The organism is Lelliottia sp. RD5, assembly GCF_056032945.1.
The window spans coordinates 57,672-115,342 of record NZ_JBVYHQ010000008.1; the positions used below are offsets into that span (position 1 = coordinate 57,672).

General features: G+C 52.2%; 51 protein-coding genes and 1 pseudogene (1 of these 52 only partly in view). 30 read left to right on the plus strand and 22 right to left on the minus strand.

Going from position 1 to position 57,671, the window contains the following annotated elements; all coding sequences use genetic code 11:
- Together gorA and AC0LWE_RS19750 are read right to left on the minus strand one after the other, a co-directional pair.
- Positions 1 to 737: the 5' portion of a glutathione-disulfide reductase gene (gene gorA, locus AC0LWE_RS19745; RefSeq protein ID WP_174343512.1), read on the minus strand. It extends 616 nt beyond the left edge of the window; the window shows 737 of its 1,353 coding nt (coding positions 1-737); its start codon is at positions 735 to 737; its stop codon lies off the left edge, out of view.
- A gap of 71 nt (positions 738 to 808) precedes the next feature.
- On the minus strand, positions 809 to 1,651 hold the full coding sequence (locus tag AC0LWE_RS19750; protein ID WP_202694657.1) for a 23S rRNA (adenine(2030)-N(6))-methyltransferase RlmJ: 843 nt from the start codon (positions 1,649 to 1,651) through the stop codon (positions 809 to 811).
- Between the two features lie 213 nt (positions 1,652 to 1,864).
- On the opposite strand from AC0LWE_RS19750, the gene prlC reads away from it, so the two are divergent.
- Both prlC and rsmJ read left to right on the plus strand, forming a co-directional pair.
- Positions 1,865 to 3,907 carry an oligopeptidase A gene (gene prlC / locus AC0LWE_RS19755; protein WP_202694658.1) on the plus strand — a complete coding sequence of 681 codons (2,043 nt, stop codon included), beginning with the start codon at positions 1,865 to 1,867 and terminating at the stop codon, positions 3,905 to 3,907.
- A gap of 7 nt (positions 3,908 to 3,914) precedes the next feature.
- The gene (gene rsmJ / locus AC0LWE_RS19760; RefSeq protein ID WP_202668639.1) at positions 3,915 to 4,679 is read left to right on the plus strand and encodes a 16S rRNA (guanine(1516)-N(2))-methyltransferase RsmJ; all 765 of its coding nucleotides are present in this window, start codon (positions 3,915 to 3,917) and stop codon (positions 4,677 to 4,679) included.
- A 104-nt stretch (positions 4,680 to 4,783) separates the two neighbouring features.
- On the opposite strand, the gene uspA is transcribed toward rsmJ, so the two are convergent.
- A complete protein-coding gene (gene uspA / locus AC0LWE_RS19765) occupies positions 4,784 to 5,221 on the minus strand; it encodes a universal stress protein UspA (RefSeq protein WP_049848808.1) in 438 nt (145 codons plus the stop codon).
- A gap of 283 nt (positions 5,222 to 5,504) precedes the next feature.
- Between uspA and uspB the strand changes: the two genes are divergently transcribed.
- On the plus strand, positions 5,505 to 5,840 hold the full coding sequence (uspB, locus tag AC0LWE_RS19770; protein ID WP_015960868.1) for a universal stress protein UspB: 336 nt from the start codon (positions 5,505 to 5,507) through the stop codon (positions 5,838 to 5,840).
- 65 nt (positions 5,841 to 5,905) lie between these two features.
- On the opposite strand, the gene pitA is transcribed toward uspB, so the two are convergent.
- Positions 5,906 to 7,405: an inorganic phosphate transporter PitA gene (gene pitA / locus AC0LWE_RS19775; RefSeq protein ID WP_059180363.1), complete on the minus strand. Its 1,500-nt coding sequence runs from the start codon at positions 7,403 to 7,405 to the stop codon at positions 5,906 to 5,908.
- 230 nt (positions 7,406 to 7,635) lie between these two features.
- On the opposite strand from pitA, the gene AC0LWE_RS19780 reads away from it, so the two are divergent.
- Positions 7,636 to 8,832, plus strand: a complete 1,197-nt coding sequence (locus tag AC0LWE_RS19780) for a BaiN/RdsA family NAD(P)/FAD-dependent oxidoreductase (RefSeq protein WP_219347291.1) — start codon at positions 7,636 to 7,638, stop codon at positions 8,830 to 8,832.
- Positions 8,833 to 9,023: 191 nt separating this feature from the next.
- Here the strand turns inward: AC0LWE_RS19780 and AC0LWE_RS19785 are convergent, their stop codons facing one another.
- The gene (locus AC0LWE_RS19785) at positions 9,024 to 9,497 is read right to left on the minus strand and encodes a glycoside hydrolase family protein (protein ID WP_202668641.1); all 474 of its coding nucleotides are present in this window, start codon (positions 9,495 to 9,497) and stop codon (positions 9,024 to 9,026) included.
- Between the two features lie 459 nt (positions 9,498 to 9,956).
- Between AC0LWE_RS19785 and AC0LWE_RS19790 the strand changes: the two genes are divergently transcribed.
- A complete protein-coding gene (locus AC0LWE_RS19790) occupies positions 9,957 to 10,835 on the plus strand; it encodes a LysR family transcriptional regulator (protein WP_059180360.1) in 879 nt (292 codons plus the stop codon).
- Between the two features lie 1,500 nt (positions 10,836 to 12,335).
- Here the strand turns inward: AC0LWE_RS19790 and AC0LWE_RS19795 are convergent.
- The 4 genes from AC0LWE_RS19795 to AC0LWE_RS19810 all read right to left on the minus strand — a co-directional run bounded on the left by AC0LWE_RS19795 (position 12,336) and on the right by AC0LWE_RS19810 (position 18,476).
- The gene (locus AC0LWE_RS19795; RefSeq protein ID WP_202668642.1) at positions 12,336 to 12,689 is read right to left on the minus strand and encodes a hypothetical protein; all 354 of its coding nucleotides are present in this window, start codon (positions 12,687 to 12,689) and stop codon (positions 12,336 to 12,338) included.
- Positions 12,690 to 13,089: 400 nt separating this feature from the next.
- Entirely contained in the window at positions 13,090 to 15,297 is a 2,208-nt protein-coding gene (locus tag AC0LWE_RS19800; protein ID WP_219347292.1) for an Ig-like domain-containing protein, read from the minus strand.
- Between the two features lie 23 nt (positions 15,298 to 15,320).
- Entirely contained in the window at positions 15,321 to 17,393 is a 2,073-nt protein-coding gene (locus tag AC0LWE_RS19805; protein ID WP_072241962.1) for a hypothetical protein, read from the minus strand.
- Between the two features lie 60 nt (positions 17,394 to 17,453).
- Positions 17,454 to 18,476: an Ig-like domain-containing protein gene (locus tag AC0LWE_RS19810; protein WP_202668644.1), complete on the minus strand. Its 1,023-nt coding sequence runs from the start codon at positions 18,474 to 18,476 to the stop codon at positions 17,454 to 17,456.
- Positions 18,477 to 18,870: 394 nt separating this feature from the next.
- On the opposite strand from AC0LWE_RS19810, the gene AC0LWE_RS19815 reads away from it, so the two are divergent.
- Positions 18,871 to 22,272, plus strand: a complete 3,402-nt coding sequence (locus AC0LWE_RS19815) for an Ig-like domain-containing protein (RefSeq protein ID WP_219347293.1) — start codon at positions 18,871 to 18,873, stop codon at positions 22,270 to 22,272.
- A gap of 456 nt (positions 22,273 to 22,728) precedes the next feature.
- Entirely contained in the window at positions 22,729 to 23,757 is a 1,029-nt protein-coding gene (locus tag AC0LWE_RS19820) for a TerC/Alx family metal homeostasis membrane protein (protein WP_059180352.1), read from the plus strand.
- A gap of 83 nt (positions 23,758 to 23,840) precedes the next feature.
- On the opposite strand, the gene AC0LWE_RS19825 is transcribed toward AC0LWE_RS19820, so the two are convergent.
- The gene (locus AC0LWE_RS19825) at positions 23,841 to 24,503 is read right to left on the minus strand and encodes an HAD family hydrolase (protein ID WP_202694663.1); all 663 of its coding nucleotides are present in this window, start codon (positions 24,501 to 24,503) and stop codon (positions 23,841 to 23,843) included.
- A 238-nt stretch (positions 24,504 to 24,741) separates the two neighbouring features.
- On the opposite strand from AC0LWE_RS19825, the gene AC0LWE_RS19830 reads away from it, so the two are divergent.
- The gene (locus AC0LWE_RS19830; protein WP_059180351.1) at positions 24,742 to 25,257 is read left to right on the plus strand and encodes an NlpC/P60 family protein; all 516 of its coding nucleotides are present in this window, start codon (positions 24,742 to 24,744) and stop codon (positions 25,255 to 25,257) included.
- A 4-nt stretch (positions 25,258 to 25,261) separates the two neighbouring features.
- Here AC0LWE_RS19830 and AC0LWE_RS19835 read toward each other — a convergent pair whose 3' ends face one another.
- The 4 genes and pseudogenes from AC0LWE_RS19835 to AC0LWE_RS19850 all read right to left on the minus strand — a co-directional run bounded on the left by AC0LWE_RS19835 (position 25,262) and on the right by AC0LWE_RS19850 (position 28,023).
- Positions 25,262 to 26,056 (minus strand): SDR family NAD(P)-dependent oxidoreductase, encoded by a 795-nt coding sequence (locus tag AC0LWE_RS19835; protein ID WP_219347294.1) that lies wholly within the window; start codon positions 26,054 to 26,056, stop codon positions 25,262 to 25,264.
- Positions 26,057 to 26,124: 68 nt separating this feature from the next.
- Positions 26,125 to 26,706 carry a 4'-phosphopantetheinyl transferase AcpT gene (gene acpT, locus AC0LWE_RS19840; protein ID WP_059180349.1) on the minus strand — a complete coding sequence of 194 codons (582 nt, stop codon included), beginning with the start codon at positions 26,704 to 26,706 and terminating at the stop codon, positions 26,125 to 26,127.
- Between the two features lie 2 nt (positions 26,707 to 26,708).
- Positions 26,709 to 26,950: pseudogene (locus AC0LWE_RS19845) on the minus strand (beta-ketoacyl-ACP synthase); the annotation flags it as partial.
- Between the two features lie 23 nt (positions 26,951 to 26,973).
- Positions 26,974 to 28,023, minus strand: a complete 1,050-nt coding sequence (locus AC0LWE_RS19850; protein ID WP_131486988.1) for an AI-2E family transporter — start codon at positions 28,021 to 28,023, stop codon at positions 26,974 to 26,976.
- A 144-nt stretch (positions 28,024 to 28,167) separates the two neighbouring features.
- Between AC0LWE_RS19850 and AC0LWE_RS19855 the strand changes: the two genes are divergently transcribed.
- The gene (locus AC0LWE_RS19855; RefSeq protein WP_059180347.1) at positions 28,168 to 29,397 is read left to right on the plus strand and encodes an MFS transporter; all 1,230 of its coding nucleotides are present in this window, start codon (positions 28,168 to 28,170) and stop codon (positions 29,395 to 29,397) included.
- On the opposite strand, the gene AC0LWE_RS19860 is transcribed toward AC0LWE_RS19855, so the two are convergent.
- Both AC0LWE_RS19860 and AC0LWE_RS19865 read right to left on the minus strand, forming a co-directional pair.
- Positions 29,390 to 29,947 carry a DcrB family lipoprotein gene (locus AC0LWE_RS19860; RefSeq protein WP_059180346.1) on the minus strand — a complete coding sequence of 186 codons (558 nt, stop codon included), beginning with the start codon at positions 29,945 to 29,947 and terminating at the stop codon, positions 29,390 to 29,392. The two genes, AC0LWE_RS19855 and AC0LWE_RS19860, sit on opposite strands and share 8 nt — an antisense overlap.
- A gap of 72 nt (positions 29,948 to 30,019) precedes the next feature.
- The gene (locus AC0LWE_RS19865; protein WP_059180345.1) at positions 30,020 to 30,685 is read right to left on the minus strand and encodes a 7-cyano-7-deazaguanine/7-aminomethyl-7-deazaguanine transporter; all 666 of its coding nucleotides are present in this window, start codon (positions 30,683 to 30,685) and stop codon (positions 30,020 to 30,022) included.
- Positions 30,686 to 30,906: 221 nt separating this feature from the next.
- Between AC0LWE_RS19865 and tusA the strand changes: the two genes are divergently transcribed.
- From tusA to AC0LWE_RS19885, 4 genes are all read left to right on the plus strand, one after another.
- On the plus strand, positions 30,907 to 31,152 hold the full coding sequence (tusA, locus tag AC0LWE_RS19870; protein ID WP_059180405.1) for a sulfurtransferase TusA: 246 nt from the start codon (positions 30,907 to 30,909) through the stop codon (positions 31,150 to 31,152).
- Positions 31,153 to 31,298: 146 nt separating this feature from the next.
- Complete coding sequence (locus tag AC0LWE_RS19875) at positions 31,299 to 32,282, plus strand: TRAP transporter substrate-binding protein (protein WP_059180344.1); 984 nt, start codon at positions 31,299 to 31,301, stop codon at positions 32,280 to 32,282.
- Between the two features lie 25 nt (positions 32,283 to 32,307).
- A complete protein-coding gene (locus AC0LWE_RS19880; protein ID WP_059180343.1) occupies positions 32,308 to 32,817 on the plus strand; it encodes a TRAP transporter small permease in 510 nt (169 codons plus the stop codon).
- A 10-nt stretch (positions 32,818 to 32,827) separates the two neighbouring features.
- Entirely contained in the window at positions 32,828 to 34,114 is a 1,287-nt protein-coding gene (locus AC0LWE_RS19885; protein WP_219347295.1) for a TRAP transporter large permease, read from the plus strand.
- A 91-nt stretch (positions 34,115 to 34,205) separates the two neighbouring features.
- Here AC0LWE_RS19885 and zntA read toward each other — a convergent pair whose 3' ends face one another.
- Complete coding sequence (gene zntA, locus AC0LWE_RS19890; RefSeq protein WP_474266052.1) at positions 34,206 to 36,392, minus strand: Zn(II)/Cd(II)/Pb(II) translocating P-type ATPase ZntA; 2,187 nt, start codon at positions 36,390 to 36,392, stop codon at positions 34,206 to 34,208.
- A 75-nt stretch (positions 36,393 to 36,467) separates the two neighbouring features.
- A complete protein-coding gene (locus AC0LWE_RS19895; RefSeq protein ID WP_059180340.1) occupies positions 36,468 to 37,094 on the minus strand; it encodes a lysoplasmalogenase in 627 nt (208 codons plus the stop codon).
- Positions 37,095 to 37,223: 129 nt separating this feature from the next.
- On the opposite strand from AC0LWE_RS19895, the gene AC0LWE_RS19900 reads away from it, so the two are divergent.
- Entirely contained in the window at positions 37,224 to 37,583 is a 360-nt protein-coding gene (locus AC0LWE_RS19900) for a DUF2500 domain-containing protein (protein ID WP_219347297.1), read from the plus strand.
- Between the two features lie 115 nt (positions 37,584 to 37,698).
- Here the strand turns inward: AC0LWE_RS19900 and AC0LWE_RS19905 are convergent, their stop codons facing one another.
- Complete coding sequence (locus AC0LWE_RS19905; protein WP_059180338.1) at positions 37,699 to 37,980, minus strand: DUF1145 family protein; 282 nt, start codon at positions 37,978 to 37,980, stop codon at positions 37,699 to 37,701.
- Positions 37,964 to 38,563 carry a 16S rRNA (guanine(966)-N(2))-methyltransferase gene (gene rsmD, locus AC0LWE_RS19910; RefSeq protein WP_131486985.1) on the minus strand — a complete coding sequence of 200 codons (600 nt, stop codon included), beginning with the start codon at positions 38,561 to 38,563 and terminating at the stop codon, positions 37,964 to 37,966. The genes AC0LWE_RS19905 and rsmD overlap by 17 nt, the downstream gene beginning before the upstream one ends.
- Before the next feature lie 138 nt (positions 38,564 to 38,701).
- On the opposite strand from rsmD, the gene ftsY reads away from it, so the two are divergent.
- The 6 genes from ftsY (at position 38,702) to AC0LWE_RS19940 (ending at position 45,791) form a co-directional block, all read left to right on the plus strand.
- On the plus strand, positions 38,702 to 40,237 hold the full coding sequence (gene ftsY / locus AC0LWE_RS19915) for a signal recognition particle-docking protein FtsY (RefSeq protein ID WP_219347298.1): 1,536 nt from the start codon (positions 38,702 to 38,704) through the stop codon (positions 40,235 to 40,237).
- Between the two features lie 2 nt (positions 40,238 to 40,239).
- Entirely contained in the window at positions 40,240 to 40,905 is a 666-nt protein-coding gene (ftsE, locus tag AC0LWE_RS19920) for a cell division ATP-binding protein FtsE (RefSeq protein WP_015960827.1), read from the plus strand.
- Positions 40,898 to 41,953, plus strand: coding sequence for a permease-like cell division protein FtsX (ftsX, locus tag AC0LWE_RS19925; RefSeq protein ID WP_059180335.1), 1,056 nt, complete (start codon positions 40,898 to 40,900; stop codon positions 41,951 to 41,953). Before ftsE ends, ftsX begins: the two co-directional genes overlap by 8 nt.
- A 257-nt stretch (positions 41,954 to 42,210) precedes the next feature.
- Positions 42,211 to 43,068 (plus strand): RNA polymerase sigma factor RpoH, encoded by an 858-nt coding sequence (gene rpoH / locus AC0LWE_RS19930; protein WP_059180334.1) that lies wholly within the window; start codon positions 42,211 to 42,213, stop codon positions 43,066 to 43,068.
- 159 nt (positions 43,069 to 43,227) lie between these two features.
- Positions 43,228 to 44,493: a 4-aminobutyrate--2-oxoglutarate transaminase gene (locus tag AC0LWE_RS19935; RefSeq protein WP_474266055.1), complete on the plus strand. Its 1,266-nt coding sequence runs from the start codon at positions 43,228 to 43,230 to the stop codon at positions 44,491 to 44,493.
- Between the two features lie 197 nt (positions 44,494 to 44,690).
- Positions 44,691 to 45,791 carry a branched-chain amino acid ABC transporter substrate-binding protein gene (locus AC0LWE_RS19940; RefSeq protein WP_072241959.1) on the plus strand — a complete coding sequence of 367 codons (1,101 nt, stop codon included), beginning with the start codon at positions 44,691 to 44,693 and terminating at the stop codon, positions 45,789 to 45,791.
- A gap of 328 nt (positions 45,792 to 46,119) precedes the next feature.
- Here AC0LWE_RS19940 and panM read toward each other — a convergent pair whose 3' ends face one another.
- On the minus strand, positions 46,120 to 46,503 hold the full coding sequence (gene panM / locus AC0LWE_RS19945) for an aspartate 1-decarboxylase autocleavage activator PanM (protein WP_059180331.1): 384 nt from the start codon (positions 46,501 to 46,503) through the stop codon (positions 46,120 to 46,122).
- Between the two features lie 423 nt (positions 46,504 to 46,926).
- Here panM and livK point away from each other — a divergent pair, with 423 nt between their 5' ends.
- The 10 genes from livK (at position 46,927) to ugpQ (ending at position 57,152) form a co-directional block, all read left to right on the plus strand.
- Complete coding sequence (gene livK / locus AC0LWE_RS19950) at positions 46,927 to 48,036, plus strand: high-affinity branched-chain amino acid ABC transporter substrate-binding protein LivK (RefSeq protein ID WP_059180330.1); 1,110 nt, start codon at positions 46,927 to 46,929, stop codon at positions 48,034 to 48,036.
- Between the two features lie 61 nt (positions 48,037 to 48,097).
- A complete protein-coding gene (gene livH, locus AC0LWE_RS19955; RefSeq protein ID WP_059180329.1) occupies positions 48,098 to 49,024 on the plus strand; it encodes a high-affinity branched-chain amino acid ABC transporter permease LivH in 927 nt (308 codons plus the stop codon).
- Positions 49,021 to 50,298 (plus strand): high-affinity branched-chain amino acid ABC transporter permease LivM, encoded by a 1,278-nt coding sequence (locus AC0LWE_RS19960; protein WP_059180328.1) that lies wholly within the window; start codon positions 49,021 to 49,023, stop codon positions 50,296 to 50,298. Before livH ends, AC0LWE_RS19960 begins: the two co-directional genes overlap by 4 nt.
- On the plus strand, positions 50,295 to 51,062 hold the full coding sequence (livG, locus tag AC0LWE_RS19965) for a high-affinity branched-chain amino acid ABC transporter ATP-binding protein LivG (RefSeq protein WP_059180327.1): 768 nt from the start codon (positions 50,295 to 50,297) through the stop codon (positions 51,060 to 51,062). The genes AC0LWE_RS19960 and livG overlap by 4 nt, the downstream gene beginning before the upstream one ends.
- A 1-nt stretch (position 51,063) precedes the next feature.
- On the plus strand, positions 51,064 to 51,777 hold the full coding sequence (gene livF / locus AC0LWE_RS19970; RefSeq protein WP_059180326.1) for a high-affinity branched-chain amino acid ABC transporter ATP-binding protein LivF: 714 nt from the start codon (positions 51,064 to 51,066) through the stop codon (positions 51,775 to 51,777).
- Between the two features lie 351 nt (positions 51,778 to 52,128).
- A complete protein-coding gene (gene ugpB, locus AC0LWE_RS19975) occupies positions 52,129 to 53,445 on the plus strand; it encodes a sn-glycerol-3-phosphate ABC transporter substrate-binding protein UgpB (RefSeq protein ID WP_059180325.1) in 1,317 nt (438 codons plus the stop codon).
- Between the two features lie 159 nt (positions 53,446 to 53,604).
- Complete coding sequence (gene ugpA, locus AC0LWE_RS19980) at positions 53,605 to 54,492, plus strand: sn-glycerol-3-phosphate ABC transporter permease UgpA (RefSeq protein WP_059180324.1); 888 nt, start codon at positions 53,605 to 53,607, stop codon at positions 54,490 to 54,492.
- Positions 54,489 to 55,334: a sn-glycerol-3-phosphate ABC transporter permease UgpE gene (gene ugpE / locus AC0LWE_RS19985; RefSeq protein ID WP_059180323.1), complete on the plus strand. Its 846-nt coding sequence runs from the start codon at positions 54,489 to 54,491 to the stop codon at positions 55,332 to 55,334. Before ugpA ends, ugpE begins: the two co-directional genes overlap by 4 nt.
- Position 55,335: 1 nt before the next feature.
- A complete protein-coding gene (locus tag AC0LWE_RS19990) occupies positions 55,336 to 56,406 on the plus strand; it encodes a sn-glycerol-3-phosphate import ATP-binding protein UgpC (protein ID WP_131486980.1) in 1,071 nt (356 codons plus the stop codon).
- On the plus strand, positions 56,403 to 57,152 hold the full coding sequence (gene ugpQ, locus AC0LWE_RS19995) for a glycerophosphodiester phosphodiesterase (protein WP_219347299.1): 750 nt from the start codon (positions 56,403 to 56,405) through the stop codon (positions 57,150 to 57,152). The genes AC0LWE_RS19990 and ugpQ overlap by 4 nt, the downstream gene beginning before the upstream one ends.
- Here ugpQ and AC0LWE_RS20000 read toward each other — a convergent pair.
- The gene (locus AC0LWE_RS20000; RefSeq protein WP_202714300.1) at positions 57,133 to 57,558 is read right to left on the minus strand and encodes a DUF2756 family protein; all 426 of its coding nucleotides are present in this window, start codon (positions 57,556 to 57,558) and stop codon (positions 57,133 to 57,135) included. The genes ugpQ and AC0LWE_RS20000 overlap by 20 nt on opposite strands.
- Between the last annotated feature and the right edge of the window lie 113 nt (positions 57,559 to 57,671).

The following is a 57,671-nucleotide window of genomic DNA, read 5'->3' on the forward strand; positions in this document are numbered from 1 at the left end:
AATTGCAGCGTCAGGCTACCGTCGGCGTTTTTCTCGATGGCTTTCGGCACCGCGTGGGTGTGCAGCGTCGGGCCTTCGGTATTCATCACTTCAACCAGCGTCTCGACGATCAGCGGATCAAAGCTGCGCAGCGGCGCGTGTTTACGCACAAACAGATGCGTTTCCGCGCCCAGCCCGTTGATCACGCCCGCCAGTTCCACGGCGATATAACCCGCGCCAACCACGGCAACGCGTTTCGGCAGCGCTGGCAGCTCGAAGAAACCGTCAGAGTCGATACCGAATTCAACGCCCGGAATGTTCGGGTGGCTCGGACGGCCACCAGTGGCGATCAGGATGTGATCGGCAGTGATCGTCTCGCCATTCACTTCGATCGTTTTGGCATCGACGAAGCGCGCAAAACCTTTGATGACATCGACATTATTTTTACCCAGCACGTTATCGTACGACGTGTGAATACGGTCGATATAGGCGGTGCGGCTGGCAATGAGCTTGTCCCAGTCGAAGTGATTAATAGTGGTGTCAAAACCGTAATCCGGGCCGTACATGTGGATGGCTTCGCGAATTTGCGCAGCATGCCACATCACTTTTTTCGGTACACAACCGACGTTAACGCAGGTGCCGCCCAGCTCTTTGGCTTCGATCAGCGCACATTTCTGGCCGTACATGGCTGCACGGTTAATAGAGGCGATACCGCCGCTGCCGCCGCCAATGGCGATGTAGTCATAATGCTTGCTCATGGGTCTTGTCCTTAATATCTGATTGCCGCGATTGTATACCTGAAATCAATAGTTTCCACCGATGACTGCGATTACTCCGGCACGATCCAGCTGACTGTTGCATGGCCAATTCCGCCTGGCACCAGCGTTTTGTGCAGCCACGGCAGCACGTTGTTCATTTGTGCTTCGAGCTTCCACGGTGGGTTAACCACGATCATGCCCGAGCCCGTCATGCCGCGCTGATCGCTATCAGGACGTACAGCCAGTTCAATCTGCATGATTTTACGAATGCCTGTCGCTTCCAGTTCTTTGATCATGCGTTTGATTTGCGCGCGCAACACCACCGGATACCACAGTGCATAAGTGCCGGTCGCGAAGCGTTTGTAGCCTTCATGAATGCCGGTCACTACCGCCTGATAGTCAGTTTTGATTTCGTAGGGTGGGTCGATCAATATCAGACCACGACGGGAAGCAGGCGGCAGTTTGGATTTCAGCTGCTGATAACCATCAGCTTTTTCCACGCGCGCGCGGGCGTCTTTTTGGAATTCAGAGCGCAGCAGCGGGAAATCGCTTGGGTGCAGTTCGGTCAACTGCAGGCTGTCATGTTCGCGCAACAACTGGCGAGCAATCAGCGGGGAGCCTGGGTAGTAGCGCAACTGGCCGCTGCGGTTGTAATGCTTCACTACGTTGATGTACGGCTCCAGCTCGGCGGGGAGAGAGTCCTGCTGCCAGATGCGAGCGATACCTTCCAGATATTCACCGGTACGCTCCGCGTGCTGACTGCTTAACTGGTAGCGGCCCGCGCCCGCGTGGGTGTCCAGATAGAGAAAGGATTTATCTTTCTCTTTCAGAGACTCGATAATCAGGCTCTGAACGGTATGTTTGAGGACATCGGCGTGGTTGCCCGCGTGGTAGCTGTGGCGATAACTGAGCATGGGTAAAGGTGTTCCAGTAAGTAAACGTAGAGCCGGATCGCGGTGCGCGGTCGGGCAAAAAATAGCATATCGCCACAGTATACAGAAAAGTCATCGCCGCCGCGAAAGCGCAACGTTTGGCATTGAAATTCACTACACTTAACCCCATTCTACAAACAATATGCACAGCGCCGGATGCGCGCTTCATTCATCTATTTCTACAGGACAGCGCTTATGACCAATCCATTACTGACGCCTTTCTCGTTACCGCCGTTTTCTAAAATCCAGCCAGAGCATGTCGTTCCAGCCGTCACCAAAGCGCTGGACGATTGCCGCACGGCGGTAGAAAGCGTGGTCGCGAAGGGCGGACCGTACACCTGGGAGAATTTGTGCCAGACGCTGGCCGAAGTGGATGACGTGTTGGGTCGCCTTTTCTCACCGGTCAGCCATCTGAACTCCGTAAAAAACAGCCCGGAACTGCGCGAAGCCTACGAGCAAACGCTGCCGCTGCTGTCGGAATACAGCACCTGGGTGGGTCAGCACGAAGGGTTGTACAACGCCTATCGCGATCTGCGCGACGGTGAGAACTACGCCAAACTGGATATCGCCCAGAAAAAAGCGGTCGATAACGCGCTGCGCGATTTTGAACTGTCCGGCATTGGCCTGCCGAAAGAGAAACAAACGCGCTACGGCGAAATCGCCGCGCGTCTGTCAGAGCTGGGCAATCAGTACAGCAATAACGTTCTTGATGCCACCATGGGCTGGTCGAAACTGATTACCGACGAATCTGAACTGGCGGGCATGCCGGAGAGCGCGCTGGCGGCTGCCAAAGCGCAGGCCGAAGCGAAAGAGCAGGAAGGTTTCCTGTTAACGCTTGATATCCCAAGCTATCTGCCGGTCATGACCTATTGTGACAATCAGGCTCTGCGTGAAGAGTTGTACCGCGCGTACAGTACGCGTGCGTCTGATCAGGGCCCAAATGCCGGGAAATGGGACAACAGCCCGGTGATGGCAGAAATCCTCGCGCTGCGCCATGAATTGGCACAACTGCTGGGCTTCGACAGTTACGCCGAAAAATCCCTCGCCACCAAAATGGCGGAAAACCCGCAGCAGGTTTTGGAGTTCTTAACCGATCTGGCAAAACGTGCGCGTCCGCAGGGCGAAAAAGAGCTGGCACAGCTGCGTGCATTTGCGAACGCTGAATTTGGCGTCGACGACCTGCAACCGTGGGACATCGCCTACTACAGCGAAAAACAGAAACAGCATTTGTACAGCATCAGCGATGAACAGCTGCGTCCGTACTTCCCCGAGAACAAAGCCGTAAACGGCCTGTTTGAAGTGGTGAAACGCATTTACGGCATTACCGCCAAAGAGCGTACTGACGTAGATGTCTGGCATCCGGAAGTGCGTTTCTTCGAGCTGTATGACGAGAAAAACGAACTGCGCGGCAGTTTCTATCTGGATCTCTATGCGCGTGAAAACAAACGCGGCGGCGCATGGATGGACGACTGCGTCGGCCAGATGCGTAAAGCCGACGGTTCGTTGCAAAAACCGGTCGCTTACCTGACCTGTAACTTTAACCGTCCGGTTAGCGGCAAGCCTGCGCTATTCACGCACGATGAAGTGATCACTCTGTTCCACGAATTCGGCCACGGTCTGCATCATATGCTGACGCGTATTGAAGCGGCGGGTGTATCGGGTATTAGCGGTGTGCCGTGGGATGCCGTCGAGCTGCCAAGTCAGTTTATGGAAAACTGGTGCTGGGAGCCGGACGCGCTGGCGTTTATCTCTGGCCATTACGAAACAGGCGAGCCGCTGCCAAAAGCGCTGCTGGATAAAATGCTGGCCGCGAAAAACTACCAGGCGGCGATGTTTATCCTGCGCCAGCTGGAGTTCGGTCTGTTCGATTTCCGTCTGCATGCCGAGTTCAGCCCAGAGCAGGGGGCAAAAATCCTCGAAACCCTGGCTGAAATTAAAAAGCAGGTCGCGCTGATCCCAGGTCCTACGTGGGGCCGATTCCCGCACGCGTTTAGCCATATCTTTGCTGGCGGATACGCTGCGGGTTATTACAGCTATCTGTGGGCAGACGTGCTGGCCGCAGATGCCTACTCTCGCTTCGAAGAAGAAGGGATCTTCAACCGCGAAACCGGTCAGTCGTTCCTGGATAACATCCTGACGCGCGGGGGGTCTGAGGAGCCAATGGAGCTGTTCAAACGCTTCCGTGGCCGCGAGCCGCAGTTGGACGCGATGCTTGAGCATTACGGTATCAAAGGCTGATCGCAGCGTGAAAATCTGCTTAGTCGATGAAACAGGCGCCGGAGACGGCGCCTTATCTGTTCTTGCGGCCCGCTGGGGGCTTGAACACGATGAACAAAATTTGATGGCGCTGGTGATGACGCCGGAACATCTTGAACTGCGTAAGCGTGATGAGCCCAAGCTCGGCGGCATCTTTGTTGATTTCGTTGACGGCGCGATGGCGCATCGGCGTAAGTTTGGCGGCGGTCGCGGGGAAGCGGTAGCGAAAGCGGTGGGTGTCAAAGGGAGTTATCTGCCGGACGTGGTGGATGCAACGGCGGGGCTGGGGCGCGACGCCTTTGTGCTGGCGTCCGTGGGCTGTCGCGTGCGTATGCTGGAGCGTAACCCGGTGGTCGCGGCGCTGCTCGACGATGGTCTGGCGCGCGGCTATGCCGATCCAGAGATAGGCGCGTGGTTACAGGAACGTTTACGGCTGATTCATGCGTCGAGCCTGACGGCATTGACGGATATCACGCCGCGTCCGCAGGTGGTGTATCTCGATCCGATGTTCCCGCACAAGCAGAAAAGCGCGCTGGTCAAAAAAGAGATGCGCGTATTTCAGTCGTTGGTGGGACCGGATCTAGATGCGGATGGTTTGCTGGAGCCTGCGAGAATGCTGGCCACAAAACGGGTGGTGGTGAAGCGCCCCGATTACGCGCCGCCGCTGGCGGACGTGGTGACGACAAATGCCGTGGTGACCAAAGGGCACCGGTTTGATATTTATTCGGGAACGGCTGAGGTGAGTGCGGGCTGATGCCCTCACCCTATAACCCTCTCCCACAGGGAGAGGGAAGTAACTGGAGCTGTCTTTACGCCCTCGCCCCTATGGGGAGAGGGCCGGGGTGAAAGGATACAGAATTACTCGTCTTCTTCGTCACGCAGTGGGACGATCAGCATATCAACGTGAACGGTGTTAATCAGCTGACGCGCAGAAGACATCAGTTTGCTCCAGAAATCCTGGTGATGACCGCAAACCACCAAATCCATATCGTATTTCTTAATCGCATCAACCAGCACCTGGCCGAGATCGCCGCTACCGCTTAAAGTTTCGGTAATCGGGTATCCCGCGTTGGTGGACAACTCAGTTAACGCATGGTGAGTTTCTTCAGAAATGCGCTTCTGCATATCGCCAAGATTGACGTCGATGAGGCCGGTGTAGAGATCGGAGTAATTCACATCAACGTGAATCAAAGAAACTTTCGCGTTATAGGGACGTGCCATGGATACCGCTTTATCAACCAGCACTTTGCTCTCAGGAGAGAGGTCTACCGCGATAAGAATGTGTTTGTAAGCCATAGTGTTACTCCTTCCTTAAGTTATCGATGACCCATGAGTGAAGCCGTCGTCTATCTGTCTTTATTACGGCCCAGTTAACGAAAATTATCAAGCTTTGGTGTTGATAACGATTAACCTTGTGGCAAAAAAATTAGCGGATCTCCTACACTATTGAATGAGCCGTTCGGATAATTAAACGTGAACCCGATCGACTTTCGTCATTCTTTCACTGAACTGTCTGTCAGGGCATTGGGGTGCGGTTGTCCAGAAGCCTTGCTTCGTGGGCGGACGCCGGGGAGGAAGTATGATTAGCACTGTCGCATTGTTTTGGGCGTTATGTGTGGTTTGCATAGTGAATATGGCGCGTTATTTCTCATCATTACGCGCGCTATTAGTGGTACTTCGTGGTTGCGATCCGTTGCTTTATCAGTATGTGGATGGTGGAGGCTTCTTCACGTCGCATGGACAGCCCAGCAAACAGATGCGTCTGGTGTGGTACATCTACGCCCAACGCTATCGCGATCATCATGACGATGAATTTATCCGTCGTTGCGAGCGTTTACGTTGTCAGTTCATTTTGACCAGCGCCCTGTGTGGACTGGTTGTGGTGAGTATGGTGGCGCTCCTGATCTGGCATTGAGTATGAAAATGAGGATAAAAAAAGCGGGTCAGTTTCCTGACCCGCTTTTTTATGCACGCTTTTCGTTAAATCAGCTTCAGGGAGATCCAGTACAGACCGCCTGACAGCAGAATTGACGCCGGCAGGGTAAACACCCAGGCCATCAGAATGTTGGTCACGGTTTTGCGTTGCAGACCGCCACCGTCAACAATCATGGTACCCGCCACGGACGAAGACAGTACGTGAGTGGTGGAGACCGGCATGCCGGTGTAACTCGCCAGGCCGATAGAGACCGCAGCCGTCATCTGCGCGGACATACCTTGCGCATACGTCATGCCTTTCTTACCGATCTTTTCACCGATAGTAGTAGCAACACGACGCCAGCCAATCATCGTACCGATACCCAGCGCCAGTGCGACCGCCATGATGATCCAGATTGGCGCGTACTCAATGGTATTGAGCATATCGCCTTTCAGTTTCTTCAGCAGGCGCTTATCGTCTGCGTTCACTTCTGGCAACTTCGCGACTTTATCGGTCACATCAGAGATGCAGAGCATGATACGACGCAGCTGACCACGTTGATCGACGGACAGTTTGTCGTAGCTTTCGATATCACCCAGCATAACCTTCACACGTTCCAGCGCGTTGATCGCGTTTGCCGGATGGCAATGGAACTCGCCAGGTGCGGTGGACACACCTGGTTCAGGCGAAGGAATCAACTGGTCAACGCCGGTGGCTTTCTTCAACAGCGCAGGATGCTGCTGGAAGTAAACTTCGACGTTATTGATGGCATCGCGGGTACGGGTGATTTCGTAGCCGGAGGCGTTCATGTTAACCACGAAACCTGCCGGCGCTACGCCAATCAATACCAGCATCACCAGGCCAATGCCTTTCTGGCCGTCGTTCGCGCCATGAGAGAAGGCCACGCCGATGGCGGAAATGATCAGGGCGATACGGGTCCAGAATGGCGGCTTTTTCTTACCGTCTTTCTTTTCACGCTCTGCGGGCGTCAGGTGAATACGGGCGCGTTTTTTGGTTCCGCTCCAGTAACGGCGCAGGATGAAAATCAATCCACCCGCAACGACCAGACCCACGATGGGGGAAATGATAAGCGAACCAAAAATCCCCATAACTTTCGGGATATTCAGCGCATCAACGACTGACGTACCGGTCATCAGGGCGTTGGTTAACCCAATACCGATAATCGCGCCGATCAGCGTGTGAGAACTGGATGCAGGCAGACCGAAATACCAGGTTCCGAGGTTCCAGATAATCGCGGCAAGCAGCATTGAAAATACCATCGCCAGACCATGGGCTGAACTCATATTCAGAAGGAGGTCTGTAGGCAGCATGTGAACGATGGCGTAGGCTACGCTTAGACCACCAAGGAGAACACCAAAGAAGTTAAATACAGCCGCCATCACAACCGCAACTTGCGATCGTAAAGCACGAGTATAGATAACGGTAGCTACTGCGTTCGCCGTATCGTGGAAGCCATTGATAGCTTCATAGAACAAGACAAATGCCAGAGCAAGCAATAATAAAAGTCCGGTATGTAAATCCAGACCAGCAAACAAATGTAGCATAGGACGTTACGCCATTTTGGAGGACATGAACGCGGCGCATTATCCAGGACAAACGCGCAACGGGCAAAGTGAAATATAGCTTTTTTTTGATATACCTTCTGCTTTGTATGTGTCCGGTAAAGAAATATATTTTATATTTCAAGTAAATGACTGAGATATCGGATATTTGCGCTGGTGCGACCACATAGGAAACTTTACAATTCGCGCCGGTAAAACAAGAGGATTTTGATGTGGAAAGGTTTGATGCCGTTGTAATTGGCGCCGGTGCGGCGGGTATGTTCTGTGCGGCAATGGCCGGACAGGCGGGTCGACGTGTGCTGCTGCTGGATAATGGCAAGAGGCCTGGACGCAAGATTCTGATGTCTGGCGGGGGGCGCTGTAATTTTACTAACTTATATGTTGAACCCGCCGCGTATTTGAGCCAAAACCGTCATTTTTGCAAATCTGCCCTGGCGCGTTATACCCAGTGGGATTTCATTGAACTGGTCGGGAAACACGGCATTGCCTGGCACGAGAAAACGCTAGGACAGCTGTTCTGCGATGAGTCCGCGCAGCAGATTGTCGATATGCTGGTGGCAGAATGCGAAAAGGGCGGCGTTATCACGCGCCTGCGCACCGACGTGCTGAACGTGACCCGCGATAACGACGGCTATACCCTGGAGCTGAACGGTGACACCGTGAGCGCCGATAATCTGGTGATTGCCAGCGGCGGTCTGTCGATGCCTGGATTGGGCGCTACGCCGTTTGGCTACAAAATTGCGGAGCAGTTTGGCCTGAAGGTCTTGCCCACGCGCGCCGGGCTGGTGCCCTTTACGCTGCACAAGCCGCTGCTGGAACAGCTCCAGACGCTCTCCGGCGTATCGGTTTCGTCTACCATCACCGCGGAAGACGGGACGCTTTTTCGCGAAAATCTGCTCTTCACCCATCGCGGTCTCTCTGGACCGGCGGTGTTACAAATTTCCAGCTACTGGCAGCCGGGTGAATTTGTCACGGTGAATTTAGTGCCGGATTGCGATCTGGACAGCTTTATCACCGAGCAACGCGCTGAACATCCGAATCAAAGTTTGAAAAATACGCTGGCGATGCAACTGCCGAAGCGTTTGATTGAGTGCCTGCAGCTGCTGGGGCAAATTCCGGATGTGACGCTCAAGCAGCTCAACAGCCGTGAGCAGCAAGCGCTGGTCGACACGCTGACGAACTGGCGCGTTCAGCCAAACGGCACCGAAGGGTATCGCACGGCGGAAGTGACGCTCGGCGGTGTCGACACCGATGAACTCTCTTCACGCACCATGGAAGCCCGCAATGTGCCAGGGCTGTACTTTATTGGTGAAGTGATGGATGTGACCGGCTGGCTTGGCGGGTATAACTTCCAGTGGGCGTGGGCCAGCGCCTGGGCCTGTGCGCAGGCGCTGGCTCATGTGCGATAATATGAACCCGAGATACAGCAGCGTTCTAACTAACAGGCCATATTGCCTGATTGCGCAATGTTGCTCACTAATTGTTTTGGGGCTCTCGAATGAAGTAAATATTAACAACAATAATTTATACCGTTATTTAGCATTCATAAATGGTACCGCCCATTATTTGTTGCGACACATAGCCATGTGGGTTAATTAAATCATACAAAATATGTGGGTTGCCATTCTCCAGATTTCATTACTTCCGCGTGGCGTTTAGCCCTGTCTGGTGTCTGCCGTGCCCAAACGCTATTTAACATTTGTGACGCTGCACCATCCCAGTTTTCTTGCGTAATCATTTTAAGCATTTGGTGGAATCCTCCAAGTCCGCCGACACCCATCTGATATGCCATCGATGTGAGAATATCCTCCCGGGGTTGACTACAATATGAAAGTGCACCAGCAATCTCATGGTTTTGAATCATGGCAGCTTGCACACGTTCAATGTTGTTATTTAGCCAGGCGTCAATGGTCTTATCATTCAGCGTAAATGTATAATTTTTTAGCGGAGCGCCATGCGGCCCAAGTTTAAAGCCCACCCCACTGGTCGGATAGCCAAGACTGTCAATGTAAGGTGTATACCGGACACCTTCTTCATAGCGTAATAACGCAATAATTTCATTTTTCTGATTCATCAGATTTATCTCCTCACTTGTGTTTAATATCTTGTAAAGGCATAGCTGCGTTAGTAACAAAATGGTTTTATTTTAATTATTTATTTCTTAAACGTGCTTAATCTGTTTTATTAAAAAGAAGTTCTGTGAGTATATATAGTGTGCCGCATTTTTATTTCTATATTGTCTATTTTTCGCACAGAAATGTGCATGGAAAAATGTTTGCTATGAAAAATCTCGGTTAACACCGTTGAGTGAGAGCAAAAACGAAGAATTTAAGCAACATAAAAAATGTGCCATTATTATTCATTTGATAAGTCATTTTTGCGCAAGTAGAGTACACGTATACTGTATTTTGATTGCAAGGGGATTTTGAAAGATATATGAAAGCGTCATACACATCCGGCTTAATGGTATGATCTAATTATGCATATATTTTATTCTCATGCTAAAACTTGAAAAAATTTAAACGGAGTATGCATGGCTTTGCTAATGTCGAAAAAATTAAAATATTTCATAGTTTGTTTCGAAACTCGGTGCATTAACCATGCTGCTGACCAGTTATGTGTTACTCGCTCACCTTTAACTCGAGTTATGTATGAGTTGGAAGAAAAGGCAGGTGGGAAGCTATTTGTTAGAAAATACAACCACCTAGAACCAACTGAACTGGCATTTAACTTATATGAAAAAATTAAACCCGTTTATGATCTTCTTTGTGCTATAGAAAGCGAGTTTGGCATTTCGGCAAACCTTACCAGGTTCGAATTACTTTGTGATATTAGCGTTCCATTTGTTATCTACCAGCACATATCTTCATTGTTAAGTAAGTCTAACTGTTCAATAAGTTGTAGGCGAGTTTCAGTCTCTTGTAACGAAATTCAGTCGCTAAAAACAAATCCTGATGTAGGTATAATCTCTTTTCGCGAAATTGCTCTGACAGAAAATTTTGTTTTTCATAAAGTAAGTGAGGAGGGGCTTTTTTTATTAATGCCTGAGGGCATTCATGAAAAATCTTTAAAAGATTTTGAAAGTATAAAAGATATTAAGTTGTTAATCAGGAAGGATGTTTTTTCACCAGAGCTAAAAGGGATTATAGCAAAAAGTATACGGGATTTTGCGCCATACATTGATATTAGAGAAACAGATAGAGATACTACATCGATGCTTATTTCTGTCTGTGCGGGGGAAGGTATGATGCTTCTTCCTGAATGTTTAAGCTCCTACTTTTCTCCGCCAGGGACATGTAAAATTAAAGTCCCAAATGTACGAATTAAGACTGGTCTTTATGTGAACAAAAGACAAAAAAATAAAACAATAATATCAAGTATAACCGATATGTTGATGTCAATTACAAAATAAAAAATTATAGTTCGTATTTTAATCCAAACTCTTTAATAATTGGATGCAGAGCTTCGAACTCTGGTGTGTATTTAGGAAGGATACACATCAGAGACTGCATTGGTTTAGTAATAACTACTGACATTCGGCATTCATCGATCTTAAATCTAAACTCTTCTGAACAAATTTCATTAACTCTTTGAAGATAAACCATTTCATCGTGAGTAACGGTTTCTATAAACAGTTCTTGTACTGTGTTCTTGGTAATGATTTTGCATACGGTTAACAAAAGTGGCAAATTTTGCAATGACAGGATTTCGTTCATTTTAAAAGGTATTTATGATTCGTCCATTATAAGAGTAAACGAGTATAAGTCATTAAGAACAAAAAAAGGAGGGAAAGGAATGAAAAATTTTGTCAAGCTTCACTCAATATCTAACTAATATACATTACCATTTGCAATTAAAAAATAATGCTACCTTTCATATGGTTACGCCATTTTACTTTTGGCGGGCCCATGTTATGGGGGGTATCACTAATAGTAGTTTACCAATAATTGCACAATGCTATTAGCGCTGCATTAAATGAAAAACGTCGGTTTATTTTTATGTTGTCAGATTTGTTGTTTTTTAAGTATATTCATCCAGTTATCTTATACATAGGTTTTTTTATATGATTCTTTTGAAATAATTGAGTTGTGTGTGGTTAGTTGTTTATATAACTCTATAGAGTAACTGCAATATTTTATTTTTTTAGTGAATTCCCACAATATTTTTCTCAAATTAGTTTAAATGTAATTATCATTTGATTTTTTAGAGAGGGTTTAATTTTTGAACGTGCCATTTTGATTGTTGCGGTAAAATGCATAAGCGCGCAATTACCTCTCCTGGTTCCTGCGCTACTCTTGACGACAATAATGCTCAAATTTTAATGCTTTCTTCATAAAAAATGAATTTTTTGAAGGGGAATTGTGCAATGCGCCAAATTTGTTAGTATTTCCTGTAGGGATCCATTGACGTATCGTGAGCAGCTGCTTAAGACATTAAAAGTGTTACTGATAACTATTAACTGATTTCATATTAATGAAAACAATAAAAAAGTGCCAAATGTATGACTTACTAATGTTGCTGAAAATATTATTACGGTATCCTATAACCCTGAGTCGACCGGTGTGATTATAGGGACTTAAGACTCTGATCTGACAAATATTTTTTGTTAAGGACACTTTCTTTTGACGAAGGATAGTTAATTCTAGTTGTTATTTACTGTCTAATTAATATTAAATTAGCTGGTGTAGAGACTTTCACAAGCTAGAAATTTAAGCCTTGTTGGATTTTTAACCTGTCTATCACATTACACGCAAAATCTTCAGTATGGTCACTCTATGCCATTGTTGATATTGTGTTTTTCTCTGCTTTCGTATTAATAATAAATATTATTCTCCAAATATAATGGGTGCTTATAACTAATTTTTTGTACAGATAGTTACCGTTGTAAGAAATCTAATTTGGATAACTAAAATTAATGTTTATTTCGAAATAGAAATTTTGCTATATCAATCCCGGTTCTTTTCTTAATCGCGTAAATTAGAATCTGGCTTATTCCATGTGAACCAATTAATGCAATGCAGATAGCAATAGCGCCGGAGGAAACTTTCGTCCCTATCATGGCAGAAAGTTGAATAATATGGGGGCGAATTAAGTAAAAAAGGAGTAGGCTGATAATTAAATCCCCCGCCATTTCTCTTATGCGGCCCCCACCATACAACCATCGCCCCAACTCGCCTAAAGTAAGTATTAAAAAAATTTTTATAACTTCGACAGGCTCTGAAATTAATGCTGAAAGCAAAGTGCCTAGGGTTATTTTACCACTCATTGATAATTCCTTTTAGTATCACTTTATTAAATTGTTTATAGGGTGATTATTTCTGATATATTTTTACATCTTGTTGCTGTCAGACTCTTACAAAAGAATGTGAGCTAATGATTTCAGTTTAAAATTCACTCTCTAAAGGGCTCTTTTCAACAAGGACGAACCCCATTTGTTGAAGTTGTCTCGCTAGTCCTTATTCTGTCAAATAAATAAAAAAAGTTTAATAATTGTGTAATTGCATATTATTGGATGAATTTTATTTGTATTTGAAATCCGAATTATAATAAACCCATACTAAAGTGCCCATAAGCGTACTCTCCCATCTAGAAAAGTTGTCTATGGGCATGGGGATATCTAATTATTATTATAGTAAATCTACGTATATAGTTATTTTTTGATTAAATCATTCTTTGTGAATGTAATCATTTTCCATTTCTGGTGTAGTGAATTCCACAAAATTCATTTTTCCAAGTGGATACGCATTATTGTAAACATGCACATTGACATCTTCAGAAAACGTATCAGTCACTTCAAGAGCAAAAGTGGTTGTCGATGGTATCTTGGAATTTGTGCCTGTGTCATATACTGCATGCTGATCGACGTACATAGGGTATCTCGCAGTATCATAGCCATATACCATATTCGGTGTTCTGCCGTCTGCAGGAGCATTCTGCGTGAGTTGATAATTGCCAAAACTTGATACGGTATAAGCACTCACAAATTTCATGCTGTCCACAACGGTATATCCTGAGCCGACGGCTGTTACAACAACGGTTACTGCCTGGGAACTGGAAATATCGACGCGACCATAGCCCAGATCATCCAGAATGACCGGATTTGTGGTGACCACGGAAGCCGGACCGTCTACAGAAACGGTAATTTCTGCTCCCGGCGTACCGTGAAAACCAATTGGGTTGACTGCATTCGACTGAACCATCGTGGTAACAGCATCCGTCACGCAGTACATGGTAAATTTATTTTGAATTAGAACACCCGAAAGCGCCGTTTTAAACTCTCCCGCATTCGCTGTTGGCTGAGCCGGGTACAGTATCCAGTCTGTGGGGGCATCGTTGCCCAGTACGACTAAAGGTATTTGACGGGATTCATCCCAGCTGGCAACCAAAGTGGTAGTGTATTGCCATGCCACCAGACCGTTATCATCCATTACCCCCAACTGTAGCGGCACGGTGACAAGACCTTTGGTTTTGTTAAGTACTACCAGTATTCCCTCGACTGACGACACGCCGTTCGCCACACTCGCAGTATTCATAACCTGAGGCCAGGTCTGGGTGGCGCAGGCCACCACTTTCTGAGTTTTGTCATCCGGGAGCAGCAGTACGCGCACGACCACATCGTTTTCACCCAGCGTGGTGCCTTGCACCGTCGGGGCAGAGAGTATCGCCGGGAAGTCGGCCGTCAGGTCTGACACATCCGTAATGATATAGCTGTCCCGGTAGGTGCGGAAGTCAAAAGTGGAGGTATCCAACGTGAGTAAAGAGTGTGCCATCAGTCGTTCACTGCCGGTTTTTACCGACTTCCAGTTCCAGGAATACAACGGATCACGCAATAAAGTGCTCTGCTGTTCGGTCAACACCATACTGCTTCCCTGCCAGTTGAAGTCGCTATATAACGACAACCCAGCCGGGCCTGCTGAGACAATTAAGTTGACCGATTTGCTGTTGCCACTGATGGCCGCTGTTACGGTGGCTGTGCCTGGTGCGTCATTGTCGCTTAGCTGAACGTTAGCCTGGCCGTTGCTATCCGTTACGGATGACAGGGTGTTTAGATTGCCCAGTGTACTGCTCCAGTTTACCGTTACACCGCTTTTCACCAGACCATTGATGCTGTCCTTCACTGTCGCCGTAAGGGTGGCGATATCGGCACCATTATCCGCAATGCTGGTTTTGTCAGAGGTTAGATCGCTGATAAAATCTGCAGAGGTTGAACCACCGTTCAGTACCACTTTCCAGCTACCGTCCGAATTCATCTGCGGTGCGCCAAACGACCAGCCCGTCGGGAAGCCTGAAGTGCTGATGAGCTTGATCATTCCACCCAGATACTCCAGCACTACCGTGCCGTTTCCGGCCCAGTTAACTGTTCCGCTGGCCGTGTTGTAATCCCCGAGGCGGCAGTTTGCCACTACAGAGCTACCTTCGGCCAGAGGGACAAAACTCAACATGCCGCGGTGCCCAGGAAGGGTAAGTGTGGTGACATTTGTTGTACTACCACCAACCTGAGAAGTGGATGCCAGCGCGTTCGGTGAGGCCTGGTTATCATCCATTTCCAGCCAGACAACGGCGACAACGGCTGGGTCTAGCCCCAGGTACTGCAACGGAAGTTGGGCTGACGGATAGAGTGCCGGCAGGCTGGAAATATTCGCGGTAATAACATCTTCAATATGCTGCTGATAATTAATACTGCTGTCGTTAATGTTGACCTGACTCAGAACGGCGGCGTGCATATCGGACATTGCAACAGAGTTATAGGCCCAACCGATAGATGTGTTGGCAAGCGTACCCATCACACCGTGTGCCACGCTGGTGTAGTTACCACCATAGTTCGCACCGGTATAAAAAAGCAGGCTCATGCCTGATGAATCAATTGATGACATAATATTATCCATAATATTTTGAATTAAAGGGGGGTAATAAATGATAAGGAGCCGGTTACGTTGGCATTCGATACATCAGGCAAAGAAAGCGTAAAAGCGACAGTTTCCACAACTGTGTCGATAACATCGAAACCACCCGCATGGCTGGTACTAATATCAATAAAGGCAATTTTGATCCCAGATTGAGTGATAATAGCGTCGCCGGTATTCAACGTCAGTCTGGCCTGTGTCGCGGTAATGGAGGATGACGTTTTCAACCATACACAGCACGGCATTATTCCATCTGCACTTGCGCCGGTAGTGAATCCATAAAACTGTAAATCGCCATTTCCATTAATCCAATTCGTGAAAGTCATACTGGCTGCGGCGCTGAGAATAGGATTTGTAATTACGTAAGCACTTACCAGAACGTTACCTACAGCTAAGGAATACACATCTGCTGAAGCTCGACCATTACTGTCTAAACGTAGGTGTAGGGTTTGGGTTCCATTAGGGTTAAACCAGGCACTAGAACCTGTGGCAAGAGATAACTCAACGTCCGCACCCGGAGGGCCAGACATCACGACAGTATTGAGGGGGCGAACCATCACCGTTGGATCGAATATTGGGGCGCCTGTGCTACAACTCATCGATAATTCTGCTACAGATGATAAATCGAGTTTAACATCTGCCGCGACTGAAGATGCTGTACCACCTTGATTATTAAACATAACTTGATATTTACCTTCTCCGTAGCCTTTGCCCACAGGTGTGATAGCGCTGGCGGGAATATGAAAGACAGCGAGTGATAATTGGGCTTCCTGAGCTGTCAACGTTCGAGTTTGTGTCCACTGAGTGCCGGGAACAGGTGTTCCTGGCGAGGTCACATAGCCTAACCAGAAGGCGGTGACAATATCTCCAGTGGTCATACCGCTATACGTCACATCCATTTCTGTTCCGTTGCCTGCGGTAACTTCTGCGGAGGTGATCGTGTTATCCCCAGCAGCAGCAGGGAAAGTGGGGGGTGGCAGCATTCCAGGATGGAGAATATCCAAATTTACCTGGGCTGCTGCCGAGATACCTTGCTGGCTGCTACCGGAATAGTCGACTTGATACCAGGCCTGTAGGGTCCCAACGCCAATGGGGGCCATATTTGCGTAAGGTAAGGTGACTTGAAATCCGGTGATGATTTCAGAGCCAGATACAGCATGTGGTGATGCACTACCGCTGCTGCCAGCCACGGGGTTATTCCCGGTATAGCCTTGCCAACTGACAGTGACAACATCTCCGACAGAGATCCCCGAATAAGCGGGTACAGCAATTGGCGTACCGTTAACGGCTTCGTTGGTATCGATCCAACCGTCATTACCTTCAGTGAAAATAGGGGCAATCAATGAGATCTGAGTGATATCAATCTGTACTACGGCTGTGTCGGAGTTTTTGGCCACGCCACCCACAGGGAGGACTGAATACCAGGATGAGGCTGTTCCGACGCCAATGACGGAAACATAGGGTGCGAGAATATTCACCGAAAATCCGTTGATCAGATCGTTTGCCTTAACAATATAAGAAAGACTAGTAACGCTGGCTGGGACTGGTTGGTTGTAATGATCTGTACCCGCCCAATAAATCGTAACCTGATCGCCAGATGTCATTCCTGAATAAACAGGAATATGAACGGGTGTGCTGTCGTCATAAATGTCATCAGCTGTAATCGTATTATTGTTAGCTTCAGGGAAATCTGGGGCCGGCAGATCGCCCGTATCGCTGCGACGCACGATTGCGGTAGTCATGAGTGATGACGCAATATTGGCGGCTTGATCTACTCGAGTATAATAAACCTGATAACTCCCATCCGGCACGGCGCTAGAGGGGATAATTGTCGTCCAGGGATAAGAGTCTGAAGGTGTATTGGTTCCTGTATAAAGCGTATTTGCGGCAGTACCATTCCAGTACAAAGTCAGATAATCCCCACGTAAAGCATCTTGGGGCTCGTTTATCACAACTATCACACCGCCATCGTTAATCAGATCTGCGACATTAATGACATTGTCTGCTGTCATTTGCGGCAGCATTGGGGGATAAAGAGAAATAATGCCTGCATTTGTCGTGTTCATAAGCGTCACGTTTTCAGTTTGATAAGTGCCCACATACGGCTACATATGCGGGCAAGAGAGTTATGCTTTAGTATCAATACCGACATTAGCCACAGCTGAGGATTGCAAATCACTACCGTTAGCTGGGGTCATGGTGTACCAGGCCTTGGCCGAACCATTCTGTATCCCCTGAGGGATATCAGTAGATGGAACAGTAATATCCATACTACCCGCGGTGACCTGCTCATCGGTGACGGTACCTGCCAACTGATCGTCCAGTAGCAACTGCACGCCATTTTGGTCATAAACAACCCAGGTGAGATTTACCAAATCACCTTTTTGCATATTTTTCCACGTCACACTGGCAGGTGTGCCGTTCAGCGCCAGCATGGAATTAATCCAGCCGCCGTTGCCGTCGGCTTCAGGGAAATCAGGAGCCAACAGAGTTGGCGCTGGTTGGCTGCCATTTACAGTTTCCTTCCTTGGCATGGAAACACCGAAGTTGCCATTGCTGTCCCTAAACTGGTAGTAGAGTGAGTACTGACCGTTGACCAGACATTCTGGCGGGAGCGAAGTCTTAGCATTAATGACCCACGGGAAATCTGTTGCAGGATCCGCAATAGTTTTCCCAAGTGAGTGAATATCATCCCAATAAAAATTCACCAAATCGCCACGGGTAGCATCTGGATATGCCTGGATAGTGATAGTCACACCGCTTGCGATGTCATACTGGTCGATTTTAAAATCACCGCCGTCATTGATCTGTGGGATGGGATTATCTGTACTGGCGAGGCGAATAGTGCCTGTAGCGCCAGTCGAAGGGTCTGAATCCAGATAAGCAATAAAAGGAAAAACACTGAGGCCCGCAGTAAGGTCAGTGAGCTTAACGTCCAGTATTGCTACACCAGAGGCGTCTGTATCTGATGTTTCATTTACCCCAACTTCATCCAGCGTGTTGTGCCATGTTACGGTGGCACCTGACACTGGCACATTATCGATATCAACGACTGTAGCTGAAAGTGTGATGGTAGTTGTTACACCAGGCACTGCATCCACAGGTGAGACGCGAACAACGCTAACTCTGTTTTTATCTTCGAAAAGCATCTGTTATTTCCTTCTATAGTGGTTTTAAAATGAATTTTCGTTATTAATGCTCTTAAGTGAGCCAATGTAATTTAAAATAATTCCGTGCGAATAAATGGGCTAAAGCCAAATTTAAAGATGCTAAATTAAGTCACTTATGTTAGTGCCTGGACAAGAAGCGGTGTTAATTGGATGTTATTTTTTCGAAAGTTTTTCTGATATTATATTTCGTTGAGATAAACTATTTTGATTTATTAATGAGTGTCGATAGCGTTATATTTGCAAAATACTTATTACAGTCTATTTTTCATGTTTTTTATTAATTATAATCATTTTTAACTCATTGGGATTAATGAGTGCTAGTAGTGGTAAACATAATAAAAATTTCACTTTTGTTGAGGATAGGATGTCGAAAATGGAATCATTGTGGCTGAATTCTAAGGGTAAACTACGTAGATTTTTTTCTAAGTTATTGATTGCAATGCAGTTATACCCAATACTTGCTCCAAGTGTGCTTGCTGGAGCCGGAAATATCGAAGAAACTAATATAGTTATCCCTTTTTCTTCAGAAGCTCAGAGATTTGCTGATAGCACTGCAACTAACGGCATCAATGGAATTAAAAATACGGCCACTAGTATGGCTACTGGTGCAGCAGTCACAACCGTTGAGGAATGGTTAAGTTATTTCGGTACTGCGCAAATCAATCTGAATGTTGATAATGACGGACACTGGGATAACAGTTCTTTCGATTTTCTTACGCCTGTTTATGAAAATGAAAAGTCAACTCTATTTGCCCAGATAGGGTTGCGTGCTCCCGATGGTCGCGCGACAGGAAATGTTGGCGTGGGTGTTCGTACATTTTATACCCAGAAGTGGATGTTCGGAGGAAATGTATTTTTTGATAATGATTTCACAGGTAAAAATCGCCGCGTTGGTTTCGGCGCAGAAGCATGGACGGATTATTTAAAATTATCAGCTAATACTTATGTTGGTACTACCGAATGGCATAGTTCAAGGGATTTTGATAACTACCATGAGAAACCTGCCGACGGGTTTGATATTCGAATGGAAAACTATTTTCCTGCTTGCCCACAGCTAGGGTTAAAAGCCATGTATGAAGAATATTATGGCGACAAGGTGGCGTTATTCGATAAAGATCATTTGCAGAGCAACCCATCGGCCGTCACAGTCGGATTAAATTACACGCCAATTCCATTAATTACCGCTGCATTAGATTATAAACGTGGTCAGGATTCTTTGGATGAAACAAAAGTAAGCCTGAATCTTCATTATACATTGGATCAGTCCTGGCAGTCGCAAATCTCTCCTGATCAGGTTGCTTTACGGAGAAGTCTCGCAGGCAGTCGCAATGATATTGTTAATCGCAATAATGAAATAATTCTCCAATATAAAAAGAAAGAAACTTCTGCAGTTCTGGCTGATATGGTGCTGACGACGATTAAGGACAATAGTCCTGCCGATGGCAATAAGACGAATACAGTGACGCTCCACGCGGTTACTTCTGATGGTAAATCTGTGGCAAATGCTTCGATTGTCTGGAGCGTGACAGGAACCGCGAAGCTCAATATGACAACGGGAATCACAGACGCTAACGGCAATGCTTCCGTTAATCTGAGCAACACAACTGCGGAACAGGTTATCGTTAGCGCGACATCAGAAACCATCACTCGACATACCACGTCATCATTTACCCAATCTGTTGCAGCGCTAGATCTCTCGTTGACGAAAAATAACAGTAAAGCTGATGGTCTCGACCAGAATGTGGGTTTGGCAACGCTCACAGATACAAGCGGCAAACCAATAGCAGGAATCCCCGTGACCTGGACGATTGGGAACGGAGCTAAAATTGTGAGTAGCGACACCAGTACCGACAGCAAAGGCCATGCAACTATTCACTTTTCTAGCGCAACGGCCGGTACGGTAAAGCTAAGCGCAAGTGCGGGAGGAAAAAAAGAGTCGGTTAATTCTGTTTTTACAAATCAGATTGTCAATAATGTTGCCGTCTCTATGTCGACTAATAATGCATCGGCAAACGGAACTACCGCAAATATCGCTCAGGCTCTCATCACCGATGCTGACAATCATTCGATGGAAGGCGTGAGTGTAAACTGGAGTCTCAATAGTAGCACTGCCGCTATGCTGACGCCTCAGGTTGCTGTTACGAATAGTAAGGGAATAGCCACCCTTAATCTCGCGGATAACGTGGCGGAAGATGTTACGGTAACGGCGAGTGCAGGAAATCGATCGGAGCACACCGTAGCCACATTCATCGCAGACGGTGCCACTGCACATGTCTCTGCATTGACCATCGATAAAGATGGTAGTGTGGCTGACGGTGTGGCGCAGAACCATGCAACCGCAACGGTGACGGACAGTGGAAATAATATTCTGGCGAACACGGTTGTAACCTGGAGCATCACGGGCAGTGCCGGACTGACATCGGTAAGCAGTACGACGAATGCCAGCGGACAGGCAGAGATGACGTTTACAGATACGCACGCGGAAACGGTGACGCTGACGGCAAAATCGGGTGGCGCTGACAACGGCCAGTCAAAAACCAGTAGTTTTGTGGCGAATACCGCAACTGCACATGTCTCGTCCCTGACTATTGATGATGATAACCATACTGCAAATGGTACAGCGCAAAACCGTGCCACAGCGACAGTAACGGATGCGAATGGCAATATTGTCTCAGGCAGTACAGTCGACTGGAATGTGGGTGGCAACGCCACTTTGTCAGCCACGACCAGCCAGTCAGATGCGAATGGTAAAGCTATCGTATCATTGACCGATGTTGTTGCTGAGACAGTGAATCTGAGCGCAAGAGTTGGCAGTACAGCGGAGAAAACGCAGGCTACGACATTCATCGCAGACGCTGCCACTGCACATGTCTCTGCATTGACCATTGATAAAGATGGTAGTGTGGCTGACGGTGTGGCGCAGAACCATGCAACCGCAACGGTGACGGACAGTGGAAATAATATTCTGGCGAACACGGTTGTAACCTGGAGCATCACGGGCAGTGCCGGACTGACATCGGTAAGCAGTACGACGAATGCCAGCGGACAGGCAGAGATGACGTTTACAGATACGCACGCGGAAACGGTGACGCTGACGGCAAAATCGGGTGGCGCTGACAACGGCCAGTCAAAAACCAGTAGTTTTGTGGCGAATACCGCAACTGCACATGTTTCGTCCCTGACTATTGATGATGATAACCATACTGCAAATGGTACAGCGCAAAACCGTGCCACAGCGACAGTAACGGATGCGAATGGCAATATTGTCTCAGGCAGTACAGTCGACTGGAATGTGGGTGGCAACGCCACTTTGTCAGCCACGACCAGCCAGTCAGATGCGAATGGTAAAGCTATCGTATCATTGACCGATGTTGTTGCTGAGACAGTGAATCTGAGCGCAAGAGTAGGAAATACCATGCCGCAGGTTCAAAAAACCACCTTCACTTTCATCGTTGATCACCTAACGATGACGATGTTAGTTGACGGACATGGTGGGTTGGGCTCTTCAACGCCAAATGTTGTTAAGGTTACTGCTTATGATGTTAATAATGATCCGATGCCCGGCGTTGCTCTGAGCCTGAGGGATAATGATCTCAGTATCACGACAACCTTTAATCCTTCTAAAGGTAAAACCGGTGCTGATGGCAGTTTAACCTCTGATGTTTTCTCAAACACTCTCGGCGTACTGCTGCTCGTTGCAGAGGTGACAAACTCCGATGTACCAACCACCGCAGGGAAAACTTCGGTGAATGCCACATTCACTTCCAGGGACTAGGGGTAATTTAGAAGGCTCACTGAACAGGTGGGCCTTCTGAATTCAGTTACTGTTCTTTTTCCATCACCTGCTGCCAGGGATTTCATTTATCTACATCTTTATAAGTAATAGATGCCTTGCTAAAGAGAGCGACTCTATTTCCAGCCACTTGCAACCCATTGATTGATATTCGAATGATAATGGACCGGTATGACGCATCGCGAAATTGTATCTTTCAAAAAAGTGCTTTTTTGTGAAATCTCATTACGCTAACCATTGCAAAAAGCACGTGTCCCAGCTGGAAATTGAAGTCAGCACAGCAGATGTATAACGCTTGCCTTCTGAGGTAAAGTACAACACTTTCTCGAGTTGACTGTTGTGCTCTGGATGTTTAGGAGTGCGTAAACAGTCCACTCTTTACTTTACTGGCTCCGCCAGTCTGCATGGGTTGTATTTGTCTTCAAAAAGGGTTGTGTCATGGCTTCTGCTCATCTCGGTTTCCCGACGGAAACCGTCGTTGTCTTTGTTGTGATGGCCGTGGGGGCGATGTTTATCGACCTCTTCATGCACCGTCACGACAAACCTATTTCGCTGAAAAGCGCCGCGATGTGGTCCATTTTTTGGGTCATGATGGCAATGGCCTTCGCGGGGTTTCTGTACGTTCACCATGGCGCAGAGGTGGCGAGTTTGTTCCTCACCGGTTATGCGCTGGAAGAGGTGCTCTCGGTTGATAACCTGTTCGTGATGATGGCGATTTTCGCCTGGTTCGGGGTGCCGGATAAATATCGTCACCGGGTACTGTACTGGGGCGTTCTGGGGGCGATTGTGTTCCGCGGGATTTTTGTGGCCATCGGCACCAGCCTGTTGAGTCTTGGGCCATACGTGGAAGTGATCTTCGCGCTGGTGGTGGGCTGGACGGCGCTGATGATGCTCAGACGCAACGAAGAGAGCGATGAGGTCGAGGATTACTCGCATCATCTGGCCTATCGACTGGTGAAACGCTTTTATCCGGTCTGGCCGAAGATCAGCAGTAACGCATTTCTTCTGACGCAAAAAGAGGTAGATGCAGAGCTTGAGAAACCCGAAAACGAGGACGTGATGGTTGGCCGGGTGAAGAAAGCGAAACGCTACGCCACACCGCTGCTGCTGTGCGTTGCGGTGGTTGAGCTGTCGGACGTGATGTTTGCGTTTGACTCCGTACCGGCGATTATCGCCGTTAGCCGTGAACCGCTAATTATCTACAGCGCCATGATGTTCGCGATCCTCGGATTGCGTACGCTCTATTTTGTGCTCGAAGCGCTGAAGCAGTATCTGGTGCATCTGGAGAAATCAGTGGTTCTGCTGCTGTTCTTCGTCGCCTTTAAGCTGGGGCTGAATGCAACAGATCACTTCTGGCATCATGGCTATAGTATTTCCGCCACGGCAAGTCTGTTTGTGGTATTGGGCGTGCTGGCACTGGGAATTATCGTGAGCGTGATGTTCCCGGGGAAAAGAGCCGAAAGGTAAAAGCAAAACGGCAACTGAGGTTGCCGTTTGTATTTGCTCCCTCTTCCTGTGGAGAGGGGCGGGGTGAGGGCATCAGACCGCAGCTAGTTCTTAATCGGTGAATGACGACGCGCTTTAGGCGGATGGAAATGCCGCCAGTGCGGATCTTGTGCCGCGGCCAGTAGCTCATGATCACCACGCGTATCGCCCCAGGCGCGCAGGTGATAATCGCTCAGATTGCCATACACACGCTCAAGTCGGGCCACCTTCTGCGCGCAACGGCAGTTGTGCCCGTTAATACGCCCGGTCAGTTTGCCGTCTGCCACTTCCAATTGCGTGCCAATCAGCTTAATACCGAGCTTATCGGCCCATGGCTGGAGAACCAGCGCGGGTGACGCTGAACAGATCGTCACTTCTGCGCCGGAGTTCACTTCAGCCGCAACCGCCATAACCCCTGCCGGACGCATCAGTTTGTTCCAGTATTTCTCGCAAAACAGTTCCGCCTGCTCGCGCATCCAGTGCTCATCCACGCCCGTCAGGAAGGTTTTAATCAGCACTTCCTTGAGCTCATCGCGCGTCAGTTTGCGGCGGACGCAGTGAAGGGTGGGTAGCGCCATACGCACCAGACGCCCGGCAAAATAACGTTTACCAAAGGCAAAACGCAGGAAAGGGATAAAACTGTCGTGATGCGTCAACGTTCCATCAAAATCAAAAACGGACAGCACTCGGGATTTGGCCACTGCCTCATCGGCAATCATATTGGTCATAAATACGTCTTAGCTGAAATACACATTCTGCTCATTAGTTTACCTGCTTTACCTCTCCAGTCCTTATACCACGCCGATTTTTTTCTCATTCTTGCGACACTCGCTGAGTCCGATATTGGATCCATCAGGCTTTGTTCAAAAAACGATCTGTCTATATTATCGCCACCTCGAAAGGTGATTCGGGGGAACACGGTCTCCTCACTGGTAAGGAAAAATTCACTCAATTTAAGTTATCGTTATGATTTTTAGACTTCTTATTTCAATAATCGCGTTAAGTTTTGCCTCTGCTGCATTAAGTTTTCAACTGCCCGCATCGATGTTATCGCAACATCATCCGCTTTCTGCGTCTACCGCGAAGACCGCGCTGGAGCATAAGGATACCGGCCCGCTTCGTGGGCGGATCCTGACGCAATACCAAAAATGGAAAGGGACGGACTACAAGTGGGGCGGCACCAGCCATCGTGGCGTGGATTGCTCCGCGCTGATGCAGCATTTATTCAGTGACGCGGCGCATCTTTCGCTGCCGCGTACCACCGGGGAGCAGATCCACCGTGGCGTTCAGGTAGCGGAACACCGTCTTAAAGCCGGGGATCTGATTTTCTTCCAGACCGGGCCAAACCGCCGCCACGTGGGGGTGTATATCGGCAATCGTCAGTTTATCCACGCCTCCACCAGCCAGGGCGTCACGGTCTCAACGCTGGCGAACGATTACTGGCATTCGCACTTTATTACCGCTCGCCGGATCACCGGTTGAGTCATTAAATAATGTCGTCCACGACACCACCGTCGACACGCAGCGCCGCGCCGGTGGTGGCGGAAGCCTGAGTTGAGCAAACATAAACCACCATGTTTGCCACTTCTTCCACCGTGGCGGCACGCTGGATAATCGAGGCTGGACGATTGGCCATGACGAATTCTTTCGCCAATGTTTCCAGCGATTTCCCGGTTTTCTCCCTCTCGTCTTTCATCATCTCGGCAAAACCATCTGACATAGTCGGACCCGGCAAGACGCTGTTCACCGTGACGCCGCTTCCGGCGACGAATTTCGCCAGACCGCGTGCCAGCGACAGCTGCGCCGTTTTCGTCACGCCGTAGTGGATCATGTCTGCGGGAATGTTGCAGGCCGATTCAGAAGAGATAAACACCACGCGGCCCCAGCCTTTTTGCACCATCCCGGGCAGCAGCGCGCGCGACAGCCGGACGCCAGACATCACGTTGGTTTGCCAGTAGTTATTCCAGGTGTCGTCGTCGGTAGCGTAAAAATCCTGTGGGCCGTAAATCCCGGCGTTGTTCACCAGAATATCGACACTAGACGCCACTTTTAGCAGCGATTCGACGCCGTCAGGCGTGCTGAGATCGGCAATCGCCGCGCGAACCTGAACGCCAGGCACCACCTGCTGAAGCTGCTGAATGCCCTTATTGACGGACTCTACGCTGCGTCCATTAATAATCACTTCAGCCCCGCTTTCTGCCAGGCCGCGTGCAATGGCAAATCCGATGCCGCCGGTAGAGGCGGTGACAAGTGCGACTTTCCCCGTAAGATCGATTTTCATGGTCTGTTCCTTTTGATGATAAAAGTGCAGACCATAAAGCGTAGCAGAGGGGAACTTCTATGCCGGAATCAGAGGACCGTGACGGCGTTGTCGTCGAGCGTAAAGGGGGTAGGGGTGCAGACCGCCAGACTCAGCGCGCCAAACTGACAGTGGCTGACGCTCAGGGCGGATTTGAAGGTGCTGTCGATACTGACAATTTGCCAGGCGCTGCCGCCGCGTTGTTTCACTATCGCCTCTTTGCGCGTCCAGATGCGCCAGAACGCCGACAGTTTTTCCTCTGGCGTTTCGCGCTCCAGCTCGTCATGTTCCGCGACGCTAAAAACGGCATTGGCGAGTGCTTGCCAGTTATCGCGTGGTCGAATGACTTCGATATCGCAGCCCACTTCGCCTTCGTCGCTCACCAGCAGGGCGATGTCATCGCCGCTATGGCTCAGGTTGAACCAGAAGGGATTTGCATCGACAAATGCGGGTTTTCCCTGCTCGCCAAAGACGATTTCCGGCAACGACGCCGGTGATAAGGCGCGCGTAAGCAGCGTTCGCCCCGCCAACCAGCGGGCACGACGTGCACCCAGCGGTGCCCTGTCGGCAAGCGCTGACACCAAAGGGTCAGCGTTAAGAGTCGAAATTTTTCCCAGTACCAACTGGTACATAGTTACGCCCAACGTTTAATGATGATGGAGGTGTTAATGCCGCCAAAGGCGAAATTATTGCTTTGCAGATATTCACAGTCAATCTGACGTGCTTCCCCCATAATATAATCTAAAGCGCCAAATTACTCATCAGCTTGTCTTAAATTGAGCGTCGACCGGCCGCGCCATGCTTCCCGCGCCCGTAGGCTCCTATCGTACGACCCAAATAACGCGTTGATGACGAGAGGGGCACGGTATCACTGTGGTCATGTTTTTATGAAGCTAAATTTACCCCGGAAGCCGGCTTTTGGGTCGCCCTGGTCCAAGAAGAATCGCCAGTTTGCCACCGCCTTTGGTGGTTTCCATCCATATTTTACAGACGCTGGTGAGCGGTACGGAAAGCAGCATCCCGACGGGGCCGAGTAGCCATCCCCAGATTAATAATGACAGGAAGACGACCATCGTTGACATGCCCAGGCGGTGGCCCATCATGCGTGGCTCTACGATATTGCCCAGAATCATATGCACCACCAGGAACAGCGCGCCGACCAGCATGCATTCGTAAAAACCATTGAACAGAAACGCCTGGATCATCGGCGGCACGGCGGAAAGCACCGCGCCGATATTGGGCACGTAGTTCATCAGAAACGCCAGCACGCCCCACATCAGCGCGAACTGTACGCCCATGAGCGTCAACCCCAGCCATACAATCACGCCGGTCCATAGGCTCAGTAACGTTTTCAGCGCCAGATATTTGGATACGCCTTTTAGCGCGCGGTGCAGGCCCGCAATATGGATTTGCGGATTATTGAGCGCAAAGCGCAGTTTGTACGGCACGTGGCGCACCTCAAACAGCATAAAGACCACCGTCATCACCAGCAGCAAAATGCTGGCCATTGCGCCAGAAAGCCCGGTCATCAGCGTGGTGGCGAAGGTCATGATTTTTTCTGAATCCATGCGCTGCAACATGCGTTCAGGCGACATGTGAAGATTGAGAAACGGCAGCATCTCCTGTAATTCCAGCGCCTTGCGGGTCAGTTCTTTGTTGTATTTAGGGAGCATGGTAGAAAATTCACTGAGCGAGGCCGCCAGCACGCCGAACAGCGCTGTCAGCACGATCAGCATGACCAGGACAACGATGGTGATCGCCACCGGCCGTTTGATACCCCGACGGATAAACCAGGTGACTAATGGATTGAGAACAATAGCGAAAAAGAGTGCCAGTAAAAGTTGAACAATAATATCGGCTGCAGCGTGGATCCCCGCGAGGATCACCACCAGACAGGCGAGTTTTAACAGTATATGGAGACCCGTTTTATCGGGCTGAGCGGATGTCATGCTGATTCCTTATGTTGTATGCCCGTTAAGTGTAGTGCCTGCGATGCGCTTCGCTTGAGGCTGTTAATCTGAAAGTCGCTGCTGATTTTCACCGCGTGACGTGGTAATAGTGAAACACTGTTGCAAAAATCCAGGTAGAAAGTCATGCCCGTACCTGCCGCCGAACCGGCGCTTAGCGGATTGCGCCTCAATCTGCGCATTGTTTCTGTTGTCATGTTTAACTTCGCCAGCTATCTCACCATTGGTCTGCCGCTGGCGGTTTTGCCCGGTTATGTCCACGACGTGATGGGATACAGCGCCTTCTGGGCAGGGCTGGTGATCAGCCTGCAATATTTCGCCACGCTGTTGAGCCGTCCACAGTCAGGCCGTTATGCCGACCTGTTTGGACCAAAAAGTATCGTGGTGGTTGGATTATGCGGCTGTTTCCTGAGCGGCCTGAGTTATTTGCTGGCAGCCACCACCAGCGGCTGGCCGATAATGAGTCTGGCGCTGCTGTGCCTTGGGCGCGTGATTCTGGGGATAGGGCAAAGCCTGGCGGGAACGGGCTCAACGCTGTGGGGCGTGGGCGTCGTCGGTAATGCGCACATTGGCCGCGTGATTTCGTGGAACGGGATCGTGACTTACGGCGCGATGGCGCTCGGCGCACCGCTTGGGGTGCTGTGCTATGCGTGGGGCGGGCTGCACGGCCTGGCTCTGACCATTATGGCCGTCGCGTTTATTGCTATTTTGCTGGCGATTCCACGACCAAAAGTCAAAGCCACAAAAGGCAAGCCGCTGCCGTTTCGCGCCGTTCTCGGGCGCGTCTGGCCGTACGGCATGGCGCTGGCGCTCGCCTCCGCAGGTTTTGGCGTGATCGCCACCTTTATCACGCTGTTCTACGACGCCAAAGGCTGGGATGGCGCGGCGTTCGCGCTAACGCTGTTTAGCTGCGCGTTTGTCGGGGCGCGTCTTCTGTTCCCGAACGGCATCAATCGCCTTGGCGGTCTGAACGTGGCGATGATTTGCTTCGCCGTTGAGATTATCGGCCTGCTGTTGACCGGGATCGCCGACGAACCGTGGATAGCGAAGATTGGCGTGTTCCTCGCGGGCGCAGGATTTTCATTGGTCTTTCCCGCGCTCGGCGTGGTGGCGGTTAAAGCGGTACCGCAGCAAAACCAGGGATCGGCACTGGCCACCTACACGGTGTTTATGGATATGTCGCTGGGCGTGACGGGCCCGCTGGCAGGGCTGCTGATGGCGTGGGCGGGCGTGCCGGTGATTTATCTGGCGGCAGCGGGGCTGGTGGGTGTGGCATTACTGCTGACGTGGCGCTTAAAAAAACGGCCCCCGACGCAAACGCCGGAGGCCGTTGAATCCTCATCAAAAATTACTTGATGACGATGGTATTGATGATGTTTTCAGCCGTGGTTTGTGCTTTCTGCTGATCTTCCGCTGGCAGCGTGATCTGCAGGGTCAGCAGTTTGCCATCTACTTTACCGAGCACCACGGAAGAGTAAGCGGTCTGACCCTTCGCGGAGATGATGCTGTCCAGCTGTTGCAACGTGTGGCCTTTCAAGTCGATAGACTTGTTGGTCACGACCTGGAGCTGCGGGTCGCGGCTACGCTGCTGGTCTTCCAGACGCTTCGCCAGCACGGCCAGATCTTCGTTGGAGTCGTCGCCCACAATCACAATCACGGCTTTCTGTCCGGTTGCATCGGAATAGACGTGCATATTATTCGCCTGCGTCCCCAGCTTACCGCTCTGATCGGTCATATCCGCTGGCAAGGCGAAACTGAGTTTGCCATCCATCAGCTCGACCGCCTGGCCGGTCGCATTACTTTCTGCGGCCGCGCCCTGAACAGGTGTTTTGGTGTCGCTGTTATCACAGGCCGCAAGACCCACGACCAGCAGGCCAATCCCGACATACTTAACCAGATTGCGCATTGACTTCTTCCTTTCGATAAACGGCCATAACGGCTCATTCATCCATCTTATCACAACTGATAAAGCGAACGTTTAACCAGCCTGCAATGCGGTGATTTCAGATTTATCTGCCAGCCTTTTCAGCAGCATATTTAACAATACGCCGTACATCGGCAGGAAGAACACGATGCTAATAAGCACCTTGAAGCAGTAATCGACCAGCGCGATTTCCATCCAGTGCTCGGCCATAAATGCATCCGGGCTGCGCCAGAAGGCAATAAAGAAGAAGGCCAGCGTGTCGCTCACGTTACCGAACAGCGTTGAGGCGGTCGGTGCCATCCACCAGCGATGGTTTTGACGCAGACGGTTAAACACATGGACGTCAAGAATCTGTCCCAGCGCATAGGCCATAAAGCTTGCGGCGGCGATACGGGCGACGAACAGGTTGAAGTGCAGCAGCGCCTCGAAACCTTGCCAGCTTCCCATATAAAAAAGTGATGAAATCCCATACGACACGAACAGTGCAGGCAGCATCACCGCAAAAATAATGCGTCGTGCCAGCGGCGCGCCAAAAATGCGCACGGTTAAATCAGTCGCGAGAAAAATAAACGGGAAACTGAATGCGCCCCAGGTGGTATGAAAACCAAAAATGGCGATCGGGAGCTGCACCAGATAGTTGCTGGAGGTAATCACCAGCAGATGAAAAAGCGATAGCCAGAACAACGCTTTTACGCGCTGCGATTGAGAGAACTGCGTCATATTGTGACCTTTTTGATTAATGTTTGGGGTGAGGGAACCCAATTTGAATCTGACACCTTAGGCTTCAACAACAACGCCTGATGGCCCAGATTCTGAACCGGCCGCATAATACTGCTTTGACAACACATTGCAATGGCTAATTATCACGCAATCGTTAACCTGGTTTGCTTTGCCCAAAACGCGGCGTAAACTACAGCCGTTTTTAGATGATTGAGACGATGATGACCGACCTGTTTTCCACTCCAGACCACACTCTTGATGCCCAGGGCCTTCGCTGCCCGGAGCCTGTTATGATGGTGCGTAAAACCGTGCGCACGATGCAAACCGGCGAAACGCTGCTGATTATCGCTGACGATCCGGCGACCACGCGAGACATCCCCGGTTTTTGTACTTTTATGGAACATGAGCTGATCGCGAAAGAGACCGACGCGCTGCCGTATCGCTATCTTTTACGCAAAGGCGCGTGATCGAATCTACGATTTCAAACCATCGTTTCAAAATTTATCGCTTTTGTGAGTTGCTTCACCCCCGCTTTCCAGGACGTAGTCTAATTTTTAAGCGTAAAACTAAAACAACGTTTTAACGCTTATCTCACTACCCTGGAGTTGACCCGATGAAAACGACCCTTAAGCCGTTACTGGCCTCGTTGTGCCTGTCCACCGCGTCACTGCTGTTCGCCACCACGGCGGCAGCGCAAACGATCAAAGCTGCTGATGTTCATCCTGAAGGCTACCCAAACGTGGTGGCCGTGCAAAACATGGGTGAAAAACTCAACCAACAAACCGATGGCAAGCTGGAGATTAAAGTTTTCCCTGGCGGCGTCCTGGGTGATGAAAAGCAAATGATTGAACAGGCGCAGATGGGCGCTATCGATATCATTCGCGTCTCAATGGCGCCTGTGGCGGCGATTTTACCGGATATCGAGGTCTTCACTCTGCCGTACGTGTTCCGCGACGAAGACCACATGCACAAGGTGATTGACGGTGATATCGGCAAAGAGATTGGCGAAAAACTGACGGCTAACCCAAAATCGCGCCTGGTGTTTCTGGGCTGGATGGACTCCGGCACGCGTAATCTGATTACCAAAGAGCCGATCGTCAAACCAGAAGACCTGCAGGGCAAGAAAATCCGCGTGCAGGGCAGCCCGGTCGCACTGGCAACCTTGAAAGCGATGGGGGCTAACTCGGTGGCGATGGGCGTCAGCGAAGTCTATAGCGGGATGCAAACTGGGGTGATTGACGGCGCGGAAAATAACCCGCCAACCTTTGTGGCGCATAACTACATGCCGGTTGCTAAAAACTACACCCTCAGCGGCCACTTCATCACGCCGGAAATGCTCCTCTACTCCAAAGTGAAATGGGACAAACTCAGCGCTGACGATCAGCAGAAAATCAAAACTCTGGCGCGTGAGGCGCAATTTGAGCAGCGTAAACTCTGGGACGCTTACAACCAGCAGGCGCTGGATAAAATGAAAGCGGGCGGCGTGCAATTCCACGACATCGACAAAGCGGTGTTTATCAAGGCGACTGAACCGGTGCGCGCGCAGTACGGCGATAAGCACAAGGAACTGATGCAGGCCATCGCGGACGTCCAGTAAACCCTAACGTGTTCGTGGAGGACGTATGTCCGAACTCTACCTGAAGTGGATGGACCGCCTGTACCTCTTCGCCATGGGCGTCGCGGGCGTGTCGCTACTGGTCATGACGATTGTTATCCCCATCGGCATTTTCTCGCGCTATGTGCTCAATCGCGGGGAATCCTGGCCGGAACCGATCGCGATTATTTGCATGGTGACTTTCACCTTTATCGGCGCGGCGGTGGGGTATCGCGCCGGGTCGCATATTGCGGTGAATATGCTCACCGATCGTCTGCCCGACATGCTCAAAAACCTGTGCGCGCGGATCGTGGATCTGCTGATGTTGCTCATTTCCGCATTGATCTTCTGGTACAGCCTGCTGCTGTGTATCGAACTGTGGGAACAGCCCGTCGCAGAGTTCCCCATCCTCACGTCGGGTGAAAGCTATCTGCCGTTGCCGGTAGGTTCGGCCATTATGATCCTGTTTGTCATTGAGCGTTTGCTGTTTGGCTCGCAGGAAAACCGTCCGGTCGTGTTGATCGGTAACCACAGTTAAGGGGTGAACAATGGATGCATTTATTTTGTTATTCACCCTCGCCATTTTACTGGCGCTGGGGATGCCGGTGGCCTTCGCCGTCGGGCTAAGTGCGGTTGCGGGTGCGCTATGGATTGACCTGCCGCTGGAAGCGTTGATGATCCAGATTACCAGCGGGGTGAATAAATTCACGCTGCTGGCGATCCCGTTCTTTATCCTGGCGGGCGCGATCATGGCAGAAGGGGGCATTGCCCGACGGCTGGTGAACTTTGCGTACATTTTTGTCGGCTTTATTCGTGGCGGCCTGTCGCTGGTCAATATCGTCGCATCGACGTTTTTCGGCGCGATTTCCGGTTCATCGGTGGCGGATACGGCATCAATCGGCAGCGTGATGATCCCCGAAATGGAGAAAAAGGGGTATCCGCGCGAGTACGCCGCCGCGGTGACGGCCAGCGGATCGGTGCAGGCGATTTTGATTCCGCCCAGCCATAACTCGGTGATTTACTCGCTGGCGGCGGGCGGCACGGTGTCGATCGCCACGCTGTTTATCGCAGGCGTACTACCAGGGTTATTGCTCGGTGTAAGCCTGATGGTTCTGTGCCTCGGTTTTGCGCACAAACGCGGCTATCCGAAAGGTGAAAAAATCCCGTTTAAGCAGGCGGTGAAGATTTTCTTCGATGCGCTGTGGGGGCTGTTGACGGTGGTGATCATTCTGGGCGGAATTTTGTCTGGGATATTCACCGCGACAGAATCGGCGGCAGTTGCCTGTCTGTGGGCGTTTTTCGTCACCATGTTTATCTATCGCGACTACAAGTGGAAAGAGCTGCCGAAACTGATGTGCCGCACGGTGAAAACGGTCACGATCGTGATGATCCTGATTGGCTTTGCGGCCGCGTTTGGTGCGGTGATGACCTACATGCAACTGCCGATGCGGATCACCGAGTTCTTTACATCGCTGTCCGATAACAAGTACGTGATCCTGATGTACCTCAACATCATGCTGCTGCTGATTGGCACGCTGATGGACATGGCGCCGCTGATCCTGATTTTGACGCCAGTACTCTTGCCGGTGACCAACTCGCTGGGTATCGATCCGGTGCACTTCGGGATGATCATGATGGTCAATCTGGGGATCGGACTGATTACGCCGCCGGTTGGCTCGGTGCTGTTTGTCGCCAGCGCAGTGAGTAAACAGCGCATCGAAACCGTAATGCGCGCGATGTTGCCGTTTTACGCCATGCTGCTGGTGGTGCTGGGGATGGTGACGTACATCCCGGCGATATCATTGTGGTTACCGGGGGTTCTGGGGATGCAGTGACAAGGTAAAAAAAACGGCAACGTCGGTTGCCGTTTGAGTCTTTTCTCCCTCTCCCTGTGGGAGAGGGTTGGGGTGAGGGCATCAGACTGCTCTATTTCTTTCGCAGCAACCGCAGCGCATTTGCGGTCACCAGCACCGTCGCACCGGTATCCGCCAGCACGGCCAGCCACAGTCCAGTGATGCCCAGCAGCGTGGTGACCAGGAAAATCCCTTTCAGCCCCAGCGCAATACCAATGTTTTGGCGGATATTGGCACGCGTCGCGCGCGCCAGACCGATCATCTGTGCCAGCCCGGTCAGGCGATTATGAGTCAGTGCGGCGTCGGCCGTTTCCAGCGCCACATCGGTACCGCTGCCCATCGCGATCCCGATGGTCGAGGCTTTCATCGCAGGGGCGTCGTTGATGCCATCGCCCACCATCGCCAGCGGGGCCTGGCCGTTGAGCTCGGTGACGGCCTGCACTTTATCCGCGGGCAAGAGTCCGGCTTTGAATTCAAGGCCCAGCTCATTGGCAATGGCGGCAGCGGCCCGTGGATTATCCCCTGTCAGGATCACACCCTGAATACCCAGCTGATGCAGCGCATCAACGGCCTCTTTGGCATCGTCACGCAGCGTATCGCGCAGCGCCAGAATGCCTTTTGCGATGCCGTCTACAGCCACAATGATGACGGTCTGCCCGGCCTGTTCCAGCTCACTAATTTGCTGGCTCAACGCCTGCGACGGGAATTTATCAGCGGCGGTGATCAGGACTTTTTTCCCGTCTACGTCGGCTTCAATTCCTGAACCGACCAGCGCACGCTGCTCATTTGCTGCCGGAAGAGTTAAGCCGCGCGACTGCGCTTCACGCACAATCGCCTGCGCCAGCGGGTGAGTGGAACCCTGTTCGACGGCGGCGGCCAGCGTCAGCAGGGCGTCTTCGGTCAATTCGAGCGGATAAATGCCGGTGACCTGCGGTTTGCCCACGGTCAGCGTGCCGGTCTTATCAAAAGCGACGTGCTGAATCTGGCTCAATTGCTCCAGCGCCGCGCCACCTTTAATCAATGCCCCACGGCGCGCCGCAGCGGCCAGCCCGGAGGTGATTGCTGCAGGCGTCGAAATCACCAGCGCGCACGGACAACCGATCAGCAGCAGCGTCAGCCCTTTGTAAATCCACTCCTGCCAGGAGGCGGCGAAAAGCAGCGGCGGGACAATCGTCACCAGCAGGGCGATCAGCATAATCACAGGGGTGTAAATTCGGCTGAAACGGTCAATAAAACGCTCGACGGGCGCGCGGCGCTCTTCGGCTTCTTCAATGAGTTTCAGAATGCGGTCGATGGCGCTTTCACCCGGTTCGGAGAGCACGCTGAGCTGCACCAGACGGTCAACGCTGGTGGCGCCCGCAGGCACTTTTTCACCCGTTGCACGCTCAACGGGAATGGATTCGCCGGTCAGCGCGCTTTCATCAAAACTTGCCGTGGCGGTGATCAATGCGCCATCGGCAGGCAGACGGCCGCCGGCCGCCACTTCAATCACATCGCCCGGACGCAGCGTGTTGATGGCCACGGTCTGACGCTCGCCGTTGAATACCCGCGTGGCAGTTTCAGGTTTTAACGCCATTAACGCGCTGACGCCTTTGCGCGCGCGACTCGCCGCCCAGCCTTCAAGGCGTTCGCCTACCAGGAACAGCAGCAGGACCATTGCGGCTTCTGCCGTCGCTCCGATAAACAGTGCGCCGATGGCCGCGACGCTCATCAGCGTTTCAATCGCAAACCAGCTCCCGCTTTTCATCAGGCGCAGCGCCTGACGCGCAATAGGGAACAGCCCCACCAGCGTGGTGGCGATAAACGCCAGATTGCCTAACGGATGGTTGAAATGTTCCAGGCCCCAGCTTAACGCCATCATGATAATCAGCGTGATGAGCGGCAGATTTTCACGCAGGGGAGAGACTTTTTCGGCGGGCGCATCTTCGGCCCTAAGGGAATACCCGGCTTTGGTGACCGCCGCTTCGACGTCGGCGCTCACGTCATTTTCTGCACTGACCAGCAGCTTTTCCGTGGCGAACAGCACCTGCACGTGGTTGACGCCCGCGACCTGTTTTACCGCGTTTTCCACTTTGCGGGCACAGGCGGCGCAGTCCATTCCGTTGACGACCCACGTGTAACGCTCACCGCTGGCGGGCAGTGCTGGCGCGCTCTGTGTGTCGCACGTACCTGCGCTGCAGCAATCCTCTTTGGCGGGGACGGGGCTGAGTTTGAGTGCCGAGAATTGCGGCACTTTTTTAGATGTGTCTGGAGTCGACATGGCACTCTCCGGTAATGATAATTTTCTCATTAACCGCAGCATACACTCTGGAGTCGACTCCAGAGTCAAGGCTTATTAGATATACAGCGAACGCACGATCAGGAAGTGGCCGCCAAAGTAGCAGGCCGCCGCAATGGCGTTATCCGCGCGGAAACGGCGACGATAATGGCTGCCCAGCCAGACGATATTCCCCAGCAACAGCAGCGTCGCACCAAAGAAAGCCGACATCGCTGGTGCGGTTGGGCGGAAGAACCACAGTTCACCGGCGAGCCAGACCATCACCAGCGTCATGGCGATAAACGTACACACCGGCCAGCGCATCTCTTCGAGGCGCGACCAGACAACGGCGACCAGCAGCGCGCCGATCACCAGCAGAACCAGCGGCAGCGGCCAGAAGAAGGACAGCGTCATCTGGCTGGCGAAATAAATGGTGTAAAGCAGATGTGAGAGGAAAAACGCCCCGACGGCGTATAACACGCGCTGACGCGGGAGCAGCGTTAAGGCATCGCCAATCAGCGAGGCGCACAGGCCTGCCAGCACCAGATAACTCACTGCGTTGAACATCGGCGCCTGCCAGGCGAGTAACAGCAATAGCAGTAACGTGACGGGCTTAAACAACCAGCGCTGCCACACGGGACCGCGATACGACGCATCGACGTAGAGCCATGCGGAAAAACAGACAGCGATAAATGACCAAAGCATATTAACTCCCTGTATCTGTTATTTTTGAATAAACATTCTCTGATTCAGTGTAGTGACGCGGGCGGGCGTTTGGCAATGCCGGATCCGGCGAGGTATCCTGATTTCCGCATAATCTGATGGGATTCAACAATGAGCAAAATGCCGATTTTTTTGATTATCGTGGTGGCGATCATCGTGATTGCCGCCTCGTTTCGTTTTGTGCAGCAGCGTCGTGAAAGGGCCGATAACGATGCCGCACCGCTTCTGCAAAAACGCGTGGTGGTGAGCAACAAACGCGAGAAAGCACTTGATAACCGGCGCTCTCGCCAGCAGCAGGTGACGCCCGCTGGCACAGCGATGCGTTATGAGGTGAGTTTTAAGCCGCAAAGCGGCGGGCTGGAGACGACGTTTCGCATCGATGAAACGCAGTATCACCAGCTCACGGTAGGGGAGAAAGGGACGCTGAGTTACAAAGGATCGCGGTTTGAGGGGTTCACGGCGGAGCCGTAGTTTTCCCTGTCGATCCTGCGGTGCGAGGGGACTATTCGGTGCGGTTTCTGGCAATACGGGTGTGTTCTTTTCCCCTCTCCTGTGGGAGAGGGTTAGGGTGAGGGCATCAGACGACTTATTTCTTAGTCTGCGCCTTAAACTTTTTCATCCACACCAGCAGCTCGAACACGCCAAAAATAAACACGCGCAGCTGCTGCCAACCCGTCATCGGCGGGCTGTCTTTCGGCAAGCCGTTTTTCAGCATCACCATCTGCAGGGCATGCATAAACGCGGTGAATATCAGCGCCACGTTGACGAAAATGTTCAGCGGACGCGGGAACGGATGGACCAGATTCAGGATCAGAAACGCCCAAACGCCCACCATCAGCAAGCGCCCAAAATTAATCAGTATCGGCATGAGACTCTCCTTGTACTTCACGGTGATATAAACGATAGGCAACCTGCCCGGCGACCTGTTCACGATGTAAGTTCCAGTGCACGGGCACCGGCGGTAAGCCATTTTCGACTTCGCTTTCAACGTAAATTAGCGCGTCATCCGCCAGCCAGCCGTTATTTTCCAGCAGCGTGAGTGTCTCTTCCAGTAGCCCTTTACGGAACGGCGGATCGATGAACACCACATCGTGCGGCGTGCCCGGCTGCGCGAGAAAAGCAAGGGTATTGGTTGTGACGACTTTGGCATTCGTTGCTTTGAGCGTAGCGAGATTTTGCTGTAATTGCTGCGCAACGCCACGCTCCATCTCCAGCAACGTGGCGCTGGCGGCATACCGCGACAGGGCTTCAAGGCCCAGTGCGCCGCTTCCCGCGAAGCAGTCCAGGCATTTCGCGTCTACCATCGATGGGGCCAGCCAGTTAAACAGCGTTTCTCTGACGCGATCGGTCGTGGGGCGCAGACCTGGGCTATCGGGCACAGGCAGTTTACGGCCACGCCACTGGCCGCCGATAATGCGAATTTGTCCGGCCGGGCGGTTTGTTTTCTTCATTTCTGGAAAGCTCTGCTAACAATTGGCCTGCGATTCCAGGCGGTGATGTCAATTAAGTAAAGTGTTAGACTATTTCATCATTTTTATAGCTTCCATGTATATAGCGCCAGAAATTAACCGCAAGGGGTGTAGTCGCAGATGGCAAAACAAAAAAAACGTGGCTTCTTTTCCTGGTTGGGCTTTGGTGAAAAAGAGCAAGAAACAGAACAAAAAACCGAAGAACAACAGACGGTTGAAGAACAATCACAGCCAGAAACGCCCGTTGAAACGGCGGCGATAGTCGAGGCCGAAGAACAGACTCACAGCGACGCTGAAACTGAAGCCTTCGCCGAAGACATTGTTGAGGTGACTGAGCAGGTCCAGGAAAGCGAAGAGCCGAAGCCCGTAGAAGCCGAACCGGCTGTTGCAGGGCCTGTTGTCGACGCGGTTGTTGAGCCGGTGGTTGAAGAAACCCCGCGCGCTGTGGTTGAACACGAAGAATTACCGCTTCCGGAAGAGGTGAAAGCGGAAGAAATTGTGCCGGAAGAGTGGCAGGCAGAAGCCGAGACCGTTGAGACTGTCGAAACGGTTGAAGAAGAATTCGTAGAACAAAACGTGGCTGATGAGGCCGACAACGACGCCGAAATCACTGACGAAGAGCTGGAAGCGCAGGCGCTGGCAGCGGTTGCCGCAGAAGAAGCGGAAATCATTGTTCCGGTCGCAGAAGCGGACAAACCTGTCGAAGAGATCGTTCAGGAGCAGGAAAAACCAACCAAAGAAGGTTTCTTCGCCCGCCTGAAACGCAGCCTGCTGAAGACCAAAGAAAATCTCGGTTCCGGATTTATCAGTCTGTTCCGCGGTAAAAAGATCGACGATGATCTGTTCGAAGAGCTGGAAGAACAGCTGCTGATCGCGGATGTGGGCGTAGAGACCACCCGTAAAATCATCGCCAGTCTCACCGAAGGCGCGAGCCGTAAACAGCTGCGCGATGCCGAGGCGCTTTACGGTCTGCTGAAAGACGAGATGGGCGAAATTCTCGCAAAAGTTGACGAACCGCTTAATATTGAAGGCAAAACACCGTTTGTTATTCTGATGGTTGGCGTGAACGGCGTGGGTAAAACCACCACGATCGGCAAGCTGGCGCGTCAGTTTGAGCAGCAGGGTAAATCGGTCATGCTGGCGGCGGGCGATACCTTCCGTGCGGCGGCCGTTGAGCAGCTCCAGGTCTGGGGTCAGCGTAACGACATTCCGGTGATTGCGCAGCATACGGGCGCAGATTCCGCGTCGGTTATCTTCGATGCCATTCAGGCGGCGAAGGCGCGTAACGTGGACGTGTTGATTGCCGATACCGCAGGGCGTTTGCAGAATAAATCGCACCTGATGGAAGAACTGAAAAAAATCGTCCGTGTGATGAAGAAGCTGGACGAAGACGCGCCGCATGAAATTATGCTGACTCTGGACGCCAGCACCGGGCAGAACGCTATCAGCCAGGCGAAGCTGTTCCATGAGGCGGTAGGGCTGACCGGCATTACGCTGACTAAACTGGACGGCACCGCGAAAGGGGGAGTGATCTTCTCCGTGGCGGATCAGTTCGGTATTCCAATCCGCTACATTGGTGTCGGCGAACGTATCGAGGATTTGCGTCCGTTTAAATCGGACGACTTTATTGAGGCACTTTTTGCCCGAGAGGATTAACAATGATTCGCTTTGAACATGTCAGCAAGGCCTATCTCGGTGGGAGACAAGCGTTGCAGGGAGTGACATTTCACCTGCAGCCAGGCGAGATGGCATTCCTGACCGGCCATTCCGGCGCGGGAAAAAGTACCCTGCTCAAGCTTATCTGTGGGATCGAGCGGCCAAGCGCCGGGAAAATCTTATTTGGCGGCCACGATATTAGCCGCCTCAAAAACCGTGAGGTGCCGTTTTTACGTCGCCAGATCGGGATGATTTTCCAGGACCACCACCTGCTGATGGATCGCACTGTTTTCGATAACGTGGCCATTCCGTTGATTATTGCGGGTGCCAGCTTTGATGATATTCGCCGTCGTGTATCCGCGGCGCTGGATAAAGTCGGGCTGTTGGACAAAGCGAAAAATTTCCCGATTCAGCTCTCCGGCGGTGAACAACAGCGCGTGGGTATTGCTCGTGCGGTGGTCAACAAACCTGCCGTTTTGCTGGCGGACGAACCGACCGGTAACCTGGACGATGCACTCTCGGAAGGGATCTTGCGTCTGTTTGAAGAGTTTAACCGCGTCGGCGTGACGGTACTGATGGCAACGCACGACATCGGCCTTATCTCTCGTCGTTCGTACCGCATGCTGTCGCTGAGCGACGGTCATTTGCACGGAGGCCTGAGTGAATAAGCGCGATGCAATAAACCAGATTCGGCAGTTTGGTAATCGATTTGACCGTTTCCGTCCTTCGCAGGGCGGTGGTGATGGCAACCGAAACGCGCCAAAACGCGCCAAATCGTCGCCGAAACCGCAGTCGCGGAAAACCAACGTTTTTAATGAGCAGGTGCGTTACGCCTTCCAGGGTGCGTTGCAGGATCTGAAAAGTAAGCCGCTGGCCACGTTCCTGACGGTGATGGTGATTGCCATCTCCCTGACGTTGCCGAGCGTTTGCTACATGGTCTACAAAAACGTCAATCAGGCCGCGTCGCAATATTATCCTTCGCCGCAAATCACGGTGTATCTGGACAAAGCGCTCGACGATAACGCAGCAGCGCAGGTGGTGGGACAACTCCAGTCTGAACAGGGCGTTGAGAAGGTTAACTATCTTTCGCGCGACGAAGCGTTGGGCGAGTTCCGCAACTGGTCTGGCTTTGGTGGCGCGCTGGACATGCTTGAAGAAAACCCGTTGCCCGCCGTGGCGGTGGTCATTCCTAAGCTTGATTTCCAGGGTACGGAATCGCTGAACACCTTGCGCGATCGTATCAGCCAGGTGAAGGGTATTGATGAAGTGCGCATGGACGACAGCTGGTTTGCACGTCTGGCGTCACTCACCGGCCTGGTGGGACGCGTGGCGGCGATGATTGGCGTGTTGATGGTGGCGGCGGTCTTCCTCGTCATCGGTAACAGCGTGCGCCTGAGTATCTTTGCCCGTCGCGATACGATTAACGTGCAAAAACTGATTGGTGCGACGGATGGATTCATCCTGCGTCCGTTCCTTTACGGTGGCGCATTACTCGGTTTTTCCGGTGCATTTCTTTCACTGATATTGTCAGAAATTTTGGTGATGCGGCTTTCGTCTGCGGTGACTGAAGTGGCGCAAGTTTTTGGAACTAAGTTTGATATCAGTGGGTTAGGCTTCGATGAGTGCCTGTTATTACTGCTGGTGTGTTCGATGATCGGCTGGGTCGCTGCATGGCTCGCAACCGTCCAACATTTACGCCACTTTACCCCCCAATAAAAATTTTCTGATATAATCTTTCCCTGCAATGAGTACTTCACTCGGCAGGGAAAGAGTATCTGTTCACTCTTCTCCCGCGAACCGCAATCCATGTCACATTTTGTGCGTAATGTATTCACAGCGGTACATGGAACTTGTGGATAAAATCACGGTCTGATAAAAGAGTGAATGTTAGTCTCACTGCTCAAATGCTTTGGCATGCTTGTTGCCTGATGGGGACAAACCACCGCCAGAAGACACTATATTGAGAGGAATGAATGACCAAAGAAATGCAAACTTTAGCTTTAGCCCCTGTTGGTAACCTGGAATCTTACATCCGGGCCGCTAACACCTGGCCGATGTTGACGGCCGAGGAAGAAAAGGAGCTTGCTGAAAAGCTGCATTACCAGGGCGATCTGGAAGCAGCTAAGACGCTGATCCTGTCTCACCTGCGCTTTGTTGTTCACGTTGCTCGTAATTATTCGGGCTACGGCCTACCGCAGGCGGATTTGATTCAGGAAGGCAACATCGGCCTCATGAAGGCTGTACGTCGCTTCAACCCGGAAGTGGGTGTGCGCCTGGTTTCTTTCGCCGTGCACTGGATTAAAGCTGAAATTCACGAATACGTTCTGCGTAACTGGCGTATCGTGAAAGTTGCGACCACCAAAGCGCAGCGCAAACTGTTCTTCAACCTGCGTAAAGCCAAGCAGCGTCTGGGCTGGTTCAACCAGGATGAAGTCGAAATGGTAGCGCGCGAATTGGGTGTTTCCAGTAAAGACGTGCGTGAGATGGAATCCCGCATGGCCGCGCAGGACATGACGTTTGATATGTCCTCCGACGACGATGCGCAGGATAGCCAGCCGATGGCACCGGTTCTGTATCTGCAGGATAAAACCTCTAACTTTGCCGACGGCATCGAAGAGGACAACTGGGAAGATCAGGCCGCGAACAAACTGACCCACGCGATGGAAGGTCTCGACGAGCGTAGCCAGGCGATTATCCGCGCCCGCTGGCTGGACGAAGACAACAAGTCCACGCTGCAGGAACTGGCAGACCGCTACGGCGTCTCTGCTGAACGTGTACGTCAGCTTGAAAAGAACGCCATGAAAAAACTTCGCGCCGCTATCGAAGCGTAATCCCCGCGAAGTCCCCGATAACCCCTGGATGAAAATCTGGGGGTTTTGTTTTTCTGCTCCCCGCTTATTTTTCTGCGCCGCTCTGGCGAATATCTCCCCCGTGGCAAACACTTACAGATGCGCTGTAAGTTTGGCTTGCTGACAATTTAGGGGGATGGGGTGAAAAATAACGAATTGAATGACCGGCGTTTACAGGCCACGCCGCGTGGCGTCGGCGTCATGTGTGGGTTTTACGCCGACAAAGCCGAAAATGCGACCCTGTGGGATGTGGAAGGCAACGAAGTGATCGACTTCGCGGCGGGCATCGCGGTGCTCAATACCGGTCATCGCCATCCTAAAGTGATCGCCGCCATTGAAAATCAGCTGCAATCCTTTACCCATACGGCCTATCAGATTGTGCCTTACGAGAGCTATATCGCCTTGGCGGAACGTATCAACGCCCGCGTGCCGATCGACGGGCCAGCCAAAACGGCGTTCTTCTCGACGGGCGCAGAAGCGGTCGAAAATGCCGTTAAAATCGCGCGGGCTTACACTAAACGCCCCGGACTCATTACCTTTGGCGGTGCGTTCCATGGCCGTACCTTTATGACCATGGCGCTCACGGGCAAAGTGGCCCCGTACAAGCTGGGTTTTGGCCCGTTCCCCGGCTCGGTTTACCACGCGCAATATCCCAACATGCTGCACGGCGTCAGCTCGCAAGAGGCATTGAAAAGCGTTGAGCGTATCTTCAAAGCCGATATCGCGCCCGATCAGGTGGCCGCTATCATTCTTGAACCGGTTCAGGGTGAAGGCGGGTTTAACGTTGCACCGGCCGATTTCATGCAAGGGCTGCGTGCGCTGTGCGATACCCACGGCATTTTGCTGATTGCGGATGAAGTGCAAAGTGGCTTTGCCCGTACTGGAAAACTGTTTTCGATGGAACACCATTGCGTGAAGCCTGATTTAATTACCATGGCGAAAAGTCTGGCGGGCGGAATGCCGCTCTCGGCAGTGTCTGGTCGTGCCGACGTGATGGATGCCCCTGCGCCGGGTGGTTTGGGCGGGACTTACGCCGGTAACCCGCTGGCGATCGCCGCTGCGCTGGCAGTGCTGGACGTCATTGATGAAGAGGATCTCTGCACTCGTGCGGCGCATCTGGGTCATCGTCTGGTCGAAGTGCTGAGCAAAGCCAAATCTGATTGTCCGTTTATCGCTGAAATCCGCGCTCAAGGGTCGATGGTGGCGGTCGAATTCAATGACCCGCAAACCGGACAGCCGTCCCCAGAATTTACCCGCGAGGTGCAGAACCGCGCGTTGCAGGAAGGTCTGCTGCTGCTGAGCTGCGGCGTGTACGGCAACGTGATTCGTTTCCTCTATCCGCTCACCATTCCTGAAGCACAGTTCCGCAAAGCGCTGGATATTATCTCTGCTTCGCTGACACGTTAAAGCGCTCCGCCCGGCAGCCAACGCTGTCGGGCTTATCATATATTCATTTCAAATTAGCTATTCCAAAATCATAAAAATGGGGTATGTTTTAGCAGAGTGTGCTGAAAATGCGCGAACGGTACACCTATAATTGAAATAAAGCGCTGCACAACAACATCACAACAATCGTTATAACCATAATAATGGGGAATCTCAGGATGAATATGAAGGGTAAAGCGTTACTGGCAGGATGTATCGCGTTGGCATTTAGCACGATGGCTCAGGCAGATATTAAAGTGGCCGTTGTCGGTGCGATGTCCGGTCCGGTAGCGCAGTACGGCGATCAGGAATTTACGGGTGCAGAACAAGCGGTTGCAGACATTAATGCCAAAGGCGGAATCAAAGGCGAGAAACTGCAGATCGTAAAATATGATGATGCCTGTGACCCGAAACAAGCGGTCGCGGTTGCGAACAAAGTGGTGAACGACGGGATCAAATACGTCATCGGTCACCTGTGCTCTTCCTCCACTCAGCCCGCGTCTGATATCTACGAAGACGAAGGCATTCTGATGATCACCCCAGCTGCCACTGCGCCAGAGCTGACGGCTCGCGGCTATAAAATGGTGATGCGTACCACCGGTCTGGACTCCGATCAGGGCCCAACGGCGGCAAAATACATCGTGGAGAACGTGAAGCCGAAGCGCATCGCGATCATTCATGATAAGCAGCAGTACGGCGAAGGCTTGGCGCGTTCCGTGCAGGATAACCTGAAGAAAGCCAATGCTAACGTGGTGTTCTTTGATGGCATCACCGCCGGTGAGAAAGACTTCTCCACGCTGGTGGCGCGTCTGAAGAAAGAGAACATCGATTTCGTTTACTACGGTGGTTATCACCCGGAAATGGGTCAGATTCTGCGTCAGGCGCGTGCCGCTGGCCTGAAAACCCACTTCATGGGCCCAGAAGGTGTGGCGAACGTTTCGCTGTCTAATATCGCCGGCGAATCCGCAGAAGGCATGTTAGTGACCAAACCGAAGAACTACGATCAGGTTCCGGCAAACAAACCTATCGTAGACGCGATCAAAGCCAAGAAACAAGATCCGAGCGGCGCGTTCGTCTGGACTACCTACGCTGCGCTGCAGTCTCTGCAGGCGGGTCTGAACCAGTCAGCCGATCCGGCTGAAATCGCTAAATACCTGAAAGCTAACTCTGTTGAAACCGTTATGGGTCCGCTGTCCTGGGACGAGAAGGGCGATCTGAAAGGCTTTGAGTTCGGTGTCTTTACCTGGCATGCAGACGGTACGGCGACTGACGCCAAATAATTTTCCCGTCGCCTTTCGTGCCGCAGGTGCGTTGACTGCGTGATTCAACCCCGGTCTCTTACTGATGTAAGCTTCCGGGGTTTTCATCACTTGCCACCTGCCTGCACGCGACATTGTCGTGAAAAGGTCTGAGATGCGTTGTTGCGTGTCTGCTGTGCAAACGGCAACGTCGTTCTTGCTCATACCGCCTTCTCCCCGCGGGAGAGAGGAATTGCGCGATACGGTTTTGTCTCCCTCTCCCAGCGGGAGAGAGGAATTGCGCGGTGCGATTTTGTCTCCCTCTCCCCGTGGGAGAGGGCCGGGGTGAGGGCATCAGGCCGCAAAAAACTTACCGCTTTTCCCAGCCCATCTCCACATCCACAAACCCCAGAGCCTGCATAAACGCCGCCATTGTATTGCGGTCTTCGACGCCGACATCGGCCATCCACCAGGACGTCACGTCTGGATGATGGCGAATCACTTCTTCGACCAAATATTGCCCCACGCCACGACGTCGTGTGACATCCCGCACGCGCAGAGAATCCAGCGCGCCTCGCGTACCGCTCAGCGTGACGCGCACTGCGCCCAGCAAGCGTTCGTTAAAACGGGCGGCGTAGATACGATGATGTTCATCAACAGCGAGCGAAGAGGGGGAATATTCCGGCCAGATTTTGCCCAGGTCGATAAGATCCTGGTCGCTAAAGGACACCAGACGAAGGATAGTCAGTTTCATTAGCTGCTTGTCCAAATCAAAAAGAGTAAGGCAGTGTACTCAATTTATCTCACCAGCGGCTTCCACTTTTTAAATCCATTCTCCAGGTGATTACTTTTTTGGCAGCAAAAAGAGCAGCTATAAAACGCAGGGATCGAAAAATAAGCAGAATTTTAACCTAAAGGGCAGTGATTTATTCGGCGCTTTGTACCGTTATTTTATGCTGCAAACTGCGCTTTTATTTGTTTATCTCTGTCTGATTTCAGAATATTATCTTTGCTTAATCGCCTGAAAAATAGAGATTTTAGTCTGGTTTTTGGCAAAAAACTGCGCTAAACCATTAAAGGCACTGGTAAAAATAGCGTTGTTCATTAAAAGTACAGAATGCTTTTTAACCATAATAAAACAAAATATATACACGACATCACGAATGGGGATTCAGAGATGAAAAGGAACGCGAAAGCATTTATCGCGGGAATGGTTGCACTGGCGATTTCGCAGGCAGCTATGGCGGAAGAGATTAAAATTGCCGTGGTGGGTGCGATGTCCGGTCCGGTTGCCCAGTGGGGTGATATGGAATTTAACGGCGCGCGTCAGGCAATCAAAGACATCAACGCCAAGGGCGGCATCAAAGGCGACAAACTGGTCGGCGTGGAATATGACGACGCCTGTGACCCTAAACAAGCCGTCGCCGTGGCCAACAAAATCGTTAACGATGGCATTCAGTATGTGATTGGTCACCTCTGCTCATCTTCCACACAGCCCGCTTCCGACATCTACGAAGACGAAGGCATTCTGATGATAACGCCTGGTGCGACCAACCCGGAACTGACTCAGCGTGGCTATCAGCACATCATGCGTACCGCCGGCCTGGACTCTTCACAGGGACCGACAGCGGCTAAATACATTCTGGAAAAAGTGAAACCGCAGCGCATCGCGATCATTCACGATAAACAGCAATACGGCGAAGGCCTGGCGCGCTCGGTACAAGAGAACCTGAAAAAAGGCGGCGCTAACGTGGTCTTCTTCGACGGTATCACTGCGGGCGAGAAAGATTTCTCAGCGCTGCTGGCCCGTCTGCAAAAAGAGAATATCGACTTCGTTTACTACGGCGGTTATTACCCGGAGATGGGCCAGATGCTGCGCCAGGCACGGGCAACCGGTCTGAAAACGCAGTTTATGGGGCCGGAAGGGGTGGGTAACGCTTCGCTGTCTAATATTGCGGGCAATGCAGGCGAAGGCATGCTGGTGACGATGCCAAAACGCTATGACCAGGAACCGTCGAATAAAGCTATCGTAGACGCGCTCAATGCGCAGAAAAAAGATCCGAGTGGTCCGTATGTGTGGATCACCTATGCCGCCGTGCAGTCTCTGGCTACCGCCCTGGAACGCACCGGCAGCAAAGCGCCGCTGGATTTAATCAAAGATTTAAAAGCTCACGGTGCGAATACCGTGATTGGGCCGCTGAACTGGGATGAGAAAGGCGATCTGAAGGGATTTGAATTTGGTGTCTTCCAGTGGCATGCCGACGGTTCGTCAACCGTCGCGAAATAACGCCTGAAGACAAGTTATCCCGCCGCCCGCATTCAGCGGGCGGATTTAAAAAGGTTTCCTTATGTCAGAGCAGTTTCTCTATTTCTTGCAGCAGATGTTTAACGGCGTCACGCTGGGAAGCACCTACGCGCTGATCGCCATCGGTTATACGATGGTGTACGGCATTATCGGCATGATCAACTTCGCCCACGGCGAGGTCTACATGATCGGCAGTTATGTCTCCTTTATGATCATTGCCGCGCTGATGATGATGGGCATCGACAGCAGCTGGCTGCTGGTCGCTGCCGGATTTGTGGGTGCGATTGTGATTGCCAGCGCCTACGGCTGGAGCATCGAACGCGTGGCCTATCGGCCTGTGCGCAGCTCCAAACGCCTGATCGCGCTGATCTCCGCCATCGGGATGTCGATATTCCTGCAAAACTACGTCAGCCTGACCGAAGGCTCCCGCGACGTGGCGCTGCCAAGCCTGTTTAACGGCCAGTGGATTGTCGGCGCAAGTGAAAACTTCTCTGCCTCTATCACCACCATGCAGCTGGTTATCTGGATTGTGACCTTCCTGGCGATGCTGGCGCTGACCATTTTTATCCGTTATTCCCGCATGGGACGCGCCTGCCGTGCCTGTGCAGAAGACCTGAAAATGGCGAGCCTGCTCGGTATTAACACTGACCGCGTGATTGCGCTGACCTTTGTGATTGGCGCGGCGATGGCGGCGGTGGCGGGCGTTCTGCTCGGCCAGTTCTACGGCGTGATTAACCCGTATATCGGCTTTATGGCCGGGATGAAAGCCTTCACCGCAGCGGTGCTGGGCGGGATCGGCAGCATTCCTGGCGCGATGATTGGCGGCCTGATTCTGGGCGTGGCCGAAGCGCTCTCCTCGGCGTATCTGAGTACGGAATATAAAGATGTGGTGTCGTTTGCGCTGCTGATTGGCGTGCTGCTGGTGATGCCTACCGGGATTCTGGGCCGTCCGGAGGTCGAAAAAGTATGAAACCAATGCATTTTGCGATGGCGTTGCTCTCCGCCGCCATGTTCTTTGTTCTCGCGGGCGTCTTCATGGGCGTACAGTTAGAACTTAACGGCACCAAACTGGTGGTGGATGTCGCGTCTGATATCCGCTGGCAGTGGGTGTTTGTTGGCACCGCGGTGGTCTTTTTGTTCCAGCTGCTGCGCCCGGTATTCCAGAAAACGTTGAAAAACGTCTCCGGACCAAAATTTGTTTTACCGGCTATTGATGGCTCGTCCGTTAAGCAGAAACTGTTCCTGGTCGCGCTGCTGGTCGCGGCGGTGGCCTGGCCGTTTATGGTGTCGCGCGGCACGGTGGATATCGCCACGCTGACCATGATCTATGTGATTTTGGGTCTTGGCCTGAACGTGGTGGTGGGGTTGTCTGGCCTGCTGGTGCTCGGCTACGGCGGTTTCTACGCTATCGGCGCGTACACCTTTGCGCTGCTGAACCACTATTACGGCCTCGGCTTCTGGACCTGTCTGCCGCTGGCAGGGCTGGTGTCCGCTGCCGCAGGTTTCCTGCTGGGCTTCCCGGTGCTGCGTCTGCGCGGAGACTATCTGGCAATCGTGACGCTGGGCTTCGGGGAGATCGTCCGTATCCTGCTGCTGAATAACACCGAAATCACCGGCGGTCCGAATGGCGTCAGCCAGATCCCTAAACCGACGTTCTTCGGTCTGGAGTTCAGCCGTACCGCGCGCGAGGGCGGATGGGATACGTTCAGCAACTTCTTCGGCATTAAATATGACCCGTCGGACCGTGTGATTTGGCTCTATCTGGTGGCGCTGCTGCTGGTAGTGATGACGCTGTTCGTGATTAACCGCCTGCTGCGGATGCCGCTGGGCCGTGCGTGGGAAGCCTTGCGAGAAGACGAAATCGCCTGCCGTTCACTGGGTCTGAACCCGACCCGCATCAAGCTGACGGCGTTCACCATCAGCGCCGCGTTTGCGGGTTTTGCCGGAACGCTGTTTGCCGCGCGCCAGGGCTTCGTCAGCCCGGAATCGTTCACCTTTGCCGAGTCGGCTTTCGTGCTGGCGATCGTCGTGCTGGGCGGAATGGGCTCGCAGTTTGCGGTTATCCTCGCGGCGATTTTGCTGGTCGTTTCCCGCGAACTGATGCGCGACTTTAATGAATACAGCATGTTAATGCTGGGTGGTTTGATGGTGCTGATGATGATCTGGCGTCCGCAAGGCTTGCTGCCGATGACCCGTCCACAGCTGAAGCTGAAAAACGCTCAGGCGAAAGGAGAACAGGCATGAGTCAGCCATTATTAACCGTGAACGGCCTGATGATGCGTTTTGGCGGCCTGCTGGCGGTCAACAACGTGTCGCTGGATTTGCATCCAAAAGAGATCGTCTCCCTGATTGGCCCGAACGGCGCAGGGAAAACCACCGTTTTCAACTGCCTGACCGGGTTTTATAAGCCAACGGGCGGGACCATCATGCTGGGCGACAAGCACCTCGAAGGCTTACCGGGGCAGCAAATCGCGCGGATGGGCGTGGTGCGGACCTTCCAGCACGTGCGTCTGTTCCGTGAGATGACGGTGATTGAAAACCTGCTGGTGGCACAGCATCAGCAGCTTAAAACCGGTGTTTTCTCGGGCTTACTGAAAACCCCGGCCTTCCGCCGTGCGCAGGCCGAAGCCCTGGATCGTGCGGCGACCTGGCTCGACCGTATCGGCTTGCTTCAGCACGCTAACCGTCAGGCGAGCAACCTCGCCTATGGCGATCAGCGTCGTCTGGAGATTATCCGCTGCATGGTGACGCAGCCAGAAATTCTGATGCTGGATGAACCCGCCGCAGGCTTGAACCCGAAAGAGACCAAAGAGCTGGACGAACTGATCGTCGAGCTGCGTAACCATCACAACACCACTATCCTGCTGATTGAGCACGATATGAAGCTGGTGATGGGGATCTCCGATCGTATCTACGTGGTCAACCAGGGTACGCCGCTGGCGAACGGTACGCCGGATGAAATTCGACACAACCCGGACGTGATCCGCGCCTATTTGGGTGAGGCATAAGATGGAAAAAGCGATGTTATCTTTTGACAAAGTCAGTGCCCACTACGGCAAAATTCAGGCGCTGCATGACGTGAGCCTGCACATTAATCAGGGCGAAATCGTCACCCTGATTGGCGCAAACGGTGCGGGTAAAACCACGCTGCTCGGCACCTTGTGCGGCGATCCGCGCGCCACCAGCGGGCGTATCGTCTTTGATGGAAAAGACATTACCGACTGGCAGACCGCGAAAATCATGCGCGAAGCGGTAGCGATTGTGCCGGAAGGGCGTCGTGTCTTCTCGCGAATGACGGTGGAAGAGAACCTGGCAATGGGTGGCTTCTTTGTTGAGCGCGACCAATACCAGTCCCGCATGAAGTGGGTGTATGAACTCTTTCCGCGCCTGTATGAACGTCGTATTCAGCGTGCGGGCACCATGTCCGGCGGGGAACAGCAGATGCTGGCGATCGGTCGTGCGCTGATGAGCCAGCCGCGTTTGCTGCTGCTCGATGAGCCGTCGCTCGGACTTGCACCGATCATCATCCAGCAGATTTTCGACACCATTGAACAGCTGCGTAAAGAGGGCATGACCATCTTCCTCGTCGAGCAAAACGCCAACCAGGCGCTGAAGCTCGCCGATCGCGGCTACGTGCTGGAAAACGGCCGCGTGGTGCTGGAAGATACAGGCGATGCGTTGCTCGCGAACGAAGCGGTGCGCAGCGCTTATCTGGGTGGCTAGGTAAAAGCAAAAGGCAACGCACGTTGCCTTTTTAATGTTTTCCCCTTCTCCTGCGGAGAGGGCTGAGTTCAGAGCATCTGGCCGCATCCGCTCAAAGCAAAAGGCAACGCACGTTGCCTTTTTTAGTGCTTTCTCCCTCTCCCTGTGGGAGAGGGCCGGGGTGAGGGCATCTAGCCGCACAACATTATTATTCCCGCCATATTACCTTCACCGTACCATCATCCCGCTGCCTCCTGGTTGTCACTTATTTGTAATTAAACAGTTATTTTTCTGTCATTCGAACATGTCATGTTACCTCGCGAGCATAAAACGCGTGATATCGCGCATCCGGCACAAAAAAGAGAGATGACAATGACATCGTTACGACACACAGCTTTGGGTCTGGCAATCGGTCTGGCTTTTGCGACGAACGCAATGGCTGTCACGTCCATTCCGTTCTGGCATTCCATGGAAGGGGAACTGGGTAAAGAAGTTGACTCCCTGGCGCAGCGTTTCAACGACACCCACCCGGATTACAAAATTGTGCCGGTGTACAAAGGCAACTACGAGCAGAGCCTGAGCGCAGGTATCGCGGCGTTCCGTACCGGCAATGCTCCGGCGTTGCTCCAGGTTTACGAAGTCGGCACCGCGACCATGATGGCGTCCAAAGCTATCAAACCGGTGTACGAAGTGTTCAAAGATGCGGGCATCAACTTTGACGAATCTCAGTTCGTGCCGACCGTTTCCGGTTACTACACCGATTCCAAAACCGGCCACCTGCTGTCTCAGCCGTTTAACAGCTCCACGCCGGTGCTGTATTACAACAAAGACGCCTTCAAGAAAGCCGGTTTAAACCCGGATCAGCCGCCGAAAACCTGGCAGGACCTGGCGGACTACACCGCGAAGCTGAAAGCAGCAGGCATGAAGTGTGGCTACGCGAGCGGCTGGCAGGGCTGGATCCAGATTGAGAACTTCAGCGCCTGGCATGGTCTGCCTGTGGCGACCAAAAATAACGGCTTCGACGGCACTGATGCGGTTCTGGAGTTCAATAAGCCAGAGCAGGTCAAACATATCGCGCTGCTGGAAGCCCTGAATAAGAAGGGCGATTTCAGCTATTTCGGGCGTAAAGACGAATCAACCGAGAAGTTCTACAACGGCGATTGCGCGATCACGACCGCCTCTTCCGGCTCGCTGGCGGACATCCGTCACTACGCTAAATTCAACTACGGCGTGGGCATGATGCCGTACGACGCAGACGTGAAAGGCGCGCCGCAGAACGCCATCATCGGCGGGGCGAGCCTGTGGGTGATGCAGGGCAAAGACAAGGGCACCTACAAAGGCGTCGCGGAGTTCCTCGACTTCCTGGCAAAACCTGAAAACGCGGCTGAATGGCACCAGAAAACCGGTTATCTGCCTATTACCAAAGCCGCGTACGATCTGACTCGCGAGCAGGGTTTCTATGAGAAAAACCCAGGCGCTGATATTGCCACGCGTCAGATGATGAACAAGCCGCCGTTGCCGTTCACGAAAGGCCTGCGTCTGGGCAATATGCCGCAGATTCGTACCATCGTGGATGAAGAGCTGGAAAGCGTGTGGACCGGTAAGAAAACCCCTCAGCAGGCGCTGGATTCTGCGGTAGAGCGCGGAAATCTGCTGCTGCGTCGCTTTGAGCAGTCAACGAAGTCTTAATGCTTTTGCCGGATGGCGCTGCGCTTATCCGGTCTACAGGTTTAGTGCGGGCTGATGCCCTCACGCCAACCCTCTCCCACTGGGAGAGGGAGAAAATGCACCTTGTAGGCCGGGTAAGGCGACGCTGCCACCCGGCGTTTTCTGGAAAAGAGTCCCTCTATGTCATCATCCCGTCCGGTGTTCCGTTCGCGCTGGCTGCCTTATCTGCTGGTCGCCCCGCAGCTGATTATCACCGTTATCTTCTTTATCTGGCCTGCGGGCGAAGCGCTGTGGTACTCGGTACAAAGCGTCGATCCTTTCGGTTTGTCCAGCCAGTTCGTGGGTCTGGATAACTTTGCTGCCCTTTGGCACGACAGCTACTACATCGATTCCTTCTGGACGACGATAAAATTCAGCACCATGGTGACCGTCAGTGGTCTCCTGGCCTCGCTGTTCTTCGCCGCCCTGGTGGATTACGTGGTGCGCGGCAGTCGTATTTATCAAACGCTAATGCTGCTGCCGTACGCCGTTGCGCCTGCCGTTGCCGCCGTGCTGTGGATTTTCCTGTTTAACCCAGGACGCGGATTAATAACCCATTTCCTCGGTGAGATGGGATACGACTGGAACCATGCGCAAAACAGCGGCCAGGCGATGTTTCTGGTGGTTTTCGCCTCGGTCTGGAAGCAGATCAGCTACAACTTCTTATTCTTCTTTGCCGCGCTGCAATCCATTCCGCGATCGCTGGTTGAAGCCGCCGCAATTGACGGCGCAGGCCCGATCCGTCGCTTCTTCAAGCTGGCACTGCCGCTGATCGCCCCGGTGAGTTTTTTCCTGCTGGTGGTCAATCTGGTTTATGCCTTCTTCGATACCTTCCCGGTGATCGACGCCGCCACCGCCGGTGGGCCGGTGCAGGCCACGACGACCTTGATTTATAAAATTTACCGCGAAGGCTTTGCGGGTCTTGATCTCTCTGCGTCTGCTGCCCAGTCGGTAGTGCTGATGCTGCTGGTGATTGTGCTGACGGTGGTTCAGTTCCGCTATGTCGAAAGTAAGGTGCGCTACCAATGATTGAGAACCGTCCGGGGCTGACGATTTTCAGCCACACCATGCTGATTCTGGGGATTATCGTCATCCTCTTCCCGCTGTACATCGCCTTTGTGGCCGCCACGTTGGACACTAAAGCCGTGTTTGAAACGCCGATGACGCTGATCCCCGGTGGTCATCTTTTTGAAAACATGGCGACCATCTGGACGCAGGGCGTGGGCGCGAATAGCGCGCCGTTCTGGCTGATGATGCTGAACAGCTTCATCATGGCGTTCGGCATCACGGTCGGCAAAATTGTGGTGTCGATGCTCTCTGCGTTCGCCATCGTTTGGTTCCGTTTTCCGCTGCGCAACCTGTTCTTCTGGATGATTTTTATCACCCTGATGCTGCCGGTTGAAGTGCGTATTTTCCCGACGGTCGAAGTGATCGCCAACCTGAAAATGCTCGACAGCTACGCGGGTCTAACGCTGCCGCTGATGGCGTCAGCAACGGCGACGTTTTTGTTCCGCCAGTTCTTTATGACGTTGCCGGACGAGCTGATTGAAGCGGCGCGAATCGACGGTGCGTCACCGATGCGCTTTTTCCGTGACATCGTGCTGCCGCTCTCCAAAACCAACCTTGCGGCGCTGTTCGTGATCACCTTTATCTACGGCTGGAACCAGTATCTGTGGCCGCTGCTGATTGTGCAGGACGTCAATCTCGGCACCGCCGTAGCGGGCATCAAAGGCATGATCGCCACGGGCGAAGGCACCACGCTCTGGAATCAGGTGATGGCGGCGATGCTGCTCACCCTCATCCCTCCGGTCGTTATCGTTTTAGCCATGCAGCGCGCGTTTGTGCGTGGCTTAGTGGACAGTGAGAAATAAGATGGCAGGACTTAAATTACAGGCAGTAACCAAAAGCTGGGATAACAAAACCCAGGTGATTCAACCGCTGACGCTCGACGTGGCGGATGGCGAATTTATTGTGATGGTTGGCCCGTCCGGCTGCGGAAAATCCACGCTGCTGCGCATGGTCGCCGGGCTTGAGCGCGTGACCAGCGGCGATATCTGGATTGACAGGCAGCGCGTCACGGAAATGGAGCCGAAAGATCGCGGCATCGCGATGGTGTTCCAGAACTACGCGCTGTATCCACACATGAGCGTGGAAGAGAACATGGCCTGGGGGCTGAAAATTCGTGGGATGGGCAAGGGCCACATCGAAGAGCGTGTCAAAGAGGCGGCGCGCATTCTGGAACTCGACGGCTTGCTGAAACGCCGTCCGCGCGAGTTGTCCGGCGGGCAGCGTCAGCGCGTGGCGATGGGGCGCGCTATCGTGCGCGATCCGGCGGTCTTCCTGTTCGATGAACCGCTCTCTAACCTCGACGCCAAACTGCGCGTGCAAATGCGCCTTGAGTTACAGCATTTGCATCGTCGCCTGAAAACCACCTCGCTGTACGTCACCCACGATCAGGTCGAAGCCATGACGCTGGCACAACGCGTGATGGTGATGAATAAAGGGATTGCGGAGCAAATCGGTACGCCGGTTGAAGTGTATGAAAAACCGGCCAGCCGCTTTGTGGCGAGCTTTATTGGCAGTCCGGCGATGAATTTGCTGGAAGGGCGCATCAGCCACGCGGGCACCCATTTCGAGCTTGAGAGCGGTATGGCGCTGCCGATCAACTGGTATTATCGCGGTTATGCCGGACGTAAAATGACGCTGGGTATCCGCCCGGAACATATTGCGTTAAGCTCGCAGGCGGACGGCGGCGTGCCGTTAGTCATGGACACGCTGGAGATGCTGGGAGCGGATAACCTGGCGCACGGGCGCTGGGGCGATCAAAAAATGGTGGTGCGTCTGGCCCATCAGGAACGCCCTAAAGCCGGCAGCACGCTCTGGCTGCATCTGCCCGAAAATCATCTGCACTTATTTGATGGCGAAACAGGACAACGCGTATGAGTCACTGGCCTTATCCTCACATCGTCGCCCATCGCGGCGGCGGTAAACTGGCACCGGAAAACACGCTGGCAGCGATTGACGTGGGTGCGCATTACGGTCATCGGATGATCGAGTTTGACGCTAAGCTGTCGCAAGACGGTGAAATCTTCCTGCTGCATGACGACAATCTGGAGCGAACCAGTAATGGCTGGGGCGTGGCGGGAGCGCTGCCGTGGCGCGATCTGCTGAAAGTGGACGCAGGCAGCTGGTACAGCAGTGACTTCAAAGGCGAACCGCTGCCGCTGCTGGCGGAAGTGGCGGATCGCTGTCGTCAGCACGGCATGATGGCCAACATTGAAATCAAACCGACCACCGGCAGCGGGCCGCTCACAGGAAAAGTGATTGCGCTGGCGGCGCGTGAAATGTGGGACGGGATGACGGCGCCGCTGCTGTCGTCGTTTGAAATCGACGCGCTGGAAGCAGCACTTGCGGCCGCACCGGAACTGCCGCGCGGTTTACTGCTGGATGAATGGCGTGACGACTGGCAGGCGCTGACCACGCGCTTAGCCTGCGTGTCGATTCATCTGAATCACAGGCTGCTGGATGAAGCGCGCGTAAAAATGCTGAAAGACGCCGGATTACACATTCTGGTTTATACCGTCAACAAACCCCAGCGCGCGGCAGAGCTGCTGCGCTGGGGCGTCGACTGCATCTGTACCGATGCCATCGACGTGATTGGTCCAGACTTTAATTCAGCGGCGGACTGAGTAATTCGCCGTTCTGGCGCTGCGGCAGCATATGCTGTTGCTGCGGCGCAACCCCTCCGCTATCACCCCCCAGAAGCGTTCCGGAACTCGGTCGTGGCGTGCTGTTGAGCATGCCGCCGTTGGCGTTCGGCAATGGCTGCTCACGCATCTGACCCTGCTGGATCCGCTGGGTATTGGTGTTCATCTGCGTTTGCAGATGCTGCTGCTGAAGCTGTGTTTGGGTTCTCAACTGTTGATTGAGCATCCCTTTTTGCTGCTGCTGTTGGTTCATCATCTCCGTCTGCATCCGCTGCTGACTCGGAATGACATACCCCGGTTGATTGGGGTTGTTCATCGTATTCAGTGGCTGTGGTTGTGCCAACGCAGCAAACGGGAGCAGCGCCGTAATAAGCAAAAGTCGTTTCATTATCTTTTCCTCCCTCTGAGGCTTCTCTTAAGTTTATCTCGATTCTGACACCACGATGATTTTTTAGGAGTTGTGAACCAGGCTTAAACGGGAATATGGATCCCATCACCTGG

Coding starts and splice junctions, on each gene's coding strand:
- AC0LWE_RS19750 (WP_202694657.1), bottom strand. CDS start 1,651: ATGCTCAGTTATCGCCACAGCTACCACGCGGGCAACCACGCCGATGTC.
- prlC (WP_202694658.1), top strand. CDS start 1,865: ATGACCAATCCATTACTGACGCCTTTCTCGTTACCGCCGTTTTCTAAA.
- uspA (WP_049848808.1), bottom strand. CDS start 5,221: ATGGCTTACAAACACATTCTTATCGCGGTAGACCTCTCTCCTGAGAGC.
- uspB (WP_015960868.1), top strand. CDS start 5,505: ATGATTAGCACTGTCGCATTGTTTTGGGCGTTATGTGTGGTTTGCATA.
- pitA (WP_059180363.1), bottom strand. CDS start 7,405: ATGCTACATTTGTTTGCTGGTCTGGATTTACATACCGGACTTTTATTA.
- AC0LWE_RS19785 (WP_202668641.1), bottom strand. CDS start 9,497: ATGAATCAGAAAAATGAAATTATTGCGTTATTACGCTATGAAGAAGGT.
- AC0LWE_RS19790 (WP_059180360.1), top strand. CDS start 9,957: ATGGCTTTGCTAATGTCGAAAAAATTAAAATATTTCATAGTTTGTTTC.
- AC0LWE_RS19795 (WP_202668642.1), bottom strand. CDS start 12,689: ATGAGTGGTAAAATAACCCTAGGCACTTTGCTTTCAGCATTAATTTCA.
- AC0LWE_RS19800 (WP_219347292.1), bottom strand. CDS start 15,297: ATGTCATCAATTGATTCATCAGGCATGAGCCTGCTTTTTTATACCGGT.
- AC0LWE_RS19805 (WP_072241962.1), bottom strand. CDS start 17,393: ATGAACACGACAAATGCAGGCATTATTTCTCTTTATCCCCCAATGCTG.
- AC0LWE_RS19810 (WP_202668644.1), bottom strand. CDS start 18,476: ATGCTTTTCGAAGATAAAAACAGAGTTAGCGTTGTTCGCGTCTCACCT.
- AC0LWE_RS19815 (WP_219347293.1), top strand. CDS start 18,871: ATGGAATCATTGTGGCTGAATTCTAAGGGTAAACTACGTAGATTTTTT.
- AC0LWE_RS19820 (WP_059180352.1), top strand. CDS start 22,729: ATGGCTTCTGCTCATCTCGGTTTCCCGACGGAAACCGTCGTTGTCTTT.
- AC0LWE_RS19825 (WP_202694663.1), bottom strand. CDS start 24,503: ATGACCAATATGATTGCCGATGAGGCAGTGGCCAAATCCCGAGTGCTG.
- AC0LWE_RS19830 (WP_059180351.1), top strand. CDS start 24,742: ATGATTTTTAGACTTCTTATTTCAATAATCGCGTTAAGTTTTGCCTCT.
- AC0LWE_RS19835 (WP_219347294.1), bottom strand. CDS start 26,056: ATGAAAATCGATCTTACGGGGAAAGTCGCACTTGTCACCGCCTCTACC.
- acpT (WP_059180349.1), bottom strand. CDS start 26,706: ATGTACCAGTTGGTACTGGGAAAAATTTCGACTCTTAACGCTGACCCT.
- AC0LWE_RS19850 (WP_131486988.1), bottom strand. CDS start 28,023: ATGACATCCGCTCAGCCCGATAAAACGGGTCTCCATATACTGTTAAAA.
- AC0LWE_RS19855 (WP_059180347.1), top strand. CDS start 28,168: ATGCCCGTACCTGCCGCCGAACCGGCGCTTAGCGGATTGCGCCTCAAT.
- AC0LWE_RS19860 (WP_059180346.1), bottom strand. CDS start 29,947: ATGCGCAATCTGGTTAAGTATGTCGGGATTGGCCTGCTGGTCGTGGGT.
- AC0LWE_RS19865 (WP_059180345.1), bottom strand. CDS start 30,685: ATGACGCAGTTCTCTCAATCGCAGCGCGTAAAAGCGTTGTTCTGGCTA.
- tusA (WP_059180405.1), top strand. CDS start 30,907: ATGACCGACCTGTTTTCCACTCCAGACCACACTCTTGATGCCCAGGGC.
- AC0LWE_RS19875 (WP_059180344.1), top strand. CDS start 31,299: ATGAAAACGACCCTTAAGCCGTTACTGGCCTCGTTGTGCCTGTCCACC.
- AC0LWE_RS19880 (WP_059180343.1), top strand. CDS start 32,308: ATGTCCGAACTCTACCTGAAGTGGATGGACCGCCTGTACCTCTTCGCC.
- AC0LWE_RS19885 (WP_219347295.1), top strand. CDS start 32,828: ATGGATGCATTTATTTTGTTATTCACCCTCGCCATTTTACTGGCGCTG.
- zntA (WP_474266052.1), bottom strand. CDS start 36,392: ATGTCGACTCCAGACACATCTAAAAAAGTGCCGCAATTCTCGGCACTC.
- AC0LWE_RS19895 (WP_059180340.1), bottom strand. CDS start 37,094: ATGCTTTGGTCATTTATCGCTGTCTGTTTTTCCGCATGGCTCTACGTC.
- AC0LWE_RS19900 (WP_219347297.1), top strand. CDS start 37,224: ATGAGCAAAATGCCGATTTTTTTGATTATCGTGGTGGCGATCATCGTG.
- AC0LWE_RS19905 (WP_059180338.1), bottom strand. CDS start 37,980: ATGCCGATACTGATTAATTTTGGGCGCTTGCTGATGGTGGGCGTTTGG.
- rsmD (WP_131486985.1), bottom strand. CDS start 38,563: ATGAAGAAAACAAACCGCCCGGCCGGACAAATTCGCATTATCGGCGGC.
- ftsY (WP_219347298.1), top strand. CDS start 38,702: ATGGCAAAACAAAAAAAACGTGGCTTCTTTTCCTGGTTGGGCTTTGGT.
- ftsE (WP_015960827.1), top strand. CDS start 40,240: ATGATTCGCTTTGAACATGTCAGCAAGGCCTATCTCGGTGGGAGACAA.
- rpoH (WP_059180334.1), top strand. CDS start 42,211: ATGACCAAAGAAATGCAAACTTTAGCTTTAGCCCCTGTTGGTAACCTG.
- AC0LWE_RS19940 (WP_072241959.1), top strand. CDS start 44,691: ATGAATATGAAGGGTAAAGCGTTACTGGCAGGATGTATCGCGTTGGCA.
- panM (WP_059180331.1), bottom strand. CDS start 46,503: ATGAAACTGACTATCCTTCGTCTGGTGTCCTTTAGCGACCAGGATCTT.
- livK (WP_059180330.1), top strand. CDS start 46,927: ATGAAAAGGAACGCGAAAGCATTTATCGCGGGAATGGTTGCACTGGCG.
- livH (WP_059180329.1), top strand. CDS start 48,098: ATGTCAGAGCAGTTTCTCTATTTCTTGCAGCAGATGTTTAACGGCGTC.
- AC0LWE_RS19960 (WP_059180328.1), top strand. CDS start 49,021: ATGAAACCAATGCATTTTGCGATGGCGTTGCTCTCCGCCGCCATGTTC.
- livG (WP_059180327.1), top strand. CDS start 50,295: ATGAGTCAGCCATTATTAACCGTGAACGGCCTGATGATGCGTTTTGGC.
- livF (WP_059180326.1), top strand. CDS start 51,064: ATGGAAAAAGCGATGTTATCTTTTGACAAAGTCAGTGCCCACTACGGC.
- ugpB (WP_059180325.1), top strand. CDS start 52,129: ATGACATCGTTACGACACACAGCTTTGGGTCTGGCAATCGGTCTGGCT.
- ugpA (WP_059180324.1), top strand. CDS start 53,605: ATGTCATCATCCCGTCCGGTGTTCCGTTCGCGCTGGCTGCCTTATCTG.
- ugpE (WP_059180323.1), top strand. CDS start 54,489: ATGATTGAGAACCGTCCGGGGCTGACGATTTTCAGCCACACCATGCTG.
- AC0LWE_RS19990 (WP_131486980.1), top strand. CDS start 55,336: ATGGCAGGACTTAAATTACAGGCAGTAACCAAAAGCTGGGATAACAAA.
- ugpQ (WP_219347299.1), top strand. CDS start 56,403: ATGAGTCACTGGCCTTATCCTCACATCGTCGCCCATCGCGGCGGCGGT.
- AC0LWE_RS20000 (WP_202714300.1), bottom strand. CDS start 57,558: ATGAAACGACTTTTGCTTATTACGGCGCTGCTCCCGTTTGCTGCGTTG.